Annotated in this window: 48 protein-coding genes and 1 pseudogene (1 of these 49 running past the window's edge); 17 read left to right on the forward strand and 32 right to left on the reverse strand. The window is 64.0% G+C overall.

Annotated elements, in window-relative coordinates; translation table 11 throughout:
• A partial coding sequence (locus AC3A3X_RS03295) for a hypothetical protein (RefSeq protein ID WP_487581632.1) occupies nt 1–549 on the reverse strand: 549 nt, incomplete at its 3' end.
• A 479-nt stretch (nt 550–1,028) separates the two neighbouring features.
• Entirely contained in the window at nt 1,029–1,796 is a 768-nt protein-coding gene (locus tag AC3A3X_RS03300) for a hypothetical protein (RefSeq protein WP_487581633.1), read from the reverse strand.
• Between the two features lie 32 nt (nt 1,797–1,828).
• Between AC3A3X_RS03300 and AC3A3X_RS03305 the strand changes: the two genes are divergently transcribed.
• Nucleotides 1,829–4,297 (forward strand): TM0106 family RecB-like putative nuclease, encoded by a 2,469-nt coding sequence (locus AC3A3X_RS03305; RefSeq protein WP_487581634.1) that lies wholly within the window; start codon nt 1,829–1,831, stop codon nt 4,295–4,297.
• Nucleotides 4,298–4,336: 39 nt separating this feature from the next.
• On the opposite strand, the gene AC3A3X_RS03310 is transcribed toward AC3A3X_RS03305, so the two are convergent.
• Genes AC3A3X_RS03310 through AC3A3X_RS03320 form a run of 3 tightly spaced genes read right to left on the reverse strand, consistent with a single transcriptional unit; the run spans nt 4,337 to nt 7,076 of the window.
• Nucleotides 4,337–5,359: a CBASS cGAMP-activated phospholipase gene (locus AC3A3X_RS03310; RefSeq protein ID WP_487581635.1), complete on the reverse strand. Its 1,023-nt coding sequence runs from the start codon at nt 5,357–5,359 to the stop codon at nt 4,337–4,339.
• Nucleotides 5,356–5,802: a type II CBASS E2 protein gene (locus tag AC3A3X_RS03315; protein ID WP_487581636.1), complete on the reverse strand. Its 447-nt coding sequence runs from the start codon at nt 5,800–5,802 to the stop codon at nt 5,356–5,358. Before AC3A3X_RS03315 ends, AC3A3X_RS03310 begins: the two co-directional genes overlap by 4 nt.
• Before the next feature lie 5 nt (nt 5,803–5,807).
• Nucleotides 5,808–7,076: a nucleotidyltransferase domain-containing protein gene (locus tag AC3A3X_RS03320; protein ID WP_487581637.1), complete on the reverse strand. Its 1,269-nt coding sequence runs from the start codon at nt 7,074–7,076 to the stop codon at nt 5,808–5,810.
• Nucleotides 7,077–7,528: 452 nt separating this feature from the next.
• Between AC3A3X_RS03320 and AC3A3X_RS03325 the strand changes: the two genes are divergently transcribed.
• Both AC3A3X_RS03325 and AC3A3X_RS03330 read left to right on the forward strand, forming a co-directional pair.
• Entirely contained in the window at nt 7,529–7,897 is a 369-nt protein-coding gene (locus AC3A3X_RS03325) for a helix-turn-helix domain-containing protein (RefSeq protein WP_487581638.1), read from the forward strand.
• A gap of 19 nt (nt 7,898–7,916) precedes the next feature.
• Nucleotides 7,917–8,768, forward strand: coding sequence for an ImmA/IrrE family metallo-endopeptidase (locus tag AC3A3X_RS03330; RefSeq protein WP_487581639.1), 852 nt, complete (start codon nt 7,917–7,919; stop codon nt 8,766–8,768).
• Nucleotides 8,769–9,161: 393 nt separating this feature from the next.
• Here the strand turns inward: AC3A3X_RS03330 and AC3A3X_RS03335 are convergent, their stop codons facing one another.
• The 4 genes from AC3A3X_RS03335 to AC3A3X_RS03350 all read right to left on the reverse strand — a co-directional run bounded on the left by AC3A3X_RS03335 (nt 9,162) and on the right by AC3A3X_RS03350 (nt 20,306).
• Nucleotides 9,162–11,870 carry a CARDB domain-containing protein gene (locus AC3A3X_RS03335; RefSeq protein ID WP_487581640.1) on the reverse strand — a complete coding sequence of 903 codons (2,709 nt, stop codon included), beginning with the start codon at nt 11,868–11,870 and terminating at the stop codon, nt 9,162–9,164.
• Between the two features lie 516 nt (nt 11,871–12,386).
• Nucleotides 12,387–13,082 (reverse strand): hypothetical protein, encoded by a 696-nt coding sequence (locus AC3A3X_RS03340; protein WP_487581641.1) that lies wholly within the window; start codon nt 13,080–13,082, stop codon nt 12,387–12,389.
• A 348-nt stretch (nt 13,083–13,430) separates the two neighbouring features.
• Nucleotides 13,431–14,243, reverse strand: a complete 813-nt coding sequence (locus AC3A3X_RS03345) for a hypothetical protein (RefSeq protein WP_487581642.1) — start codon at nt 14,241–14,243, stop codon at nt 13,431–13,433.
• A 453-nt stretch (nt 14,244–14,696) separates the two neighbouring features.
• Nucleotides 14,697–20,306, reverse strand: coding sequence for a DUF3320 domain-containing protein (locus AC3A3X_RS03350; RefSeq protein WP_487581643.1), 5,610 nt, complete (start codon nt 20,304–20,306; stop codon nt 14,697–14,699).
• A gap of 93 nt (nt 20,307–20,399) precedes the next feature.
• On the opposite strand from AC3A3X_RS03350, the gene AC3A3X_RS03355 reads away from it, so the two are divergent.
• Nucleotides 20,400–21,161 (forward strand): abortive infection family protein, encoded by a 762-nt coding sequence (locus tag AC3A3X_RS03355; RefSeq protein ID WP_487581644.1) that lies wholly within the window; start codon nt 20,400–20,402, stop codon nt 21,159–21,161.
• Between the two features lie 144 nt (nt 21,162–21,305).
• Here AC3A3X_RS03355 and AC3A3X_RS03360 read toward each other — a convergent pair whose 3' ends face one another.
• The 3 genes from AC3A3X_RS03360 to glmS all read right to left on the reverse strand — a co-directional run bounded on the left by AC3A3X_RS03360 (nt 21,306) and on the right by glmS (nt 26,416).
• Nucleotides 21,306–23,060, reverse strand: coding sequence for an esterase/lipase family protein (locus tag AC3A3X_RS03360; RefSeq protein ID WP_487581645.1), 1,755 nt, complete (start codon nt 23,058–23,060; stop codon nt 21,306–21,308).
• Nucleotides 23,061–23,553: 493 nt separating this feature from the next.
• The gene (locus tag AC3A3X_RS03365; protein ID WP_487581646.1) at nt 23,554–24,084 is read right to left on the reverse strand and encodes a hypothetical protein; all 531 of its coding nucleotides are present in this window, start codon (nt 24,082–24,084) and stop codon (nt 23,554–23,556) included.
• Between the two features lie 499 nt (nt 24,085–24,583).
• On the reverse strand, nt 24,584–26,416 hold the full coding sequence (gene glmS / locus AC3A3X_RS03370) for a glutamine--fructose-6-phosphate transaminase (isomerizing) (RefSeq protein ID WP_487581647.1): 1,833 nt from the start codon (nt 26,414–26,416) through the stop codon (nt 24,584–24,586).
• A 196-nt stretch (nt 26,417–26,612) separates the two neighbouring features.
• Between glmS and AC3A3X_RS03375 the strand changes: the two genes are divergently transcribed.
• From AC3A3X_RS03375 to AC3A3X_RS03400, 6 genes are all read left to right on the forward strand, one after another.
• On the forward strand, nt 26,613–27,902 hold the full coding sequence (locus AC3A3X_RS03375) for an efflux RND transporter periplasmic adaptor subunit (RefSeq protein WP_487581648.1): 1,290 nt from the start codon (nt 26,613–26,615) through the stop codon (nt 27,900–27,902).
• A gap of 40 nt (nt 27,903–27,942) precedes the next feature.
• Nucleotides 27,943–28,680, forward strand: coding sequence for an ABC transporter ATP-binding protein (locus AC3A3X_RS03380; protein WP_487581649.1), 738 nt, complete (start codon nt 27,943–27,945; stop codon nt 28,678–28,680).
• 10 nt (nt 28,681–28,690) lie between these two features.
• A complete protein-coding gene (locus AC3A3X_RS03385) occupies nt 28,691–30,013 on the forward strand; it encodes an ABC transporter permease (RefSeq protein WP_487581650.1) in 1,323 nt (440 codons plus the stop codon).
• Nucleotides 30,014–30,024: 11 nt separating this feature from the next.
• Nucleotides 30,025–31,263 carry an ABC transporter permease gene (locus AC3A3X_RS03390; RefSeq protein WP_487581651.1) on the forward strand — a complete coding sequence of 413 codons (1,239 nt, stop codon included), beginning with the start codon at nt 30,025–30,027 and terminating at the stop codon, nt 31,261–31,263.
• Between the two features lie 78 nt (nt 31,264–31,341).
• Entirely contained in the window at nt 31,342–32,679 is a 1,338-nt protein-coding gene (locus tag AC3A3X_RS03395; protein WP_487581652.1) for a sigma-54-dependent transcriptional regulator, read from the forward strand.
• 4 nt (nt 32,680–32,683) lie between these two features.
• A complete protein-coding gene (locus AC3A3X_RS03400; RefSeq protein ID WP_487581653.1) occupies nt 32,684–34,003 on the forward strand; it encodes a sensor histidine kinase in 1,320 nt (439 codons plus the stop codon).
• Nucleotides 34,004–34,137: 134 nt separating this feature from the next.
• Here the strand turns inward: AC3A3X_RS03400 and glmU are convergent, their stop codons facing one another.
• Nucleotides 34,138–35,508: a bifunctional UDP-N-acetylglucosamine diphosphorylase/glucosamine-1-phosphate N-acetyltransferase GlmU gene (gene glmU, locus AC3A3X_RS03405; RefSeq protein WP_487581654.1), complete on the reverse strand. Its 1,371-nt coding sequence runs from the start codon at nt 35,506–35,508 to the stop codon at nt 34,138–34,140.
• Between the two features lie 239 nt (nt 35,509–35,747).
• On the opposite strand from glmU, the gene AC3A3X_RS03410 reads away from it, so the two are divergent.
• Complete coding sequence (locus AC3A3X_RS03410; protein WP_487581655.1) at nt 35,748–36,152, forward strand: GtrA family protein; 405 nt, start codon at nt 35,748–35,750, stop codon at nt 36,150–36,152.
• 135 nt (nt 36,153–36,287) lie between these two features.
• On the opposite strand, the gene AC3A3X_RS03415 is transcribed toward AC3A3X_RS03410, so the two are convergent.
• From AC3A3X_RS03415 to AC3A3X_RS03455, 9 genes are all read right to left on the reverse strand, one after another.
• Nucleotides 36,288–36,713: a F0F1 ATP synthase subunit epsilon gene (locus AC3A3X_RS03415; RefSeq protein WP_158732385.1), complete on the reverse strand. Its 426-nt coding sequence runs from the start codon at nt 36,711–36,713 to the stop codon at nt 36,288–36,290.
• A gap of 112 nt (nt 36,714–36,825) precedes the next feature.
• Nucleotides 36,826–38,226: a F0F1 ATP synthase subunit beta gene (atpD, locus tag AC3A3X_RS03420; RefSeq protein ID WP_487581656.1), complete on the reverse strand. Its 1,401-nt coding sequence runs from the start codon at nt 38,224–38,226 to the stop codon at nt 36,826–36,828.
• An 83-nt stretch (nt 38,227–38,309) separates the two neighbouring features.
• Nucleotides 38,310–39,173, reverse strand: a complete 864-nt coding sequence (atpG, locus tag AC3A3X_RS03425) for a F0F1 ATP synthase subunit gamma (protein WP_487581657.1) — start codon at nt 39,171–39,173, stop codon at nt 38,310–38,312.
• Between the two features lie 142 nt (nt 39,174–39,315).
• A complete protein-coding gene (gene atpA / locus AC3A3X_RS03430; RefSeq protein ID WP_487581658.1) occupies nt 39,316–40,866 on the reverse strand; it encodes a F0F1 ATP synthase subunit alpha in 1,551 nt (516 codons plus the stop codon).
• Between the two features lie 66 nt (nt 40,867–40,932).
• Nucleotides 40,933–41,460, reverse strand: a complete 528-nt coding sequence (locus tag AC3A3X_RS03435) for a F0F1 ATP synthase subunit delta (RefSeq protein ID WP_487581659.1) — start codon at nt 41,458–41,460, stop codon at nt 40,933–40,935.
• 8 nt (nt 41,461–41,468) lie between these two features.
• Entirely contained in the window at nt 41,469–41,939 is a 471-nt protein-coding gene (locus tag AC3A3X_RS03440) for a F0F1 ATP synthase subunit B (RefSeq protein WP_241917513.1), read from the reverse strand.
• A gap of 90 nt (nt 41,940–42,029) precedes the next feature.
• A complete protein-coding gene (gene atpE, locus AC3A3X_RS03445) occupies nt 42,030–42,329 on the reverse strand; it encodes a F0F1 ATP synthase subunit C (RefSeq protein WP_487581660.1) in 300 nt (99 codons plus the stop codon).
• 71 nt (nt 42,330–42,400) lie between these two features.
• On the reverse strand, nt 42,401–43,231 hold the full coding sequence (atpB, locus tag AC3A3X_RS03450; RefSeq protein ID WP_487581661.1) for a F0F1 ATP synthase subunit A: 831 nt from the start codon (nt 43,229–43,231) through the stop codon (nt 42,401–42,403).
• Between the two features lie 10 nt (nt 43,232–43,241).
• Nucleotides 43,242–43,610, reverse strand: a complete 369-nt coding sequence (locus AC3A3X_RS03455) for a hypothetical protein (protein ID WP_233264781.1) — start codon at nt 43,608–43,610, stop codon at nt 43,242–43,244.
• Between the two features lie 321 nt (nt 43,611–43,931).
• Between AC3A3X_RS03455 and AC3A3X_RS03460 the strand changes: the two genes are divergently transcribed.
• Nucleotides 43,932–44,147, forward strand: a complete 216-nt coding sequence (locus AC3A3X_RS03460) for a DUF2061 domain-containing protein (RefSeq protein WP_487581662.1) — start codon at nt 43,932–43,934, stop codon at nt 44,145–44,147.
• A 507-nt stretch (nt 44,148–44,654) separates the two neighbouring features.
• Here the strand turns inward: AC3A3X_RS03460 and lpdA are convergent.
• The 4 genes and pseudogenes from lpdA to AC3A3X_RS03480 all read right to left on the reverse strand — a co-directional run bounded on the left by lpdA (nt 44,655) and on the right by AC3A3X_RS03480 (nt 49,405).
• On the reverse strand, nt 44,655–46,484 hold the full coding sequence (lpdA, locus tag AC3A3X_RS03465; protein WP_487581663.1) for a dihydrolipoyl dehydrogenase: 1,830 nt from the start codon (nt 46,482–46,484) through the stop codon (nt 44,655–44,657).
• A gap of 15 nt (nt 46,485–46,499) precedes the next feature.
• Entirely contained in the window at nt 46,500–47,120 is a 621-nt protein-coding gene (locus AC3A3X_RS03470; protein WP_487581664.1) for a hypothetical protein, read from the reverse strand.
• Between the two features lie 20 nt (nt 47,121–47,140).
• Nucleotides 47,141–48,619 (reverse strand): annotated as a pseudogene (locus AC3A3X_RS03475) (dihydrolipoyllysine-residue acetyltransferase); the annotation flags it as partial.
• Between the two features lie 48 nt (nt 48,620–48,667).
• A complete protein-coding gene (locus AC3A3X_RS03480) occupies nt 48,668–49,405 on the reverse strand; it encodes a DUF2884 family protein (RefSeq protein ID WP_487581665.1) in 738 nt (245 codons plus the stop codon).
• A gap of 380 nt (nt 49,406–49,785) precedes the next feature.
• Here AC3A3X_RS03480 and AC3A3X_RS03485 point away from each other — a divergent pair, with 380 nt between their 5' ends.
• Entirely contained in the window at nt 49,786–50,436 is a 651-nt protein-coding gene (locus tag AC3A3X_RS03485; RefSeq protein ID WP_487581666.1) for an OmpW/AlkL family protein, read from the forward strand.
• Between the two features lie 179 nt (nt 50,437–50,615).
• Nucleotides 50,616–50,810, forward strand: coding sequence for a hypothetical protein (locus AC3A3X_RS03490; RefSeq protein WP_158732399.1), 195 nt, complete (start codon nt 50,616–50,618; stop codon nt 50,808–50,810).
• A gap of 138 nt (nt 50,811–50,948) precedes the next feature.
• On the opposite strand, the gene AC3A3X_RS03495 is transcribed toward AC3A3X_RS03490, so the two are convergent.
• Together AC3A3X_RS03495 and AC3A3X_RS03500 are read right to left on the reverse strand one after the other, a co-directional pair.
• On the reverse strand, nt 50,949–51,791 hold the full coding sequence (locus AC3A3X_RS03495) for a DMT family transporter (RefSeq protein ID WP_487581814.1): 843 nt from the start codon (nt 51,789–51,791) through the stop codon (nt 50,949–50,951).
• A 62-nt stretch (nt 51,792–51,853) separates the two neighbouring features.
• Nucleotides 51,854–52,933, reverse strand: a complete 1,080-nt coding sequence (locus AC3A3X_RS03500) for an NAD(P)-dependent alcohol dehydrogenase (RefSeq protein ID WP_487581667.1) — start codon at nt 52,931–52,933, stop codon at nt 51,854–51,856.
• A gap of 162 nt (nt 52,934–53,095) precedes the next feature.
• Between AC3A3X_RS03500 and AC3A3X_RS03505 the strand changes: the two genes are divergently transcribed.
• Both AC3A3X_RS03505 and AC3A3X_RS03510 read left to right on the forward strand, forming a co-directional pair.
• Nucleotides 53,096–53,578 carry a YajQ family cyclic di-GMP-binding protein gene (locus AC3A3X_RS03505; RefSeq protein WP_487581668.1) on the forward strand — a complete coding sequence of 161 codons (483 nt, stop codon included), beginning with the start codon at nt 53,096–53,098 and terminating at the stop codon, nt 53,576–53,578.
• Nucleotides 53,579–53,585: 7 nt separating this feature from the next.
• Nucleotides 53,586–54,131 (forward strand): DUF1415 domain-containing protein, encoded by a 546-nt coding sequence (locus AC3A3X_RS03510; protein WP_487581669.1) that lies wholly within the window; start codon nt 53,586–53,588, stop codon nt 54,129–54,131.
• 403 nt (nt 54,132–54,534) lie between these two features.
• Here AC3A3X_RS03510 and AC3A3X_RS03515 read toward each other — a convergent pair whose 3' ends face one another.
• The 3 genes from AC3A3X_RS03515 to AC3A3X_RS03525 are packed head-to-tail and all read right to left on the reverse strand — an operon-like array spanning nt 54,535 to nt 57,037.
• Nucleotides 54,535–55,212, reverse strand: a complete 678-nt coding sequence (locus AC3A3X_RS03515) for an HAD family hydrolase (protein WP_487581670.1) — start codon at nt 55,210–55,212, stop codon at nt 54,535–54,537.
• Nucleotides 55,209–55,916 (reverse strand): pseudouridine synthase, encoded by a 708-nt coding sequence (locus AC3A3X_RS03520; protein WP_487581671.1) that lies wholly within the window; start codon nt 55,914–55,916, stop codon nt 55,209–55,211. Before AC3A3X_RS03520 ends, AC3A3X_RS03515 begins: the two co-directional genes overlap by 4 nt.
• Nucleotides 55,913–57,037, reverse strand: coding sequence for a class I SAM-dependent methyltransferase (locus tag AC3A3X_RS03525; RefSeq protein ID WP_487581672.1), 1,125 nt, complete (start codon nt 57,035–57,037; stop codon nt 55,913–55,915). Before AC3A3X_RS03525 ends, AC3A3X_RS03520 begins: the two co-directional genes overlap by 4 nt.
• 145 nt (nt 57,038–57,182) lie before the next feature.
• Here AC3A3X_RS03525 and AC3A3X_RS03530 point away from each other — a divergent pair, with 145 nt between their 5' ends.
• The gene (locus tag AC3A3X_RS03530; protein WP_487581673.1) at nt 57,183–57,443 is read left to right on the forward strand and encodes a hypothetical protein; all 261 of its coding nucleotides are present in this window, start codon (nt 57,183–57,185) and stop codon (nt 57,441–57,443) included.
• Between the two features lie 25 nt (nt 57,444–57,468).
• On the opposite strand, the gene AC3A3X_RS03535 is transcribed toward AC3A3X_RS03530, so the two are convergent.
• Nucleotides 57,469–57,671, reverse strand: partial view of an ABC transporter permease gene (locus AC3A3X_RS03535; RefSeq protein ID WP_487581674.1) — the end only. It continues 2,296 nt past the right edge of the window; the window shows 203 of its 2,499 coding nt (coding positions 2,297–2,499); the start codon falls outside the window, past its right edge; the stop codon is at nt 57,469–57,471.

The raw sequence follows: 57,671 nt of genomic DNA on the forward strand, positions 1-57,671 counted from the left end.
GTAGCTTTCCCAGCCGGTGTAGGCCATCACGAACGTGTGGGTGCTGTTGCCGATGTCGCGGCTGGTGTAGCTGTAGCCGGTCATCCGCCCCAGGTTGTCGTAGGGGGTGTAGCTGATGGTGGTCCGCCAGCCCAGCACCTCCAGGTTGGTGTGCTGCTCGTCGTAGTGGTCGGGACCGTTGATGGCCTCGTCGTCCACGATCGCCCGCCAGTCGGTGTTGGCATCGCGCAGCTTGCTGACCTGGCTGAGGGTGTTACCGTCCTTGTCGTAGGTGTAGCCCTCATAGCTGTACAGCCAGCCGCTGCGGTCCAGCACCTGGGGGGCGTGCTCCCAGTTGACCCACGAGTAGGTGTCGGTTCTGGAGTAATACCCGCGCGACTCGGTCAGGCGACCGTTGGCGTCATAGCTATAAGCCTTGCTGACGCCATTGCTGGGGCCGCCAAGCGTCTGCGGACTCCAGTCGCGGATCTTGTTGCCGCGCAGGTCGTAGTCGCTGCGCTCGAGGTAGAACGACGCGGCGCCGCTGAACCGAACAAGTGTTGAGCGCACCACACATACGCGGGCAGCGCGAACCGCTAGATCCTGAAGGGTGACGGAGGCGGTGACCCGCCTCGCATCAAGAACACCACGAGAGTCGGCGCATCAGCGAAGGCCCCACGCCCGGACAAGCGGGAGAAAAGCATTCGTGTCTTTGACCTCGGCGGCGAAATGGTGGCCCCTGTCTCCTACTGATCACGTCCCGGGTTGTGGCCCGGAACCCGGGGTACTCTTCCGTGATGCAATGGATAGACCGCCCCCCCTTAACTCCGTGAGGATTAGATCATTTAACGCGTCGACATTGTTCCGGTCGATGTTATACAAATCTGAACCAAGCTTCCAAAGATAACTATGAATTGGGGCAGTCACCTCCGGAAATTCCTGAACGAAAGCGTCTGCTGCTTGCTCAAGGGACAATCCACTTGCGCAAATCTCTTCCAGCACATCCGATGGCGCAGATCCTTCTAGTATTCGCTCGCGAATCTTCATTGTCATGGCCGTTTAAAAATGAACTCTACAGTGGCTCCAGCACGGGTCGGCGTAGGTACGCTGTATCCATAGTGCACAGCCATCTTACCTGTAAACGTCTTCAGGGCAGCTTGCACTGGAGAATAACCCTCAGCCAGCGCACTTTGATACACCTTAAAGTTTGAGCTGCCTGGTAACCAACTTCCCTGGATAGCGTTGACCTTTACTCCATCTCGATTGAGGCGGGTCATTAGTGAGGCAAACATATCCGTCCCGGTACCAAGTTTCTCTCTGTTACCAAGGGCCGCAATTTCGAATTGCAATGTTCCTTCCTTGGTTACGTTCGCTACAAGTCCGTGTGCATTTCGGCCCTTCAGCGGGTTCAAGTACTTATAAGTTCCACCAGCCGTAACTTCAAAAGCATCCGAGACGTCCACTCGTGGAACCGGGATGACGTTCGCTCTTGCCCCTCTGGCTACGTCCTCTAGCTCTCTACCTGCAAGTCTTGCAACATCATCCAATTCACCGTTGGCAACTCGTGCAGCATCGCCCTCCCACCGACTCGCAATCTTCGCTACGTCATCCAACTCATCCACCACCACCGAAGTGAGCTTGACTCCGCCATAGGCAGCGACACCATAACTGCCCAACCCTAGCGCTTCTCCTCCGATCACATCGGCGGCGAACACACCGGCGCCGTATGGGTTGGCGATGATTGCACTGGTTACCGGCCCAGCAAGGGCAAGACCTGCACCTATACCACCAGCTAGGGCGTAGCCACCAACAAGCAACTGACCATCCCGCGCCCACGTCGCATCTGCTATTGCGAGCTCTTCTCCCAAACCCTTCGCGCGGCGACATCTTTCTAGATCTCGAAGGTGACCCATTCGCCGACGAAGGTGGTCGGGAGTACCTGTTCGGTTACTGCTGCCTCGATGCCGATGGCACTGTCGTGCAGACGTCAGACTGGGCCTTCTCGAGGGTGCAGGAGAAGCAAGCGTTTGAGAGATTCGTCGACTTCGCCATTGGACGACTGCAGAGCTACCCGGACCTGCATATCTACCACTTTGCTCCTTACGAGCCAGCGGCTCTCAAACGCATGATGGGACGGTATGCGAGCCGGGAGGAAGAGATTGACGCCTTGCTGCGTTCAGGTCGTTTCGTCGACCTGTATGGGGTGGTTCGCAACAGCCTACGCGCCAGCGTAGAGAGCTACTCGATCAAGCGTCTGGAGCCCCTTTATGGGTTTACACGGCAGGTCCCACTCTCCGAAGCAAACACAGCACTGATCAAAGTTCAGGCGGGGCTTGAGCTCGACGACATCGACCTCATCGATGAGCCCACGCGGGCTGTTGTGGCCGGATACAACCGGGACGATTGCGTCTCGACCTTGAGGCTGCGGGACTGGCTTGAGCAACGGCGCACGGAACTCATCGCCGGCGGCACTGAGGTGCCTCGTCCTGAACCCAATGAGGCCGCCCTCAGCGAAGGCCTGACCGAGTGGCAGCAAAGGGTTGCCGCCCTTGTGCAGCGACTGACGCAGGACGTCCCCATCGAGGTGATAGAGCGCACCCAGGAGCAGCATGCGCGGTGGATCCTCGCACACACGCTCGATTGGCACCGTCGCGAGCAGAAGGCGCAGTGGTGGGAGTATTTCCGCCTATCTGCGCTCTCGGCGGACGACCTCACGGACGAGCGGGCAGGCCTGTCAGGACTTACGTTTGCCGGACCGCAAGGAGGCACGGTTCGTGCGCCGATCCATCGTTATCGGTTTCCACCTCAGGAAACGGAGCTGCGCGGTCGCGAAGATCTGCGTCGGGCCGGCGGCGAGCAATTCGGTTCGGTCAACGCTATCTCGCTGGAGGAGGGCTGGATCGATATCAAGAAGCGCCAGGACAGCAGGGAGATTCATCCAGAGGCCGTGTTCTCACACACTGTCATCAAAACGGCAGTGCTCGCCGAATCCCTGGTGAGGCTTGGTGAGTACGTCGCCGTGCATGGGATTGGCGGCGAAGGCACCTACATGGCGGCGCGAGATCTGCTGGTGCGTCTGGCACCGCGTTTGGGCGGCCAACCCGTCCAGGCTGAGGGGGAGCCACCAATCGATGCCGCTCTCCGCGTGTCCCTGGTCCTGGCCGGAGGGTTCTTCCCCATCCAAGGCCCGCCTGGCGCTGGAAAAACCTACACCGGCGCTCGAATGATCTGCGACCTTGTCGCTGCAGGTAAGACTGTGGGCGTTTGCGCCAACAGCCACAAGGTCATCCGCAACCTCCTGAACGAGGCGGTCCGCGCAGGAGATGAGCGGGGCGTCGATGTTCGGTGCATCCAGAAGGCAGCCGAGGCCGAGCCAGATCAACACCGCCTATGCTTCGCCGAGGGTAATCCCGAACTACTGGCAGCCATCGGCGGGGATGCAAACGTGGCAGGGGCCACGGCCTGGTTCTGGTCATCGCCCGATGCAATGCAATGTGTGGATGTCCTGTTTGTGGACGAAGCCGCACAGATGTCATTGGCAAACGTGCTCGCCATTTCCCAGGCCGCCACCAGTGTTGTGTTGCTTGGCGATCCTCAGCAGCTCGACCAGCCGGTGCAAGGCTCACACCCAGAGGGCACGGATGTCTCTGCCTTGCACCACGTCCTGGGTGAGGACCAAACCATCCCGGCGGAGCGAGGGCTTTTCCTCGAAGAGACGTGGCGTCTCCATCCCCAGATCTGCCAGTACACCTCAGAGGCATTCTATGGCGGCCGCCTGCACCCGAGACCCGGCCTGGAAAACCAGGTCATTCGTTCACAAAGCCGATGCGCCGGAGCAGGCCTGCGGTACCTAGCGGTCCCATCCACCGGGAACCAGAACGCGTCCCCTGAAGAAGCCGAGGCGGTCCGGGCACTGGTGGAGCAGACCCTTAACTCTGGATCGACCTGGATCGATAAGCACGGCATCGAGCACGCCGTAACCCTTCAGGACATCCTCATTATTGCCCCGTACAACGCGCAGGTATATGAGATCAAGGATCTCCTACCAGAGGCGCGGGTAGGTACGGTGGACAAGTTCCAGGGACAGGAGGCGCCAATTGCCATCTACTCCATGACGACATCGAGCCATGGCGACGCGCCACGAGGCATGGAGTTCTTGTACAGCCTCAATCGGCTGAATGTCGCGACATCACGCGCCAAGTGCCTATGTGTTCTGGTGGCGTCACCCTCAGTTTTCGAGGCCACATGCAGGACGCCTCGCCAGATGCAACTGTCCAATGCATTCTGCCGCTTTCTGGAGCTTGCGACGCCAATGTAGGGCGGCGGTGCATATCCGCGTGGAAGCTCACGCGCTCACCTAACAGCACTCAGGTCTGTCTGAGAGAAATGACGTCTGTATCGCCGTTCTGTTGTTCTCGAATGAGGATAGTGCCGCTCCGGGCAAGATCGATCTCGCCCTTTGCCAATCATCCAACTCAATTGGCGGGCCAAATGTTTCCGGAATAATTCTCGAGATGCGCTCGGCGCCGATAAGCAAGCCCGCCTGCCCTAGCGCATTCTGAGATTGAAAGGAAATGGCACCATTGATGACCTTTCTCCATGAAATGAGACCTCCCCACGTCACCATGTCGTTCGATACCGTGAACAACTCTTCGCCGCATCCTAAGCTGAGGACGCGGACCTTGTGGCGGTCAAGGTCGAAACAACTTAGCGCATCCACAACGCCCACCATAATTGGGTTGTTGGCCCAGATCCCACCGTCGACGAACCGGTAGCCACCTGAATCCAAGGGACGGAAGAACGTCGGCGCTGCAGCTGTCGCCATGGCCACCGTCGTCATTAGCTCGTGGCGATCCTTCTTGAAGTCCGGATGATGCGGCGTCTTGAAAACGTACACGTCGCCGAATCGGCCATCACACGACGGGATGCAAAGGCGGCTCTTCGCCTCTCCAAATGTGCGATCGCCAAACGCAGTAACCAAGAGGCCAGAGAGGGTTGCCCGATCATATCGATTGCGGGCGAAGTCCCGCCCCCACTGCCATTTCCGTCCAAGCCAACCGTAGCGCGGCGCGGGAAAGATCTCGCTTCCGTGTTCAATGTAGAGATTTGCGATCTGGCGCGCTGGCATTCCTATCGACAGAGCCAACGCGATGATGCCGCCGGTCGAAGTGCCGGTTATGAGATCAAAGTGTTCAGCCACCGACTTGCCGCCCAGGCAGCGCTCCTCGATCTCGGCGAGGAACAGTGCGGGAAAGATTCCCTTGATGCCTCCGCCATCGATTGAGAGGACCTTGAATTCACGCTTCTCGGGCCATGGCTGCTGAACCCGTCGGTGCGGCAGCGCCGCCTTCGATCTCGGTTCAATGGGCTGATCACTCACTTCGGAATTTCCGGATGCCGTCCGCCCCCAGTCCACTCCCCTGTAGCACGCCAGCCTTCGTAGCTTGCGAGCCAGTCGATGGCCCAGGGAATGGTCGTTTCCGCGATCGCCATGTCAGAGGTCCATTCGTCGGTTGCCGGATCGAACAAGCACAGCCGCGACTTGCGGGGATCGCGCTCGTTCCAGTAGAGGTGAGGAGTGTCTTCCCCGGGCGCGGCGGCGGACGACAGCTCCAGTTCCGGTGATACCAGCGTCACGTTCTCGCCGTACGTCCTTTGTATCTTGAGATTGCCGATGGTTCGACGTTCCACCCTTTCCACACGAACGACATAGGTCTGGGCAAGGGGACGCAGCGGCCCCTCCCACACGACATGCCAACCGCCGTTGAAGACGACGCGGAACGCCGGATAGAGCTGCCGCATCCGTGTGATCTGCTCGGTCATCGACATCATCGGCGTTTGGTGCTCCCGAAGTGGGTGTGCCTCGGCGTCGCACGAGCGATCGCAGGTGCCGCGGAAATGGCACCAAGCGCGGCGGCGGCCGGCGTCGGAAGCACGATGCGTCCGCCCCCGGGCACATGCAGGGAGCGTCCTTCGACGATTCGATCGCCGATGCCTTGGGTTAGGTGCTTCACCGCCGCCAAGGTGGCCTTCTCGCCGAACAGTTCGGCCAACGTAGTCTGCATCCTGGCAAGATCACACTCCCCCTGCAGGGATTCGAGCCTCTCGACGAACAGGATCAAGTCGTTGAGGAACACGCGCTGGGCGGAGATCTGACCGGGCCAGCGATCCGTGAAGAGGTCCGGATGACAGGTGGGGTTGCGCACCTCCAGAACCCGTCCGTCCCGCTGCGCGGCGGCAAGGAGATCGCGAAGCTGCGATGCCTGGAAGATCAGTTCCTCTGACAGGGTCGCCGTCCGCCCTGCATTGTCAGCGACCACCTTCGCCATCATCACCGATGGGGGACAACGCCCGTCTCGTTGGTCGTAACGAACGTTACGGAAACGCTTCATGAGCTGCAGGCTGATCACCGCCATGGACTTGGCATGGATCGGCTCCTGATCTGGGACCGGCTCGACTTCTGCCTCAGCAACGAGAAGGGAGGCCTCGTATGCCCTGGCCCGCGCGATGAACGCCGCCTCGAACGAATGGTCCGCCGGCGTTTGTGCGATGAAGTGCTTCGCGAAGCCCCAGGGGTTCGCGATGATCCTCCTGTCCTCAAGGGTCGCGTAGCGCTCGGGTGCGTGAAAGATGTAGCCGCACTTCTCCTGGAGCTCCGGGATACGCACCATCGGCGTTACGTCCAGATGCATGCCGTCGGCATATAGGACTTGAATGCACCGAGTGCATCGATTGGTCTTGCTGTAATAGCGAGAGCCGGGCTCTCCTCGGATCGCCTGCTCCAAGATGTCCAGCATCTTGTGCGGCGGAGTGTCCGCAGGAAAATCCAGAACCGCGATCAGATCGATGTCGAACTCATCGTTCTCGAGCTTCGAAGAAATCGTTGCGCCGATCGCCATCGAGCCTTGGGGATGGAACAGCTGGACACGGTCATGCAGAGGGCTGCCGTCCCGCTCGATATGTTCGCCGACGGCGCGGTACCGTTCCACGGCCTTCTGATAGTTGGTCTCGCTGAGCTGGACACGGATGGCGATGTCAGCCAGCAAAGCGTCGAGTGTCTCCGCCAGGGGAGACGTGAAGTTCACGAGATTGTTCATGTGTTCCTCTGCCGGCTGATGGGAGGGCGTCGCGATCAGATTGAAGCTGATGACCGTCGCACTGGTCGCGACGCCGATGCCTCACTTGGTCTTAGTCGGGTCGACCAAGGTGTAGGTCGAACCGCGGCTGGGTGTCGGAGGCAGCGGTTCCCCACGGACAACGGTCCGCTCGGGCCCCTGTCCGCCACGAGGGCCGTTGATCTGGTACTGGCCGGAACGAGGAGCTGACTGTCCGGGGCGAAGACCTGTAGTGTTTTTGCTCATATGGGCGTCTCGTTTCAATTCCAGGCAACGCCTGGGGTCTAGAAAAACCGCCCGGAGGCGGTGCCGTTACCGAGCCAGGCAACACCTCGTCGTTAAAAAAAGCCGCTTTGTGCGACGCAGACGGTGTTTCAAGCTCAGGCAACAGCCTATACTTCGCGCCGACGACATACAACCCCCCAGGAGAGAGAGTGGATTTCGGGACCTACATTGCCGAGCTTAGAGAGAAAAAAGGCTTCAGTCTCAGGGAGTTAGAGAAGCGAGCCGGGGATCTGAACCACGTCTACATCTGGCGACTTGAGAAGGGCGACCGTGATGCGCCCTCGGAGGAAACTCTCGACAAACTGGCGAGGGCCCTCGAACCCAGTCCGCGGGAGTGGGAAATCGCACTCCTCCTCCTCAAGACCGACCTAGACGATCATCTCTACCGTATAGCGCGAGATTGCCCCGAGTTCTCAATAAGCGAAATCGAACCTGTGGCCACGATGAGCATGCGGGGCAACAGGCCGACAGATGAGGCGAGTTGGATACGCCTGATAGAGTTCGTGAGGGACATCTAGGAGCTGGCTGGGCCACAGCATGGAAGAGTTGGTCGCGATCGGTCGCGCGCGGAAGCTGATAGCAGCAATCCAGACTCCTCCGGTAGACGTCCAGGCGCTGATCGCAGCGCACGGCATGGTGTTCAAGGAATCTGACCGGCTTCAGCCTGGAGAGGCAGGCAACACCCTGACCAAAGGCGGGACCACCTACATCATCGTCAACAAGAACGATGATCCGTACCGCCGTCGCTTCACCGCGCTCCACGAGCTTGCACACAACGTGCTGCAACTTCCATCGAAGCACAGCCCAGGTCTTCCTTCGAGCGAACTCGAGCGCTTTTCAGGCCGCCCGGCCGAAGAGCGCATCTGCGATGTATTCGCCGCCGAATGTCTCGTGCCCTCGCACTTGATCCGGCCCCTCGTCGCCGAGTCCGCCTTCTCTGTTGATCTTCTGTTCGATCTGAGCGACACGTTCCAGGCTTCGAAGCAGTGCATCGCGTCAAGCTACGTGCGGAACTCCAAGGAGCTCGTGGCCTACGTCTACTCAGAACGTGGAAAGGTCCATCATGTTCTGGCTTCATCCGCCCTGCGCGACGCTAGGATATTTGTTGATTATGGAATGCTGCCCACTGAGTCGGCCGCTGCCATCGCGTACGCAGCAAACGTCACACGCGGCCGTGCCGAACTCGATGGATCAGACTGGAGCGCGAGCGATGCAGCGCTCGACTATGTTTGCCATGAGGAAGCACTCTGTGCACCGGCATGGAGCCAGGCACACTCGCTCCTGACCTTTGAGCGGATATCTAGAACCGACCGGCGCGAGATTGTAGATAACGACGAAGACGAGTTGCTTTCTGAGATGACCGGCCGCCTAAGCTGGAAGCGACGCTAGTTGGCCGATGCTGCTTAGACGGCTCTTGATCGAAAGTAATCTTTCCGGCATGGCTTCCGCCATATCCCGAGGCACGATCGATCAGAGCGATTCGCCGATCGCATTGCCGGGCCAAATTGACCCATGCAATCGCCTTAGACCTTCTGGAACTTAAGACCCAGCGGCTGCCTTCCGGCCGGTTTCTAATCACTCCAAACCCGGCCTTCCAGGTTCGGAATTGGATCGTCTATTAGCTCGTTGGAGCAACTATTAGCTCCTCCTCCCACAGATCGCGACCTTGATGGAGCGGCAGACACGCTACGTCATCCGGGTGAAGGTCATAGCTCTGGCACGTGTGCTAGTAGGCGGGCGATTTGACCCCACTGCTGATCGCTTCGGATCGCACCATCGAAGTCATCTCGAACTCCGGAGCGACGTGGTGTTCCGGTCTAAGCTCGTACGTCCCTTGACACCCCGACCGGCGCTCTTTGCACCGGCGACCTTCACCGTTTTGCTCCAGCAGTCGGCGTACCCAAGCGCCGGTACGTAGTAGGCGTCCACGGCGATCGCGTCGGCAGGGATCTCAGCCGAGAACGCACCGGCTTTCAGCTTCACGGCCTGGTAGTGATAGAGCATGCCCTTCGATTCCCCTGATTTGCGCTGCTTTCGGCTCGATCGCACGATGACGCGGCCGGGCACCGGCGCCTTTCCTTCAAGGGTGACAACAAGCCCTCTAGCTGTGCCGCGTCCGGCATTGAACCGCCCGAAACGAGTGGACTTGCCCGTGACGATCTGGGCTTCCGCACCGCCAAGCACGTCAATCTTGTGTCGCGGCGAGTCGTTCGGATCCTCGATCCGAGCTAGGACGCCGACCCGATTCGGCGCGCGCATACTTTGACGCACCTGCCCTAGCATCGGGCGCGGGTAGACCTTGTTCGTGAGATTGTCGGGTGCGAACTCAAACATTAGCGTAACTTTCTTTGTTTCGCCGGGATCTAGCCATACGGACGTCGCGTCGATATAGGCTCGGTAAGCAGGATTCGTTTGCCCGGGTTGCAGGAACACCCGCGTGGCAATTGGATATGGATTGCCTACCTCTATGACTGTGGTTTCCCGTGACGGAATCGACGTGGCGGAAATGAATCGGTCGTAGTTGGACTGCGCGATGTTGTTGAGCTCAGTCATCTCCACCGTCGGAATAGCGGGTGGCGTAGCCGGCGTGCTGTAGAGCGGTATCCGCACAATGACGCAGTAGTGGCCATCGCCGGGAGGAACCCAGCTGGTCTGGAACTCAACAGTTGCGCCAGGCCCGATATCCCGAACGTCCGTCCCAATAAATGCCTCCGGTACGCCGCCAACGTTGAAATTCTTGACGTAGAAGTTCACACGGACCTGCGGTGCCGCCATGTTTCCGTTGTTCTTGACCTTGGCGACAATCGTGTTCGCATTGCCAGCCCACGGAACGTTGAACCACGTAGCGTCGGCTTGATTGCGTGCATTGCGAACTTCGATATCGGGGCTTTGCCACTGTCGATCGGGACTTGCGGGCCAAGGCCGTATCGAGGGATCTGGCTTCGAAAGCACCCCGTAGCGAATACGAAGATCGGCCTTGTTCGCATCAATCCCGCTCACATCCACCCGAAAGTCCGTGGGATAGGTCGGATCCGAATAGTCGGTCTCCCGGTAGTCCTCGCCGTTTGAAAGCGCTGCCCCTTGGCTGTCTGTATCTGGTGGCAGCAGCAGCAATCCGGGGCGCGAGAACGGCGGCGTGTATGGTGGTGACACGACATCGCTGCCGAGTACGACGCCGTCTTCCGGTAGTGCGCGATCGCCAATCTGCGTCGCTTGGCCTCGGCGATACTCGAAATAGTAGTTCCAGCCATCGGCGATACGAATTTCGACGCCGGTATGGCGTCCAGCCGCCGGCGCACCCAGCTCGATTGGATGCAGCGTGATCGTCTGGTCTACCGTGCCACCAAGCGAAGAGAAGTCGAAGGATTGCACCCACCCAGCTTGAACCCACCCGAGCATGAGTCGGTGCGCAATTGTGAAGTGGGGCATCGGATCGTCCCAGTCCATCATTTCCCACGAACCGAGATTGCGCCCCGCTACGGATGGCGCGTACTGATCTCCGAGTCCGAGATTGTGGCCGAGCTCGTGAGAGAACGTGTCGAAGATCTCGCGGTTACCGACGGCTCCCCACTCGTTCGGCATGGAGATCACGCCGAGCGTCCGATTGCCTTCAGCGGTGGTGAACATTCCACCGTTTGCATAAGGCCAAGCTCGCTGCTGTGGTGGACCGTCCACTTGCTGCGAGATGCAGGCGAGTGTATCGAACTGCGTGTAATCGATCAGCCCATCCCCGGCCGTGACGCATGCCTGCCAGTAGCCGGCGGCCGGTGCCCAGCTGCCGTTTGAGTCCAACGCGAAGTAGTCGCTCCAGGCGCCTGGGAGTTGGACAGGGCCGAATACCTGGGCCGAGATGTCGAAGTTGCCGTACGAAACCTCCCGGAAGTACTCGCGAACGCTGCGTGTGACGCCACCGTCGACGACTCCGTTGATGATCTCATCCATCCAGCGATCCAGAAATCCCTGCACTGTCGGGCCGTCTGACGAATAGCGCTGATCGGACGTGTCCACCAGCAGCACGGCAATTCGACGAGTGCCGGTCGCAGGCAGGACATTCACGTTCTGCGGTCCGGCACCGCCACCACCCCATGCGGCGCCGGCGACGTAACCACCGTTCGAACCGGTGAACCATAGTGGCGGGCCAGACTTGGTGTCCCGCCAGAGCGCATCTACCTCGAACTTTCCGGACCAGACGATCGCGTTCGTAGGCTTGTGCTTGACATGTATGGCGTACGTCCCAGGCTCGAAGCCCACCAGCAGCATGAAGTGGGGCCGTTCTGGATTGAACGACCGATCCCGCGAGGGAGAGACGAGTCCGCCCTTCGGCCCGTCGGGGACGATTAGTTCGAGGTCGTCGAATGCCAAGCCAGAACCGAGCTTGACCGGTATGCGATGAAACGAGCCGACAAACAACGCAGTGCGCGGCATCTGCAGTGCGACAGTCCTCTTTGTCACCTTAGGCGCGACTGGCTTCAATGGGGCTTTCCTGGCCATCTCGACTCCTCCGATCATCTCCGCCTGTGGCGCGTAGTTGGTCCATGGTTCTCAGTCTCCGCTGCCACCCCCTATGGCGAGACTCTCCAAGGTGCTACGAGATTGCGCATCGCTGCCCAAGCTCGAAGGCCCTTACGATCTTGCGAACGCAAGGGATGGTTTGGCCGCGGCCACCGTTCGTCGGCGCATACAATCGCCAGTCGGCGCACGCGGACCAGGTCAAGGCCCTCTCAAGCGGTCACTTCGGCTCGGAAGCTGGCCTTGGCATCGGCCTTGCGGCCTGACGACACCGGTTTCCGCACTCGGCAAAGGGCAGCCCCTGGAAACATGGTTTCGGATCTTGTGCTACGCCCGCTCGGCCCTCTGCAGCGGCTGTGCTTCCTAAGTCCTACCGCCCCTTTAGCGATCGTTTACTACGCCAGGCTCAACGCAGCCGTCGCGGCCGGCAAGGGCAGAGAACCCCATGGCCCGCCGAGGGGTTTGACATGACCTTCGCGGTCGACCACGAAAAATCAACTAGAAGACCCTTGTGAGGGTATCGTCGAAGCCGGCCAGAACCTCCTGAAGGCGCTTGTACTTCTCGTCGCTCAGAGCTTCCGCCACTCGCACTTCGATGGAACTGCTTTTATGCAGCACCAAGTCGCGGCTCCAAATGGACGCTGTTCCCATCACGCAGGTCGCATACGAGACGTCAACCCACCTTCGGTTCAGGTCTTCGAGCAGGTGTGCATTGCGGCCGACGAAGCGTCTTACAGCCGTTCTTATCTCGTTTTCAGCGTCACTCCCGGACTTGACCAGCTGACCTACGCCGGACCTGACACAACTCGACACATCGATGAACAAGACGCCGACCGCCTTGTCGTTGCCGCTCTCCATCGACGTTGCCAACTGCTTGGCGGCATACTTGATGCGCTTACTCAGCTGCTTCTCCGACACAAGGCGCTTGCATTCGGCGCGGACAACTACACCTTCGCGCCTCGCCAAAACATCGCTCGTGTCATCAAAGTCGATGGAATAGCCCACCAGGTGGAAACGGGCGGCTACCAGTAGTTCGAAAAGGAAGTTGCGTGAGGCCCCCGCGACCTCGAGGTCGGGCACATCTTCGCCCGAGACCACCTTCGACAGTGTCAGGATGAAGTTTGGATGCCTGACGTGCTCGAAGCATTTATAGACTTGGAAGATCTCAATGCACTCGCGGTAAGCGTGGGTCAACCTGCCCCACAACTGCCTACCTTCGACCGATATTGGGTCGTGTCCGTCACGATAGAACTTGTTGATGTGTTCTCGTAACGCGCGTATCGCGAATTGGTGGCAGGCAGTCCCAATGCCGTCATCCAGGCGATTACATTGGGGAGCTCCTTCATTATCTGATCTTCGGTAGTTACCGCTTTTGCCATGTCTGAATCTCTAGTTCTTGTTACCCCCTAAGTCAGCTCCCATCTTTGAGATTGGCCGCCGAAAGATGGTTCTGGCCGAAATCCGAAGCGGGACGTTCGCTAGCCCCTTCATAGCCGGACCTCCGGCCACTGCTTTGACCGGCATCGCCGACTCACACCGCCACTAGAAAGCTTCGGGAAGATGCGTCCGAGCGTGCTCGATCTTCGTCGCCAAGACGGTCTTGAGGTCGGGTGATGCCCAGATGACACCGCAGATCTCTGCCATGTCGGCGCGCCAGTTCAACCCGTGCTGCAGGGCCCACACGTATCTTGTATCCCAGAGGGCGCTACCGCTCATGCCTTTCGCATTGGGCAAGGGTACGTCCTCATTGTCATGTGCACGCTTGGCCACAGTCGGATACCAAACGCCGATGTGATAGTTCGGATCGAAGGCATTGTGTTCGACTTCTTCATCTGGCATCCGCTGGGAGACCATCGGCAGTGATCGCACCTGAATGTGTTCGAATGCCGAGGTGATCAAGTCCTTCTTTTGGAGAGGATCGCTTCGTTCTGACCGGTACCCGGGATATCCCCGCCAGAACAGCAACTCCTTGTCAACTGCACGAAACTCAGGCGCGATCAGTTCCGGCAAGGCGATACGACTAGCAGGAGGCGCCACGTCGATCGTGGATCCGATGGGAATGGCGCTCACGTCGATCGGATACCCCTTCAACTGTGGCGTCCCAAGCACTGCATGGTAATCGGCGTCCCACACTGGCAGATGTGCCAGGCGCCCACCTCTGGGGACGTCCGTAACGACGTGGGCGGCCGTCAACAGCCAGGCTACGTCACGCCCCTGCACGTACGTACCACTGCCCCACGCAACACCAGTGCCGAATTCTTCCGACATGGTGATAGGAGTTACAAAGCGCCCCACGTACTCCATCATGCTCGCGCTCACAGCAGCGCAGGCCCCGTCCCATTCATCTCGCGTCATCGAGTGTCCGTGTGGCAAGTGGTCTGCTTGAGGTTATTGTGGCTGCGGCAGGCAGGCAAGACTGCTCATGGCGCCGGCCGCAACCGTGGCGGCACCGGACGCTGGAACCGTCGTTGTCCATGCCGGTCATGACCGGGCCGCGCCGAAAAGGACGCTGTTCGAGCATGCTTGACACTGAAACACGGTGTCCTTGGCACCGGTCCAATGCCTTGCCGAAAATCGCCACATCCTCGCTTCCGGAGCGCAACGATGCATTGCCGCCTGCCCGCCGCGCCTGTGCCTGGCGCGGCGGCCGTCTCTGATCCGGGCACCGCTGCGGCCGATGCGCTGATCAGTTGACTTGAAGCCCGTCTCCGCACAGGGAGCAATCGAGTTCCTTGGTCGTCCACCAAACGCCGACGCCCCGCTTCCGGCGGCAGGCGGCAGGCGGCAGGCGGCAGGCGGAATAAGGGCTCAACCTGGCGACGAAAGCACCAGGACCCCATTGCGGAGCTCCAAAGTGCCTTTCGCAGTCAGCGCTTGCGCACGCTCAACCAGCACCGCTCGCAGCTGAGCACTCGTGGTGCGATAGCCCAGCCTCCTGGACACATGCAACGACACCTCGTCCAACGTCGCGCCCAGGTTCTCCTTCACCAGGTTCCCGATAGCAACATCGATCTCCATGGGCGGGAGCAATTCGGGCCTCCGCAGCGTGGTCGATATCACCTCACTTCGATCCCGAACCGGGATTTCGCGACCACGCCAGAGCAGGAATTCACCATCTCGAGCGACCATACCCTCTCGAACAGCAAGATGGATTCCGTCATCTACCGCTGCCTGAATTCGTCCGCCCGCCCGCTGCAAGTCCCAAAGCTTGCGAACGCGGGCCACCACTTCCGTGCGATGGATCGGCCCTTCAACTTGCACGACGTCCCGAACTATCGCGGCCATTCGCGTTGCCGGCACTAAGTGAAGCTCATACTGTTGCCTAGGCACCGCGAATGAGGCTTCCACATAGGCCTGTGCAGGCGAAGTCTCTGCAGCTACGAGTCCAACCTCCACATAGTCATCGTGTTCGGTGCTTTCGAAGTCCACCGGAACTGCCCGGCTCCGGGATACCGACTCCATTGCCAGCGGGTCGGGCTCAGCCTTAGCGACCTCGATCACAGCCACGAGCGCGTCCAGCTCCGAGGAGGGTCGGCGGAACCATTCCGCACTCCATATCCGGTGCACATTCCAGCCCTTGTCGCACAGCGCCTGCTCACGCAGACGATCCCGATCGCGCGCACTCCTCGCGTCGCGATATGAACCACCGTCGCACTCAATTCCCAACACGTATCGACCAGGCTTCTCGGGATCAGCGATTGCGATGTCGACGAAGAATCCGGCCACGCCCACATTCGTGTGCAGGTCGTAGCCCCTCGCCCTGAGAGCGGCGGCCACCTCCTGCTCGAATACGCCTTCCTTCTGCTGATCCTGTTCGGCAATGATCTGCATTCGGCCCGTGCGCGCGTAATGCATGAAGAGCTTCAATGCTGCCGTTCCCTTGCCGCGACCGCGCTCCAAGTCGATGTCCTCGTCCGTGATGGAGGAGAACACCTCGCAGCGCGACTTCGCCCGACTGATCAGCACATTGAGACGCCGCTCGCCACCCTCGTTGCTCACCGGTCCGAAGTTCATGCTGACATTGCCATGGACATCACGCCCATAGCCGATGGAGATCAAGATCACATCCCGCTCGTCGCCCTGGATGTTCTCGAGGCTCTTGACGAAGAAAGGTTCATGCGCGTGCGCTGCGAAGAAGCCCTCCGTCTCCGGGTGCTGCCGCCGCAGTAGCTCAATCTCATCGAACACCGCGCGACGTTGCTGGGTCGAGAAGGTGGCAACTCCGAGTGTGAGGTGCGGCGTGATCAGAGCATGGGCGATCACCGCCATGGCCACCGTCTTGGCTTCTTTAGGATTCGTGCGGGTATTGCCGCGATCGTAGACGGCCTCAGGGATGTGGTGGAAGCGCAAACCCACGCCGGCCTCCCCTGTGTAGGGGCTTGGAACGATGAAAAGCTTGTTGTCGTAGAACTCACGATTGGAGACCGCGATCAGGGATTGGTGGCGACTGCGGTAGTGCCAGCGAAGCATGCGTTCGGGCAGCCCTCTCGCCCGGCACAGGCCCAAAATGCTCTCCACATCAGCAGCTTGTGCACCATCGCTATCTTGCGGGTCTCCGCCATCACCCAGTGCCTTGGCAAAGAAACGAGTGGGCGGCAGTTGGCGCTCGTCGCCGACAACAACGATTTGTTTCGTCCTGGCGATAGCGCCCAGTGCATCGATGGGCTGGACCTGGCTGGCCTCGTCGATCACTAACAGATCAAACGCCACGGCTCCTGGCGGCAGAAACTGCGCCACCGACAACGGGCTCATCATGAAGACGGGCTTGAGCGCCTGGATCGCCGGCGCAGCTCGCTCCATAAGGACCCGGATGGGCAGGTGCGACTTCTTCTTCGCCATCTCGCCCATCAGCACGGCGGTAGGGCCTGCCGCACCACCTCGCTGGGGAATGTTTGCGCGATGCACCTGGATCACCTGGCGACGGGCCAGATCGATGCGATCGCGATCAAGCTTGCTGAAGCTCTCGACCAGCTCGGTCTGACGCTTGCCATCAAAGTGGCCAAGGGCCCGATCACGCGCCACCATGGCGGCCAGCACCGCCTCGAGGTATGCCAAGTCGAATGCCCCACGTGCACGCTCCGGATCGAGCGCGCCTTGGCCAAGCGCCTCGACGAAGCCACCTAGCCCTTGCCGCTGAGCGACCTTCACCCTGGCTAGATAGGCGACCCACTGTGGCAGCCCTTCTGGGTCGGCCTCCCATGCACGCAGCTGCTGCCTGGCGGCCGACACCGAGGCCTTCATAGGCTGTGGATCTACAGACTGGGAGCCAGCGAAAGCCAGTGTGGCGAAAAGCGCTGCCAGCTCCCCCGCCAGCGCCCCACCCTCGGCAGTTCGCGCCTGCGCTTGCGCTCGCTTCCCAGCGGGGTCGTGAATGGATGCCGCCAGGTGGCGCAGCGCACCGTTGGCATGCATCCAAGCCAGCGCCGCGCCAAGTGCCGGGGCTTCGGACTCGGCAGATCGCCACAACTGGCCGAACGCCGCCTGCCCGATTGACTCCATACGACCAAGCTGCCTGCGGGCTGCCTGCTCTTGTTCAAGCAGCGCAATACGCTCACGGGCTTGGACCACCGTGAGCTGATCGCTACCGATCAGATGCGCGGCAGCATCCGATAACGCCGCAAAGGGGGCTGTGCGGGTTCCGATGAGGGGCAAAGGCACGTTGGGGAGAGAGGTCTCTTCGCCCCAAAGATTCTTTCCCTCCGCCAGGAGCGCCTCGTGCACGGGCGCCAGGGCTTTCTGGATCCGCTCAACCTGGGGGCGCAGCCGGGCAGCCAGCTCTGCTGCGAGGGCACGATCGGAGATGTTAGCCAACTGCTCGCGAACGCCGGCACCTAGGGGTCGCAATGTGCGCATCCATGCAACCACGCCGCGCATGTACGCGGGGTTCGACCGATCCCGCTCCCAGTTCGACCCGAACGCTTCCGTCCCTTGCGCGTCGCTCTCCTGGACGCGCTGCAATGCAGCCTGGCCATCTAGCAGCTGATCGAGCGCAACCAGCATCTGCTCCCCAGGCAGCTTGGGATTGGAGAGCTGCGCCCGCACCATGCGATTCGCGCTGCGCCACTCCCCACTCAAAAAGCGCAACCAGCTTCCGCTGCGGCTGGCCAGCTGCCCGCGTGCATCTTCCAGATCCTTCGACCAGGCACTTTCGCGGAAGATACCGGCAACATCCTTCCTCGTAGCCTGCACGCGCTCAACCGACTCGACCACGCCTTCGACGGTATCGACTCCGCGCTCCCAGATCCGTGCGACAAGGGCGTCGCGATCCAGCTGCGGGATGGTGGTGGCACGCTCAGCGATGGCAAACAGCCGCATCGCGCTGTTCAAGGTCGGCTCCGGAGGTTCGGAGACAAGCTGCCCCAACCGCGCGAGATCGGGCGCTAGCGACGTCAGGTCCCGATGCACCCCGGCAAGTACCGCGAGCTCCGACCCAAGCCCAAACGAAGAAGGCAACTGGGCAAGCGTGGCATTGCCATTGGTCCAATCCAGATCGCGCGCAGCATCACTGATCAGCGCCTGAGTCGAGCCTCTCAATTCCTGCGCTTGAATCAGGCAGTCAAGTGCCTCCTCGATCGTATCGATCTGCTCCCATACCGGGTCCGCGAAGGTGGCAGCGCCGAGCGCTGGCGCGGCAAGCAGGTTCTCACACACGCTGACGGCTGCTGCGCATGCACCAAACCGGTCGGGCGACGGCAACGTCAGTTCATCATGCAAGCGCGTCGCCGCACTCTGCCAGCCGTCCAGGCGATCGGCCAGTGCACCGACCTCTTTCACCAGGCGATCAACCTCGTTGGGCAAGAGGACGTCATTGCCTACGCCAGACCAGGCATGATGCGCTGGCGTGCCCATGTGCTTGATACGCTCGCCGATATCGATCAGGAGCTTGCGGCGCAGGTCGACCTCGTGGGGTGCCCACTTCAAGGGATCCACTAGGGCCACATTGTCGGTGGAATAGCTCTCCCGGCGCAGGCGTACCAGTTCGCCAAAGACGTCGTAGGGGGTCAGCGCGGCCGGCAGCAGCACACGGTGCACGCGCTGCGCATGAGCATTAAGCTCAGCCTGCCGCTCGGCAAGTTGCTGCACAATCGCGCCCGCCTGCTCCTGCGAGGAGCCCGCCAATTGCCAGGTAAGACGCAGATCTTCCAGCAGGGTTCGCTTGTTGGCCTTGTTGCTGTGGAGCTCCAAGCACGCCTTGCCGATTCCTACTTGATCAAGGCGACGCTTGACCACCTCCAATGCCGCAAGCTTCTCCGCCACGAACAGGACGCTCTTGCCTGCAGCGATGGCGCCTGCAATGACATTCGCGATGGTCTGGGATTTGCCGGTGCCAGGCGGCCCCTGGACCACCATGCTGTGTCCGTTTATTGCATCGTGCACGACCAGCGACTGGGAGCTGTCGGAGTCCACTACATGGCGCATGCGCTCGGGTGTGATCTCGCCATCGATGTCCAGGTCTTCGCCAGACAACGCGGCCCCTGGGAAGCCATCGGAAACCACGCCACGCAACATCGGGATGGCTTCAAGCCCGCCGCTCCCCTGCCAAAGCGTCGGGTCAAGGTCGCGATACATCATGAACTTGGCAAACGAGAATAGGCCAAGCACCGCGTCATTTGGCACGATTGCCCAATCTGGCTTGTCCTCAATCAAAGCTGCAATCGACGCAAAATAGGCATCGATGCTGAGTGATTCGAAATCACTGATGTCCGGCAAACGCAACTCAAACTGTCGCTGCAAGAACAACTGCAGCGACAGGTTTGCCTGGATATCATCGCCCTGCCAGCGCAGATGGAACTTCTCGCCCGCGTTGCTGCGCTCAAGTGCCACGGGGACGAGCACAAGGGGGGCGTAGCGGTCGACTTTTGGCGTGCTCGGGGCACGCCACTTCAGATAGCCGATCGCCAAGTAAAGAACATTGATGCCTTGCTCTTCCTGCAAAGTACGCGCATCGATATAGAGATCGAGCAGACGCTTCTGCAAACCGGCGGGGGTCAGGCGCGTCGTCAGATGCGCGTCCCAATGACTGACCACTCGGCCGTGCTCATCCAGTTCGAGATCGGGCTGGGCCAGAAGCTCTGGATCCTCTGGGGTTTCGGACAACATCATGTCATCCAGCTCGATCCCCTCCTCAAGCTCGGGGAGCTCTTCGCCTGCCTGCGCCGGATCAGCGCGCCCGGGAATGAAGGTAAAGCGCTTACCCTCAACGACCAAGGTTTGATACATCACCTTGGCCAGCTCGTTGATGACCTCGACCGTTTTCGCTCGACCTGTGCGAGGGGTATTCAACAGGCGGTTTCGAGTGGACAGATCCAGTAGCTCTAGGCGAGCGCGGTTGACCTTATCCACCAGCGGCCCTGCTTCCCGCAGAACCGAGCCACTCTCCGGGGCGGACGAGGCCGCCTCCCCTTGAAGTCGTTCCATCGCGCGTACCCCTACCGCCCCCTGGCGGCGGACATGGGAGTTATAGTGCCCCCAAACAGGGCCGCCACACCACTAGCAAACCAAAGGGGAGCCATGGAGGGGCTTAAAGCAAGCGAGATCCACTGGGTCGTCAGCAACTACATCGGCGTATCAGGCGGCTATCTGGGCGACTTTACGTACGCCTCTCACCGAGAGTTCTACGCGAGCTATTGCGACTTGGCGATTGATGCCGATGCCGTCGCCGAGCACACCACTCGAAAGAAGTTCATCTCGATCCTCAGTGTTGCCGACCCTCGCTCCCAGGCCGCCATCCTCATAGGCGTGGCCCGGCGCTTTCCAGCAGGCTCGGAGGTCCAAAGGACCGCAGCTGGGGTCCAGCGACTCTTGGCCTTGGCCAAGCGGTGCCAACAGGTTGCTGTTGTCGAAGGGGCCGAGCCCAGCATCACAAGCGACATCGTCCAGCAAGCCCTTGCAGAAGCAACCACGCTCTTATCGACGCACGGACCGGCCAGCGCCGTCGACCGCTTGCATACGGCGCTCCACGGCTACCTCAGAACGGCGTGCCGGGTCGCAAATCTCGATCTCTCCGATGCTCCGAATGATCCGCGCATCGTCTACTACTTGAAGGTGTTGCGCCAGCAACACCCAGGCTTCAGTAGCCCGACGGCCCAGCCGGCAGCCATGAAGAATGTGTTGAGCACGTCTGCGACCTTGCTGGAGCAACTTGACCCTATTCGAAACAGGGCCACGCTCGCCCACGCCAATGAAGAGTTGATTGCCCATGATGAGGCGCTTCTCGTGATCAATTTGGTGAGAAGCTTGATGCAGTATTTCGATGCCAAGCTTCGCTCGTAGCGTCCGTACCGATCGATCCTACAGCCAATCCCATTGGCCACTCAGTTCACAGGCTTAGTTGAAAGCCAGAGAGCGAGTACGCAGCATTGCCAGGCCAACGTGCACGTTTGGCTAGCCCAAGTCGGGCCATACAGCCAGCGCAGGTTACGGGGTCGCGACTTTCCGCATTCGCTCCTGCACCGCGGGCGTGGCGTCAACAGCACTGGCTTCCATGTACCAGCGCTTCGCAGCAGTGACATCCCCACCGGCCTTGAGCACATCCCCTTTCAACACACTTGCTTCTGCCTGCGTCGCGGGTACAACCCGCAACCGGTCTGCCAATCGGCTCAACTCCAGACGCTGCGCCTCGGTCGTCGTTGACAGGTCTGCAGGCTGCGCCGCAACGTCCAATGGCACCAGTGGAACGTTGACCGTCTGCAGCACATCCATGTTTCCCGTGCGAGACGACACGACGCCAGCCAGACGGCGAACACCGGCTGCCTTAGCGGTCTCTGGGTATTGCGCTTCCACACTTCCGAGCGCAACCGCAGCGCTGTTGGAGAGGTTCAGTGCGGCCAGCGTATCGGCCGTCAATACCAACTTGACATCAGCTGGGAGACCTGGCTGTCGATTGGCGATGGCCTCGCTCGTGAGGTTCACCAGGGTTTCTTGCTGCTTCGCTGATTCCAATGCCTCGAACTGCGCAGCATTGTCACCGATCGCCAGATAGGCATTGATCGCCTGCGCGGCGCCTATTTCCAGCTCCCTTCGTTGTGCAATGGCGGCGTCCATATCGGGAATGCGAGCGATAACGACGCGCTCCGGCGACGAACCAAGTCGAACTTTGAGCCGATACTCCTGGCGCAGAGGGTTCAACAAGACGAGATCAACGGTGTCTCGTACGCCTGGCCCGACGGTGCGTGGCATTTCCTTTGGTGAGGCGAGCATGGAATCGGAGTCGCTTACCTCCATCGAATAGCTCAACGGAACCGCGCCTTCGTTGCCAAACACCACACTGTTTCGCTTTCCGGCATTCTCGATCAAGTATGTCCAAGGCTCTTGAGTCTTGAGGAACCGCGGCGTGTCCCACGCCTTGTCATCCAGCGATGGCAGCACGTACGTGCTGATTGCCTTCACCAGCACGACCACGGATGGATGCCGCGAACGGTCTGGCTTCACGATGGACATATGATCGCTATCCTCGATCGCGGAGGGGATCTCATCACAGTCGCGCGTGCTGCTCGACCAAGGCACGACAAGGATAGGACCAATCGCCTTTTTCTCGTAGGCGCAAACCATCGTCGGACGCGGCGTGCCGGAACGGACGTTGATCCAATCTTCGTTCAGTTGCTGCAGGTAGTCGTTCGCATCAACCGGGAACATCTGTCGAACCGCATCGTTCTTCACAACGTGCTCGGCGATGTTGGTGATCTGCGAGCCCTCGTGCGGCGTGGCGTAGAACACCAGGAGCGGTACCTTGCTGCGCATGGGCTGACGGGTAATCAGTTCGCGCATGGTGATCAGTCCGCCCATGCTATGCCCTACAAATACGATCTGGTCGTACTTGTCCACTCCATCGGCGACGAGATAGTCGTTCAGCTTGACGGCGGCCTCGCCGATCTTCAGCGAACCGCCCTCGATCATTCTCGAAGTGAAGCCGAACGCATAGATGTCGACCTTGTCGCCGATACCGGGCGCCTCATGGAGGTAGTCGAACAGCGCCTTGCCGTTGGCATTCGTCCAAGTACCCTTGGTGTCACCAAGGATTCCATGGACAAAGACCACCGCAACCTTGTTCGGCTTCTGTGGGTCCCGATAGACCCAAAGCGGGTCAGTCGTGTTGATTGGCTGCTCCTTGCCGCAAGCTCCCGCCGCGACCGCGAAGAGAACAGCTAGCACCCATGCCTTCGGCGCTTCCATGACGGCCTCCTTGTGACCAGTCGCACACGCCTCCGCCGTTGCCACGATCCTGTTAGCACGTTCCGACCGGGCATCCGTGCCAGGGAACGTCCCGGCATGGGAAATCCGGACAGAATTCGGTCGGCAACGCCCAGTCTACGAAGCACGGTAGCGCATTGGAAGGTACGCCCGACTATGCCCCCCCAGGTCCAAACTAGCCGTTGCGCCCATCCGGCAGGCACGCACCGCAGCTCGTCGCTATAGGTAGCTTTGGCCCTCTGGATCTGGTGATCTTGCCGATCCCCTCGGGCAGCTTCGACGGGAGTTGCGGGTGTCGCGCGGGTTTGTCGCTGACACCCCCGCTCTTGGCCGCGTGGCTCGACGGCCGACTGGTTGCCGGTGGAGGGATCTTCCCACTATATGTGGCCGACTTGAGAAGTGGCACACCCTAGGCGAACGTCGTTCGTGAATCACGATCGGCCGCTTCAGATCGAAAGCCGTCGTTGAAAGCTATCTAGGGTTCGCCGAATCGGGCGCGGTGATGGGCAGCGCCGGCGCCACGCAACTCATCGCGCTCAAGCAACTTGGCCTGGAACGAAAACTCCGGGCCAATCTTGACAATGAGCAGCTGCTCGAACGCACCAGCGGACTTTACGCGAACGCGATCGCTCTTCTTCTCGGGCGAAATCGTCTTTACCTCGACGAGTTTGCCGGCAATAGTGCCGTCGGATCCTGGATGCAGGCTGGCATGCCGCCGCAGGCCGAACTTGATCTCGGCATACATTTCTCCCAGCTCGCCCCAGATCTGCAGATATCGACCGGTATTCTCTACATAGCGCCGTGCACATTCGACTAGGTCTAGGAAGATCTCCGTGTGCTCAACGATCCTATAGGGAAACCCCTCACGACTTTCAAAGGCCGCCGTTTCAATCTCATAGGGTTCTTCGTCGACTTCGTCTTCGAGCTGCGAGTTGATCCAATCCCAGCTAACCCACTCATCGTCGTCCCAAACTCCATCCCCCGGCTGGATCTCAACGTCCGTCATCGAGCATCGAGGCATGGGCATAAGTGCGTCTAGGAGAGGGGCCGGCAGACAATAGCCTGAGTTTCAGGGGGCGGCCAAGTCGTGGCCGCGCACCGCCGGGACAGGCTCATCCGCACTCCTCACGCTTCGATCCGTCATCCCTCTTCAGGCTCGGCCGTCCGCTGCGGCGCTGGCGCCAATACCAGCCTGGCATCCAAGCCCAGAGGTGTTCAAGCGTCAACCACCACTCGGCCAGTTGGAGGTTCTAATCACATCAAACCTAGCGCTTGGGTTCGTAGTTGGACCATCCATTAGTTAGTTGGAACAATCAATGGCTCCTACCAGGTCAACGGCAAAGACACCCAGACTTGTCGTCTATCCCTTGATCGAGAATGGGCGCCTATTGCCTTAGGTAAAGCTTTGTTACATAGGAGCAAACTCTATTGCCTGAAATAGGACTCTATTGCCCAGGATAGAACTCTATTCCAAGTAGACACTTGTCCACAGCTGATCCGGTCGCCTACTCCACCGTCACCGACTTGGCCAAGTTGCGCGGCTTGTCGACATCCGTTCCACGCGCCAATGCCGCGTGATACGCCAGCAGCTGCACCGGGATCGCATGCACCACCGGCGACAGCACGCCGACGTGGCGCGGTGCGCGGATCACGTGCACGCCGTCGGACGGGCCAAACTGGCTGTCCTCGTCGGTGAACACGAACAGCTCGCCGCCGCGCGCACGCACTTCCTGCATGTTCGACTTCACCTTCTCCAGCAGGCTGTCGTTGGGCGCGATCACCACCACCGGCATGGTCGCATCGACCAGCGCCAGCGGGCCGTGCTTGAGCTCGCCGGCCGGGTAGGCCTCGGCGTGGATGTAGGAGATTTCCTTGAGCTTGAGCGCGCCTTCCAGGGCGATCGGGTAATGCACGCCGCGACCGAGGAACAATGCGTGCTGGCGCGGCGCGAAACGCTCGGCCCAGCTGACGATCTGCGGTTCAAGGTTGAGCGCGTGCTGGACGCTGCCGGGCAAGTGGCGCAACGCTTCCAGGTACTCCGATTCGCGCTCGGCCGACAGGCGACCCTGCAGCTTGGCCAGCGTCGCGGCCAAGGTGAACAGCGCCACCAGCTGGGTGGTGAAGGCCTTGGTCGACGCCACGCCGATCTCGGCGCCGGCGCGGGTGTAGTAGACCAGCTTGCTGGCGCGCGGGATCGCGCTCTCGGGCACGTTGCAGATCGACAGGCTCTTGTCGTGGCCGAGTGACTTGGCGTACTTGAGCGCTTCCATCGTGTCGAGCGTTTCGCCCGACTGCGAGATGGTGACGATCAGGTGCTTCGGGTTCGCCACCGCTTTGCGGTAGCGGTACTCGCTGGCGATCTCGACCGAGCACGGGATGCCGGCGATCGCTTCGATCCAGTAACGCGCGGTCATGCCGGCGTAGTAGCTGGTGCCGCAGGCGAGAATCTGCACGCCATCGCACGCGCCAAGCACCTCGGCAGCATTGGCGCCGAACAGCGCCGGCGAGAATCCGGTGCCGTCCATCACCGCTTCGATCGTGTCGGCGATCGCGCGCGGCTGCTCGTGGATCTCCTTCTGCATGAAGTGGCGGTACGGGCCCAGCTCCAGCGAGGCCAGCGAGACGTCGGAGACATGCACTTCGCGCTCGACCGGCTCGCCGTCGATGTCGAACACGCTGACGCCTTCGCGGCGGACGTCGGCGGTATCGCCTTCCTCCAGGAAGATCACGCGACGCGTCGACTGGATGATCGCCGAGACGTCGCTGGCGATGAAGTTCTCGCCCTCGCCCAGGCCGACCAGCAGCGGGCAACCCATGCGCGCGGCAATCATGCGGCCCGGCTCGTGCTTGCTGACGACCGCGATCGCGTAGGCGCCGGTGAGTTCGCGCACGGCCAAGCGCACCGCCACGAGCAGGTCATGACCCTGCGACTGGAAGTAATGGATCAGGTGGGCGATGACTTCGGTATCGGTCTGCGATTCGAAGGTGTAGCCAAGACCACGCAGGCGCTCACGCTGCTCTTCGTGGTTCTCGATGATGCCGTTGTGGACCACGGCCAGCTCGCCGAAGCTGATGTGCGGGTGCGCATTGGCTTCGGTGACGCCGCCATGAGTGGCCCAGCGGGTGTGGCCGATGCCGAGGCCGGCGTGGAAGCCTTCCGCGTGCGCGGCCGCTTCCATCTCCGAGACCCGACCGGTGCGGCGGACGCGACGCATGTCCTGGCCGTCGAACACGGCAATGCCAGCCGAATCGTAGCCCCGGTACTCCAGGCGCTTGAGACCTTCGATCAGGACCGGCACCACGTCGCGATCGGCGATCGCGCCAACAATTCCACACATTCGGCAGCACTCCCTTGATGTCCGGCTAGTTTAGCCGGGGCCGCCCTACCGCCGCTGTACGGCGGACACCCGGGTGTCCGCGCGGACACCCGGACACTCGGAACGCCGGCCAAGCCCCTGATTTCAATGGATGGACCGGTGGCACGGTTCCTGCGTTGTTTAAGCGCATTCCCATTCCCGCGCATCCAACCACCGCATGATCCGCGACACTTCTGGACAGGACCGTATTCTCGCCCCGGCGCCGGCCAACCCGCGCCGCAAGCCGCTGCTGATCGGCGGCGGCATCGCCGCGGTGCTGCTGCTGGCCCTGACCGTGCCCACGCTCGGGCGCTGGCTCGGCTCCGGACAATCGGTCAGCGGCGAGCGCCTGCGCGTGGCCGAAGTCCGCCGCGGCACGCTGATCCGCGACGTCGCGGTGCAAGGCCGCATGGTCGCCGCGGTCAGCCCCACCCTCTATGCCCCGGCGGCCGGCACGGTGACGCTGCGGGTGCAGGCCGGCGACGTCATCAAGCAGGGCCAGACCCTGGCGGTGATCGACAGCCCCGAGCTGCGCAGCCGCCTGGTCCAGGAGCAGTCGACGCTGGCCAGCCTGGAGGCCGAGGCACGCCGGGCCGCACTCGACGCCCAGCTCGCCCGCTCGACCGCGCGCAAGCTGCTCGACCAGGCCGAGATCGACCGCACCGCGGCGATGCGCGACCTCGAACGCGGCCAGCGCGGCTTCGAAGGCGGCGCGGTGTCGCAGGTCGAAGTGGCGCGCGCGCAGGACGCGGTCAAGAAGGCCGACATCGGCCTGACCCACGCCAAGCACGACTACAGCCTGCAGGACCAGGGCGTCAGCCTGGACACCCGCAACAAGCACCTGCTCGCGCAGCGCCAGGAGGCGATCGTCACCGAGCTGCAGCGCCAGGTCGACCAGCTCAACATCCGCTCGCCGGTCGAGGGCGTTGTCGGCACCGTCGCCATCACCGACCGCACCGTGGTGCCGGCCAACCAGGCATTGCTGGTCGTGGTCGACTTGCGCGAGCTGGAGGTCGAGCTGCCGGTGCCGGAGAGCTTCGCCGACGACCTGCGCCTGGGCATGGCCGCCGAGATCAGCTACGGCGGCCACAAGTACGCCGGCAAGCTGCGCTCGGTGTCGCCGGAAGTGGTCAACGGCCAGGTCATGGCGCGCGTGCGCTTTGCCGACGACAAGGCCGCAGAAGGTCGCCCGAGCGGCCTGCGCCAGAACCAGCGCGTCAGCACCCGCGTGCTGATCGAGGAGAAGCCGAACGTGCTGATGGTGCAGCGCGGCCCATTCCTCGACACCGGCGGTGGCCGCATCGCCTACGTCATGGACGGCGACACCGCGGTCAAGCGTCCCATCACGGTCGGCGCCAGCAGCCTGTCCGACGTGGAAGTGCTCACCGGCCTGGAACCGGGCGAGCGCGTGGTCATTTCCGACATCACCCCTTTCAACGGCGCCGACCAGGTGCTGGTCAACAACTGATCAACGCAAGAATCGCCATTCAAGACCCAGGAGTACGAACATGTTGAAGATGACCCACCTGAGCAAGGTCTACCGCACCCACATGATCGAGACGCACGCCTTGCGCGGCTTCGACATCCACGTGCGCGAGGGCGAGTTCGTCGCCGTCACCGGGCCGTCGGGCTCGGGCAAGACCACCTTCCTCAACATCGCCGGCCTGCTGGAGGAGTTCAGCGACGGCGAGTACCTCCTCGACGGTGTGGCGGTGAAAGGGCTCAACGACAACGCCCGTTCGCGCCTGCGCAACGAGAAGATCGGCTTCATCTTCCAGGGCTTCAACCTGATCCCCGACCTGAACCTGTTCGACAACGTCGACGTTCCGCTGCGCTATCGCGGCATGAACGCCGCCGAGCGCAAGCAGCGCATCGAGCATGCGCTCGGCCGCGTCGGCCTGATGTCGCGCATGAAGCACTACCCGTCCGAACTCTCCGGCGGCCAGCAGCAGCGCGTGGCGATCGCACGCGCCCTGGCCGGTTCGCCGCGCCTGCTGCTCGCCGACGAACCGACCGGCAACCTCGACTCGTTGATGGCGCGCGGAGTGATGGAGCTGCTCGAGGAGATCCACGCGCAAGGCACGACGATCGTGATGGTGACCCACGATCCGGAACTGGCCGCGCGCGCCCAGCGCAACGTCCACATCATCGACGGCCAGGTCACCGACCTGGACGATTCGCCGCGGCTGGGCGGCGAAGTCGCCGCAGCGACCGCATCCGCGGCTGCGACCGTGCCGGCCAACTGAGGACACCGCCATGATCGGCTATTACCTCCGTCTGGCACTGATCTCACTCAAGCGCAATCGCATCCTCACCGCGCTGATGGTCGCCGCCATCGCGCTTGGCATCGGCATGTCGATGACCTCGATGACGGTGCTGCACATGATGTCGGCCAATCCACTGTCGCATAAGGACGAGCAGATCCGTCGCGTCCAGCTCGACAACTGGGATGCCAACAATCCCTGGGACGACGACAACCCGGCCGAGCCGCCGGACCTGATGACCTACCAGGACGTCCGCAACCTGGTCGCCGCGCACAAGGCCGAGCACGAGGCCGGCTTCTTCCCCAACGTGTTGTCGCTGGAACCGCCGCAGCGCGAGATCAAGCCGTACATGGTGGAGGCGATGTTCACCACGCACGGCTTCTTCCCGATCTTCGAGCCGCCGTTCAAGTACGGCGGCGGCTGGAGCCAGGCCGAGGACAACAACGCTGCGCGCGTGGCCGTCATCGACCAGGAAACCAACGAGAAGATCTTCGGCGGCGAGAACAGCGTCGGCCGCAAGATCCGTCTGAGCGGTGAGGACTACACCGTGGTCGGCGTGCTCGAGAAGTGGCACCCGACGCCGCTGGTCTACCACATCGCCGCGGGCGCCTTCAACGACCCGCAGGCGATCTTCGTGCCGATGAGCATCGGCATCGAGAAGGAGCTCGTCAGCGGTTCCAACAACAGCTGCTTTGAAGACCGTTCGGACCCGGGCTACCAGGGGCTGCTGGGCTCGGAGTGCATCTGGATCGACCTGTGGGTGCAGGTCAAGGACGACGCCGACGCGCAGCGCTACCTCAGCTTCCTCAACAACTACGTCACCGACCAGAAGAAGAACGGCCGCTTCCCGCGCCCCGTCAACAACAAGCTGCGCAGTGTCTCGGAATGGCTGGTCGCCCAGAAAGTGGTCAGCCGTGACGCGCGCACGCAGGTGTGGCTGGCGTTCGCCTTCTTCGCCGTGTGCCTGATCAACACCGTGGGCCTGCTGCTGGCCAAGTTCATGGGCAAGTCGGCAGAGATTGGTTTGCGCCGCGCCGTCGGCGCCAGCAAGCCGGCGGTGTTCGCGCAGTACCTGACCGAGTCTGGCCTGGTGGGTCTGGCCGGCGGCGTGATTGGCCTGGTCTTCACCGGCCTGGGCCTGCTCGCACTGCGCAAGCTCTACGCCGGTACTTCGATCGAGAAGCTGGCGCAACTGGACTGGACCATGGTCGCGCTGTCGCTGCTGATCGCGCTGGTGGCCAGCCTGATCGCCGGCCTGTACCCGACGTGGCGCGCCTGCCAGGTGCAGCCTGCCACGCAACTGAAGACGCAGTAACGGAGCAAGCCATGGAATTCCGTCCAGTACTAAACGCGCTGATGCGCAACAAGACCGGCCTGCTGCTGATCGTGCTGCAGGTCGCCATCACCCTGGCGATCGTGTGCAACAGCGTCTTCATCATCCTGCAGCGCATCGAGAAGGTGAACCGTCCCAGCGGCATGCAGGAAGCCGGGCTGTTCACCGTCAACAGCCTCGGCTTCGCGCCGGACTTCGACCTGGCCGGCAGCCTGCGCCAGGACCTTGATGCGCTGCGCTCGATCCCGGGCGTGATCGATGCGACCACCATCAATTCGGTGCCGCTGTCGCAGGGCGGCTGGAGCGAGGGCATATCCGACCAGGCCGACAGCGTGCCGCAGGAGAAGCGCATCCGTGAAGGCTCGGCCGTCTACATGGTCGACGAACACGGCCTCAACACGCTCGGCGTGAAGCTCATCGCCGGTCGTGACTTCAACGCCGGCGACATCAGCGCGCGCACCAAGGACGACAAGGGCACGCTGCACTCGGTGATCATCACCCAGGCGCTGGCCGAGAAGATGTTCCCGGGCGGTTCGGCCGTCGGCAAGACCATCTACAGCAGCCTGCCGGGCAAGAACGGCCCGGTGACGGTGGTCGGCGTGATCGAGCGCCTGCAGGCGCCGTGGGTGGGCTGGGACAAGGTCGAGCAGACGACCATCGTGCCGCAGTACAGCCTCGGCGAGTTCGATGCCAACAGCTCGCGTTACCTGATCCGTGCCGAGCCCGGCCGCCGCGACGAGGTCATGAAGGAAGCCGAACGCAAGCTCGGCGAGATCAACACCGGCCGCATCGTCCGCGGCCTGCGCTCGATCGAGGAAGTGCGCGGCGACAGCTATCGCCAGGACCGCGCCATGACCCTGGTGCTGACCACGGTGATCTTCGCCCTGCTCGCCGTGACCGGCCTGGGCATCGTCGGCATGGTCAGCTTCTGGGTCACCCGCCGCATCAAGCAGATCGGCACGCGCCGCGCCCTGGGCGCACGCCGATTCGACATCCGTCGCTATTTCATGATCGAGAACCTGATCGTGGTCGGCATCGGCGTCGCGGTCGGACTGGTACTGACCTACGGCTTCAACATGTGGCTGATGAAGCACTACGAGCTGCCGCGCCTGGCCTGGTACTACGCGCCGATGGGTGCGCTGACCGTGCTGCTGCTCGGCCAGCTGGCCGTGTTCGGCCCGGCCACGCGTGCCACCCGGGTGTCGCCGGCGGTCGCCACGCGCACCGTCTAGGCCACCGCGGCCCTTGTGCCGGACGGCGCCCGTCGTCCGGCACATTGCGGCAACGTGGTCCACTGCTAGGCTAGTGCGATGCGTACGATCCTGGTCATCGACGACAACCATGCCGTGCACGTCGCGCTCGACGTGCTGTTCTCGCTCGCCGATCTGCGCGTGCTGAGCGCGCAGTCGCCGGATGAAGGACTGGACCTGCTCGATCGCGAGGCCATCGACCTGGTCATCCAGGACATGAACTTCACCGCCGACACGACGTCCGGCGAGGAAGGCATCGCCTTGTTCCGCACCATCCGCGACCGCTTCCCCGACCTGCCGATCATCCTGCTGACCGCGTGGACGCGACTGGAGTCCGCCGTCGCACTGGTCAAGGCCGGCGCCGCCGACTACCTCGGCAAGCCGTGGGACGATCACAAGCTGATGACCGCGGTGACCAACCTGCTCGAACTGGGCGAGGCCAACCGTGCCCTGGCCGAGCACCGTGCGGAGGAACGTCGGCGCCGCCGCGAACTGGAACGCGACTACGACCTGCGCGGCGTGGTCTTCGACGATCCGGCCAGCGAGCGCCTGATCAGCCTGGCCTGCCACGTTGCACGCGCCAACGTGCCGGTGCTGATCAACGGCCCCAACGGCGCCGGCAAGGAACGCATCGCCGAGATCATCCAGGCCAACTCGTCGGTGCGCACCGGCCCGTTCGTGACGCTCAACTGCGGCGCGTTGCCGTCGGAACTGATCGAGGCCGAACTGTTCGGCGCCGATGCGGGTGCCTACACTGGCGCCAACAAGTCGCGCGAGGGCAAGTTCGAAGCGGCCGACGGCGGCACCCTGCTGCTCGACGAGATCGGCAACCTGCCGCCGGCCGGGCAGATGAAACTGCTGCGCGTGCTCGAGACCGGCCGCTTCCAGCGCCTGGGCTCCAACCGCGAGCGCCAGGTCGACGTGCGCGTGATCGCCGCCACCAATGCCGACCTGCCGGCGATGATCCGCGCCGGCACGTTCCGCGAGGACCTCTATTACCGGCTCAACGTGATCGAGCTGCGTGTGCCGCCACTGGCGGAGCGGCGCGGCGACATCCTGCCACTGGCCGAGCATTTCCTCGATGGACGGCGCCAGCTCGGCGAAGCCGCGCGCTCGGCGCTGCTGCGACATTCCTGGCCTGGCAACGTGCGAGAGATGAAGAACGCCATCCAGCGCGCACTGCTGCTCGGACAGTCCGAGCGCATCGAGCCGGAGCAGCTCGGCTTGCCGACCGCACCGCCACCGGCGCGACCGAACGGTGACGACGAGATCGGCCGCGATGCGATCGAAGCGGCGATGCGCCGCGCCGGCGGCGTGTTGAGCCAGGCCGCCGCCGAACTGGGACTCAGCCGCCAGGCGCTGTACCGGCGCCTGGAAAAGCTGGGCATCCCGCGCTGACCTCATGCGCCCGGCGTCGCACCGCTTCTCCCTGACCGGCAAGCTGGCCTTGCTCTTGTTCGTCTTCGCGCTGGTCGCGACCAGTGCCACTGCGCTGCTGCATTACCTGCTCGACAACCTGGTCCTGGCCGCCTGCATTTCGGCGGTGCTGTGCGCGCTGCTGGCGCCATGGCTCGCGCATCGCTACCTGGCGCGGCAGCTGAGCCTGTTCCGAGCCCTCTCCGGCTCGGTCGCCAGCTTCCGCGACGGCGACTTCAGTTTCAGCCTGGCGCGACACTCGAACGACGAGCTCGACGACCTGGTCGAGGCGCACAACGAGCTGGGGAATGTATTGCGGAAGGAGCGGCAGTCGCTGTTCCAGCGCGAGCTGCTGCTCGACACGGTGGTGCAGAACACGCCCACCTCGCTGGTGCTGACCGAGCCCGGCGGTGCGATTGTGTACGGCAACCTGGCCGCACGGCAGCTGTTCAACGACGGTCGCAAGATCGAAGGCGTACGCTTCGCCCAACTGGTCGAGCGCACGCCGGCACCGCTGCGCGAAGCACTGGGCGAAGGTCGCGATCGCCTTTTCACCTTCGAGTACGGCGGACAGGAAGAGACGTACCACCTTGCCCGCCGCGAGTTCCATCTCAACGGCCGCGTGCATACGTTGTTCCTGTTCAAGCGCCTGACCGCCGAACTCAACCGCCAGGAAGTGGCGACGTGGAAGAAGGTCATCCGCGTGATCAGCCACGAGCTCAACAACTCGCTGGCGCCGATCACCTCGCTCGCCCACTCCGGTGCCGAGCTGCTGCGCCGCGAGGACTACAGCAAGCTGGACCGGATCTTCGACACCATCGAGGAGCGCGCACGCCACTTGCACGGCTTCCTGCGCGCCTATTCCAGCGTCGCCAAGCTGCCGGTGCCGGAGCTGGAGACGATCCAGTGGTCGCCGTTCCTGATGCGCCTGCAGCAGCACTATGCGTTCGAGCTGGACGGCAATCCGCCGGAGACACCGGTGCGGTTCGACCCGGCGCAAATCGAGCAGGCGTTGATCAACGTGCTCAAGAACGCGCACGAATCGGGTTCCTCGCCGGAGCAGGTGACCCTGGCCGTGCGCCAGATCGGCCGCATGGTGCGCATGGAAGTCGGCGACCGCGGGCCGGGCATGTCGGAAACGGTGCTGGCCAATGCGCTGGTGCCGTTCTACTCGACCAAGCGCACCGGCAGCGGCCTGGGCCTGGCACTGGCGCGCGAGATCGCCGAAGCGCACGGCGGGCGGATTGCGCTGGCCAATCGCGACGGCGGGGGGCTGACGGTGAGCCTGACGCTGCCGGTGGAATGAAAGAGCGCCCTCATCCGCCCCCGTATCAAGTACGGGGCAGGCTCTCCGGGCACCTTCTCCCGCACGCGGGAGAAGGGACTGCCTAAGCCCCTCTCCCGTTTACGGGAGAGGGGTTGGGGTGAGGGCGCCTTTGCTCAATGCTTCGGCTGCTTCTTCGGCCGCTGCCACCCTTCCACCGACGTCTGCCGCGCGCGCGCTACGGACAACTGCCCATCTGGCGCATTGCGCGTGATGACCGATCCGGCGGCAATCGTCGCGTCCTTGCCGATCGTCACCGGCGCGACCAGCGACGAGTTCGAGCCGATGAAGGCACCGTCCTCGATGATCGTCGTCGACTTGTTCACGCCGTCGTAGTTGCAGGTGATCGTGCCGGCACCGACGTTGACACCGCTGCCGATGACGGCGTCGCCGATGTAGCTGAGGTGGTTGGCCTTGCTGGTCACGCCGATGCGCGCGTTCTTGGTCTCGACGAAGTTGCCGATGTGCACGCCGTCGGCCAGCACGGTGCCCGGGCGCAGGCGCGAGTACGGACCGATCTGCGCCGCGCCTTCGACCACCACGCCGTCGAGGTCGCAATGCGCGCGCACTTCGGTGCCCGGCCCGAGGCGCACGTCCTTGAGGCGGCAGAACGGGCCGATGCGCACGCCGTCGCCCAGCTCGACGCGGCCTTCGAGCACCACGTCGACGTCGATCTCCACGTCATGGCCCACGGTCACTTCACCGCGCTGGTCGAAGCGCGCCGGGTCGATCAGTCGCGCGCCCTGCAGGCACAGCGCACGCGCGGCGCGGCGCTGGAAGGCGCGCTCGAGCTGCGCCAGCTGCCACGGGTCGTTGGCGCCCTCGACCTCGAGCGGGTCCTGCACATGCACCATCTCGGCAGCGTTGAACTCGGCGGCGGCCGATGCGAACACGTCTGTCAGGTAGTACTCGCCCTGGGCGTTGTCATTGCGCAGGTGCTGCAGCCATCCACGCAGCGCCTCGCCATCGGCGACCAGGATGCCGGTGTTGACGGTGCGGATCTCGCGCAACTCGTCATCGGCGTCCTTGTGCTCGACGATGCGGCCGACACGGCCCTGCGGATCGCGCACGATGCGGCCATAGCCGGTGGGATCGTCGAGGTCGGCAACGAGTACCGCGATACGGCCAGGCGCTGCCAGCAGGTGTTGCAGGGTCTCGCTTGCGATCAGCGGCACGTCGCCGTACAGCACCAGCACGCGGGCGTCCTGCGGCACGGCCGGGATGGCCTGCTGCAGGGCATGGCCGGTGCCCAGGCGCTGCTCCTGCTCGGTCCAGTGCAGATCGGTCTGGTCGGCAAAGGCGGCCCGCACCTGTTCGCCGCCATGGCCGTAGACGACGTGGATGCCGTCGGCACCCAGGCGCCTGGCAGTATCGATGACGTGGGCAAGCATCGGCCGCCCGGCAATCTTCTGCAGCACCTTGGCGGTGGCGGACTTCATCCGCTTGCCCTCGCCCGCGGCGAGGATGACGACATGCAACTGGCTCATGCGGGTTCCTGTGCGATTTCTGCGCCGGCGGCGGCGCCAGGCGCCAATCTTAGCAATCCCCGCCCAATGTCATCCCGAGCGAAGCGAGGGATCTGCTTCTGCTCTCGGGGCAGTGGACGCCCGCACAGCCAGCAACAGATCCCTCGCTTCGCTCGGGATGACAGGTTGTGGACGGATGACAGGTTGTGTGTGACCCAGGGCAGCCCGGCCGAAAGCCCGGCTTTGTCTACAATCGCCACATGCGCAAACGTCTCCAGGACTCGACGCTGCTCCGCCAGGGCAGCAGTTACTTCGTCATCGGCCTGCTGCAACTGCTCGTCGACTGGGCGATGTTCGTCGCGCTCAGCGCGTTCGGGCTGGCGGTCGAGCCGGCCAACATCTGCGGCCGCATCGGCGGAGCGTTGCTCGGCTTCTGGCTCAATGGCCGCTTCACCTTTGCCGGCGCCGACACCACCGTCGGTCGCCGCCAGCTCATGCGCTTCCTCGCCATGTGGGTGGTGACGACGATCATCAGTACCTGGGGCGTGGCCCATGTCGATCGCGTGATCGGTCTCCACTGGGCCTGGCTGGCCAAGCCGGTCATCGACCTGGGCCTGGCCGCGGCACAGTTCGTGCTGTCGCGACACTGGGTCTACAAGCGCTGACTTGCCCGTAGGAGCGAGCTTGCTCGCGATCAGACGATCCGCGGGAGAAGCCTGCTCGCGAGCAAGCTCGCTCCTACAACGACAAACGCCGGCACAAGGCCGGCGTCGTCGAGAAACAGCAGGTCGCCTGGGCGATCAGTGCTTCATGTTCTTGCGCAGGCGCTCGAGCGCGCTGAGCTGGGCGATGCTCATGGCCAGCTGGCTCTGGGCTTCTTCCATGCTCATCTTCGGATCCTTCTTCGACAGGATCCGTTCGGCTTCTTCCTTGGCGGCGCGGACAGCGGCTTCATCGATGTCCTGGGCGCGCACGGCGGTGTCGGCCAGCACGGTCACGACGGTCGGCTGCACTTCCAGGATGCCGCCGGAGATGGCGAAGTCCAGGTGCTCGCCGCCCGGCAGGGTCACCACGACCTTGCCCGGCTTGAGGCGGGTGATCAGCGGCGCATGCTTGGGCGCGATGCCCAGCTCGCCCATTTCACCGGTGGCGACCACGAGCTCGGCTTCGCCGTGGAAGATCTCCTGCTCGGCACTGACGATGTCGCAACGGATGGTGGATGCCATATCAGAACTCGAATGCGGGAACGGGGAACAGGGAACAGGGAATGCGGGCTTGACGTCGGTGCGGGGCAGGAACCGGAGGGATGCGCTTCATTCCCTGTTCCCGCTGTTCGACTCAGCCTGCGATCTTCTTGGCCTTCTCGACCGCTTCCTCGATGCCGCCGACCATGTAGAACGCCTGCTCCGGCAGGTGGTCGTACTCGCCTTCGACGATGCCCTTGAAGCCGCGGATCGTGTCCTTCAGTGCGACGTACTTGCCCGGCGAACCGGTGAAGACTTCGGCGACGTGGAACGGCTGGCTGAAGAAGCGCTCGATCTTGCGCGCGCGCGACACGGCCTGCTTGTCTTCTTCCGACAGCTCGTCCATGCCCAGGATCGCGATGATGTCCTTCAGTTCCTTGTACTTCTGCAGGGTCGACTGGACCTTGCGCGCGACTTCGTAGTGCTCAAGACCAATCACGTTCGGATCGAGCTGGCGCGAGGTCGAGTCGAGCGGGTCGACCGCCGGGTAGATACCCAGCGAGGCGATGTTTCGCGAAAGCACGACGGTGGCGTCGAGGTGGGCGAAGGTGGTCGCCGGCGACGGGTCGGTCAGGTCGTCCGCGGGCACGTACACGGCCTGGATCGAAGTGATCGAACCGCTCTTGGTCGAGGTGATGCGCTCCTGCAGGACGCCCATTTCCTCGGCCAGCGTCGGCTGGTAACCCACCGCCGACGGCATACGGCCCAGCAGGGCCGACACTTCGGTACCGGCCAGGGTGTAGCGGTAGATGTTGTCGACGAACAGCAGCACGTCGCGGCCCTTGCCCGAAGCGTCCTTCTCGTCGCGGAAGTACTCGGCCATGGTCAGGCCGGTCAGCGCGACGCGCAGGCGGTTGCCCGGCGGCTCGTTCATCTGGCCGTACACCATCGCCACCTTGTCGAGGACGTTGGAGTCCTTCATCTCGTGGTAGAAGTCGTTGCCCTCACGGGTACGCTCACCCACGCCGGCGAACACGGACAGACCCGAGTGCGCCTTGGCGATGTTGTTGATCAGTTCCATCATGTTGACGGTCTTGCCGACGCCGGCGCCACCGAACAGGCCGACCTTGCCGCCCTTGGCGAACGGGCACATCAGGTCGATGACCTTGATGCCGGTTTCCAGCAGGTCGTTGCCCGAAGCCTGGTCCTCGTACGACGGAGCGGAGCGGTGGATTTCCCAATGCGCCGAAGCAGCGACTTCGCCGGCCTCGTCGATCGGGCGACCCAGCACGTCCATGATGCGGCCCAGGGTGCCGGCGCCGACCGGCACCGAGATGCCCTTGCCGGTGTTGTTGGCCACCAGGTTGCGCTTGAGGCCGTCGGTCGAGCCGAGCGCGATGGTGCGCACGACGCCGTCGCCAAGCTGCTGCTGCACTTCGAGCGTGATCTCGGTGTTGTCGACCTTCAGCGCGTCGTACACCTTCGGCACGGACTCGCGCGGGAACTCGACGTCGACGACCGCGCCGATGATCTGAACGATCTTGCCCTGACTCATGGTGGTTTCCTCGTAACTTTAAAGCTGGTGTGCGGTCGCGACGATCGCGCCCACGTGATTGGGTGATGCCTGCGCCGGCGCGGTCAGACCGCGGCGGCGCCGCTGACGATTTCCGAGATTTCCTGGGTGATCGCCGCCTGGCGGGCCTTGTTGTAGACCAGGTTCAGCGTGCCGATCAGCTTGGTGGCGTTGTCGGAGGCGGCCTTCATCGCGACCATGCGCGCGGCATGCTCGGAAGCGACGTTCTCCAGCACCGCCTGGTACACCAGCGACTCGACGTAGCGGGTCAGCACGTGCTCAAGCACGCTGGCCGCGTCGGGCTCGTAGATGTAATCCCAGTCGTGGTGCGCGACCTTCGTCTCCGACTCGGGCAGCGGCAGCAGCTGGTCGAACGCCGCGCGCTGGGTCATCGTGTTGACGAAGTCGTTGTAGCAGATGAAGACGCGGTCGACGTTGCCGCTGCTGTAGCCGTCCAGCATGACCTTGATCACGCCGACCAGCTGCTCGAGCTTGGGCTGGTCGCCCAGGTGGGTGACCGAACCGACCATGTTGACGTTGATGCGACGGAAGAACACCGAGGCCTTCTGGCCGATGGTGACCACGTCGATCTCGACGCCCTGCTCCTGCCACTTGCGGAACTCGCCCAGCAGCTTGCGGAACAGGTTGTTGTTGAGGCCACCGGCCAGGCCACGGTCCGAGGACACGATGATGTAGCCCACGCGCTTCACGTCCTGGCGCTCGACCAGGTAGGGATGCTGGTAGTCGGAGTTGGCCTGGGCCAGGTGACCGATCACCTGCTTCATCACGCGCGCATACGGACGCGAGACCTTCATCCGGTCCTGCGCCTTGCGGATCTTGGATGCCGAGACCATTTCGAGCGCGCGCGTCACCTTGCGGGTGTTCTGCACGCTCTTGATCTTGGTTTTGATTTCGCGGCCGCCTGCCATGTATCGCTCGCTGTGTTTGTTGCTGAAGTGCGGGAATAAGAAGCGGGAGTGGGGAATGGGGAACGTGAGACCCAGGCGACTGTAAGTCAGCCGTGACTACGTTTCGTTCCCTGTTCCCTGTTCCCTGTTCCCGCTTCTCGCCTTACCAGGAACCCGTCTGCTTGAACTCGGCGATACCCTGCTTGAAGGTCGCCTCGATCTCGTCGTTCCAGTTGCCGGTCGCGTTGATCTTGTTGACCAGCTCGCCCTGGGTGTTGACGAAGTGGGCGTGCAGGCCCTCTTCGAACGCCAGGATCTTGCCGACCGGCACGTCGTCGATGTAGCCCTCGTTGACGGCGTAGATCGACAGCGACTGCAGCGCGATCGACATCGGCGCGTACTGCTTCTGCTTCATCAGCTCGGTGACGCGCTGGCCGCGCTCGAGTTGCTTGCGGGTGGCTTCGTCCAGGTCGGAGGCGAACTGCGCGAACGCAGCCAACTCGCGGTACTGGGCAAGCGCAATGCGGATGCCGCCCGACAGCTTCTTGACGATCTTGGTCTGGGCCGCACCACCCACGCGCGACACCGAGATGCCGGCGTTCACGGCCGGGCGGATGCCGGCGTTGAACAGGTCGGTCTCGAGGAAGATCTGGCCGTCGGTGATCGAGATCACGTTGGTCGGAACGAACGCCGAGACGTCGCCGGCCTGGGTCTCGATGATCGGCAGCGCGGTCAGCGAACCGGTCTTGCCGGTGACCTTGCCTTCGGTGAACTTCTCGACGTACTCCTCCGAGACGCGGGCTGCGCGCTCGAGCAGGCGGCTGTGCAGGTAGAACACGTCGCCTGGATAGGCTTCGCGACCCGGCGGGCGCTTGAGCAGCAGCGAGATCTGGCGGTAGGCCACGGCCTGCTTGGACAGGTCGTCGTAGACGATCAGCGCATCTTCGCCGCGGTCGAGGAAGTACTCGCCCATGGTGCAGCCGGAGTAGGCGCTGATGTACTGCATCGCGGCCGACTCGGAGGCGGTGGCGGCCACGACGATCGTGTGCGCCATGGCGCCATTCTCTTCGAGCTTGCGCACGACGTTGGCGACGGACGAGGCCTTCTGGCCGATCGCCACGTACACGCACTTGATGCCGGTGCCCTTCTGGTTGATGATCGCGTCGATCGCCAGGGCGGTCTTGCCGGTCTGGCGATCGCCGATGATCAGCTCGCGCTGGCCACGGCCGATCGGGATCATCGCGTCGACGGTCTTGTAACCGGTCTGCACCGGCTGGTCGACCGACTTGCGCCAGATCACGCCCGGGGCGACGCGCTCGACCGGAGCGGTCAGCGAAGCGGCGATCGGGCCCTTGCCGTCGATCGGCTCGCCCAGCGCGTTGACGACGCGGCCGAGCAGTTCCGGACCGACCGGCACTTCGAGGATGCGGCCGGTGGTCTTGGCCACGTCGCCCTCGCGCAGGTGCTCGTAGTCGCCCAGGACCACGGCGCCGACCGAGTCGCGCTCCAGGTTCAGCGCGAGTGCGAAGGTCTCGTTCGGCAACTCGATCATTTCGCCCTGCATCACGTCGGCCAGACCGTAGATGCGCACGATGCCGTCGGCCACCGAGGTGACGGTGCCTTCGTTGCGCGCTTCGGCGGTCAGCTTGACCTTCTCGATGCGGGTCTTGATCAGTTCACTGATTTCGGACGGGTTGAGCTGGGTGGTAGCCATGGGTTTAGGTCCCTTGATCCGGTTTTACCCGGAAAATGCAAATTGAAAGCGGGCAGATGAATTCGTTTATTGCGCCAGCGTGGACTGCAGGCGCGCGAGCTTGCCCTTGAGCGAGCCGTCGATGACCACTTCGCCGGCGTCGATCACGGCGCCGCCGATCAGCGATGCATCGACCGCGGTCTCGATCTCGACGTTGCGGCCGAAGCGCTTGACCAGCGCGGCCTTGATGGCGTCGAGCTCGGCGGCCGGCAGCTCGCTGGCGGCAGTGACCTTGGCCTTGACCACGCGCTCGGCATCGGCGCGCAGTTCCTCGAACAGGCCGGTGATTTCCGGCAGCAGGGCGAGGCGGCGGTTGTCGGCGAGCAGGCCGAGGAAGCGGGTGAAGCTGTCCTCGGCACCGTCCATCGCCAACAGGCCGACGGCGTCGACCGGGTTGATCAGCGGATGGCCGAGCAGCGCCTGCGCCTGCGGATCGGCCGCCACACGGGCGGCGAACGCGAGCGCCTGCGACCATGCGGCAGTGCGGCCGCTTTCACGCGACAGCGCGAAGGCGGCACGGGCGTACGGACGGGCGAGGGTCAGTGCCTGGGTCATCGCTCAGCTCAGATTTCTGCGGCCAGCTCGTCGAGCAGCGCCTTGTGGGCGTTGGCATCGATTTCGCGCTTGAGCAGCTTCTCGGCACCGGTCACGGCCAGCGTGGAGACCTGCTTGCGCAGCTCCTCACGGGCGCGATTGGCGCTTGCTGCGATCTCGGCGTCGGCCACTGCCTTCTGGCGGGTGGCTTCTGCGATCGCGTCGTTCTTGGCCTGGTCGATGATCTGATTGGCGCGCTGATGCGCCTGCTCGATGATCTCGTTGGCCTTGGTCCGGGCGGTGCGCAGCTCGGCGTCGACGCTCTGCTGTGCCTGCGCGAGGTTCTTCTGGCTCTGCTCTGCAGCGGCCAGACCCTCGGCAATCTTGTGTTGACGTTCTTCGATCGCCTTGTTGAGGGGCGGCCAAATGAACTTCATCGTGAACCAGATGAGGATCGCGAACGTGATCATCTGGCCGAAGAAGGTCATGTTGAGATTCATGACAGCTCCGATAGGACGCTGCGGGCGGTGATGCCCGGGAGAGCCGTCCGCAGTGCGGACGGCTCCGGTGCTTCTACAACTAGGAACTGATTAATGCGCGGCGCCGGCGGTGGCGGCAGCAGCAGCATTCTTCACTTCGCCCAGCAGCGGGTTGCCGAAGGCGAACAGCAGGCCGACGGCCAGCGCGATGATGAACGCCGCGTCGATCAGGCCGGCCAGCAGGAACATGCGGCCCTGCAGCATCGGCACCAGCTCCGGCTGACGGGCAGCCGACTCAAGGAACTTCGAGCCCATCAGCGCGATGCCGAGGCAAGCGCCGATAGCGCCGAGGCCGACCATCATGCCGATCGCGATAGCGGTCAGGCCCTGCACACTGGCGATGAATTCCATGGTTTTCTCCTACTGAAACGTTTTGGTTGGATAGATAAAGCGCGGAAGGGTGAAGCGAAAACGGAAACGACTTAGTGACTCTCGTACGCGCCGGCGATGTAGACGACGGTGAGGATCATGAAGATGAAGGCCTGCAGCAGCACGATCAGGATGTGGAACAGCGCCCAGGCAGCGTTGAACAGCACGCCCGGCACGAACATCAGCAGGCTGCCGCCGAGCAGGCCGGCGATGAGCATGAACACCAGCTCGCCGCCGTACATGTTGCCGAACAGTCGCATGGCCAGGCTGACCGGCTTGACCAGGTACTCGATGACGTTGAGGCCGAGGTTGGCCGGTGCCAGCGCGATCTTGGTGCCGGTGCCGTGCGCGTGGAACGGCGCGGTCAGCAACTCCTTGCCGAAGCCGAAGCCGCCCTTGGCCTTCACCGAATGCCACAGGATCAGGAAGAACACGACGACCGACATGGCGAGCGTGGTGTTGAGGTCCGCGGTCGGGACCCAACGGAAATAGGTGCCGTGGGCGACATCGGCGCCGGCGGCCAGCTTGATCGCCGTGTACGGCGCGTCGAGCGGCAGCAGGTCCATGCAGTTCATCATCACGACCCACATGAAGATGGTCAGCGCCAGCGGGGTCAGCGAACGGCGGTCGCCGTGGAAGCTGTCCTTCACCTGTCCGTCGATGAACTCCAGGATCAGCTCGACGAAGGCCTGGCCCTTGCCCGGCACGCCCGAGGTGGCCTTGCGCGCGAAGTAGCCAAACCAGGTAATGAAGATCAGGCCCAGCACCAACGACACCGCCCAGGTGTCGATATGGAACGCACCGCCGAAGAACTCGACCGAGTTCTGCTGGAGGTGGTGCTGGATGTATTCGTTCAGGCCGCCCGAACCGGTCTGTTCACTCACGAAAAGACACCTATCGTTTCAAAAGGTTGGCCAGGACGAATGCCAGCGTTCCCGCAAGCACTCCCACCAGCATTGGCAACGGCGGCAGCTTGAACCCGGCCAGGCCGAGCGTTAATACTGCAAACACCACCACCCACTTCAACATCACCCCGGCCAGCAGCCGCCCCACCGCCATCCCGGCCGGCTGTATACCGCCTCCGAGGGCCATCAGGGCCGCTACGACACTGCCCGCGACGATCGCGCCACCGCCGACCGCCGCCGCCAGCGCCGAAGGCGCCCCGAAGGGGAGGAAGGCCAGCGCGACCAGCGCTGCCGCGCCGGCCTGCCAGGCAGTCGCGCGCGACGCCAGCCGGCGACCTGCGGACAATGGATCGTGCACGCGGGACTCGTCGGTCTGGGGCAGGCGCAAAGCGCCCGGTAGAGCCGCAAAAGTATAGAGGTCGCCGGCGTTCCCGGCAACCGCCGCCAGTCATGTTTGTGGGGGCGTACGGCCCGTTCAGGGCCCTGCGGAAGGCGCCTGGGGGCTTCATGGTGGCCAGCGTGCCGGCACCGGTGTGCACGCTCAATTACCTGAAAGGTAAGGGCTGCGGGACCTCCAGCAGATGATAGCGCTAACCTATCGAAGCGAGTGCAACTTTGAATTTGACTCCGCGCCGGCAGCATGCAGAATCGATAATCATTCTCATATAGCGGGTGTGTCATGACCAAGACCCTGAGCTTCGCCGCGGTCCACTTCACGGTCGCATTCATGGTTGGCTATCTGATGACGGGCAGCGTCTGGGTCGGCGGCGCCCTCGCCCTGGTCGAGCCGGCCTGCAACACGGTGGCTTTCCACTTCCACGAGAAGATCTGGAAGCGGATCGAGCAGCGCCGGAGCCGTGATCGGCACGGGGCCGCCGCGGCCATGAGCGTCTGAGGCCGCAGTCAGGTTGCGAGCCGGCTCAGGCGGCACAGCTTCGGCGGAACCTTTCCCGATTCCGCCGGTCCCATCTACCGATCGCCCGCCCAGTCTCTACTCCTCGTCAAAGCAAGCTACGGCGGGCACTCCGAAGCCCCGGTCTCCCTACCGGGGCTTCGCCTTGTCCGGGCCCGTCGTCCTGCCCTCACCGTCGCCCGGCCCTCACCGTCATCCCGGCGAGGCCGGGATCCATTTTGACCTTGCCGGCGAGGCAAAGAGCCAACGCCACTGGGTCCCCGCCTTCGCGGGGATGACGGCATAGGGGCAACGTCCATGGATCCCCGCCTTCGCGGGGATGACGGTGTACGGGCAGATGACGGGCACGGGCAACATCGCGCCGTCATTCCCGCGAAGGCGGGAACCCAGCGACTTTCGAGCGACATCAAGGGCAAATGGGTCCCGGCTTTCGCCGGGACGACGGTGAGTGGACGTTCACGCCATCACGCCGTGCGTTGCGCCCGATCGTTACTTCTTCTTCGGGATATACAGATCGGTGATCGTGCCTTCGTACACTTCCGCCGCCATGCCGACCGATTCGCTCAAGGTCGGGTGCGGGTGGATCGTGTGGCCGATGTCGGACGCTTCGGCGCCCATCTCGATCGCCAGTGCCACTTCGGTGATCAGGTCGCCGGCATGCACGCCGACGATGCCCCCGCCGATGATGCGATGGGTCTTCTCGTCGAAGATCAGCTTGGTGAAGCCTTCGCTGCGACCGATGCCGACCGCGCGCGCCGAAGCAGCCCACGGAAACTTGCCAACGCCAATCTCCAGGCCCTTGGCCTTGGCTTCGGTCTCGGTCACGCCGACCCAGGCGATTTCCGGATCGGTGTAGGCCACCGAAGGAACCACCCGCGCCACCCACTCGCGCTTCTCGCCGGCGGCCACTTCGGCCGCCAGCTTGCCTTCGTGCGTGGCCTTGTGCGCCAGCATCGGCTGGCCGACGAGGTCGCCGATGGCGAAGATGTGCGGGACGTTGGTGCGCATCTGCCGGTCGACCGGGATGAAACCGCGGTCGGTGACCTGCACACCGGCCTTGTCGGCGTCGATCTTGCCGCCGTTGGGCGAGCGACCGACCGCAACCAGCACGCGGTCGAACGTCATCGCCGCCGGCGCGGCATCGCCTTCGAACGAGACGGTGATGCCCTGCTTGGACGCTTCGACGGTGGTCGCCTTGGCCTTGAGGTGCACGGCCACGCCCTGCTTCTTCAGGCGATCGGCGAGCGGCCTGACCAGGTCCTTGTCGGTACCCGGCATCAGCTGTTCCATGAACTCGACCACGGTCACTTCGCTGCCGAGCGCCTTGTACACCGTGGCCATTTCCAGGCCGATGATGCCGCCACCAACCACCAGCAGTTTCCTGGGCACGTCGACCAGTTCCAGCGCGTCGGTGGAATCCATCACGCGCGGGTCGTCCCACGGGAAGTTCGGCAGCTTCACCGCCTGCGAGCCGGCGGCGATGATGCACTGCTCGAAGCGCAGCAGCTGGGTCTTGCCGTCGTCGCCGGTGATCTCCAGCTGGTTCGCCGAAACGAACTTGCCGTAGCCCTGCACCGTGCGCACCTTGCGCTGCTTGGCCATGCCGGCCAGGCCCTTGGTGAACTGCGTGACGACCTTGTTCTGCTTGAAGTCGCGCAGCTTGTCGATGTCGATCTTCGGCTTGCCGAAGTCGATGCCGATGTCGGCCGAATGCGCGGCCTCCTCGATCAGCGCGGCGGCATGCAGCAGCGCCTTCGACGGGATGCAGCCGACATTGAGGCAGACGCCACCGAGCGAGGGGTAGCGCTCGATCAGCACCGTGTCGAGGCCCAGATCGGCAGCGCGGAACGCGGCGGTGTAACCGCCGGGGCCGGAACCGAGCACGACCATGCGGCATTCGATGTCGGCCTTGCGGCCGCTGGCGGCGGCCGCCTTCGGCGCTTCGCTCCCTCTCCCGCTTGCGGGAGAGGGCTGGGGTGAGGGCGCGGGCGCGGCAGACGCATCGGCCTTGCCCTCACCCGCCGCGCTGCGCGCGGCGACCTCTCCCGCAGGCGGGAGAGGTGCTTTTGCGTCGGCGGCGCCAGCGCTTTCGAGGATCGCGATCACCGCGCCCTCGGCAACCTTGTCGCCGATCTTGACCTTGATCTCCTTGACCACGCCATCGGCCGACGACGGCACTTCCATCGTCGCCTTGTCCGATTCCAGCGTGACCAGGCCCTGGTCCTTCTTCACCGTATCGCCGACCGCGACCAGCAACTCGATCACCGGCACGCCGTCGTAATCGCCGATGTCCGGCACCTTGACTTCAATGGTCGCCATGCAGTTCTCCTGCGCTCAACCGGTGGCGCCGGCGAGCGATTGTTCCAGTTCGTCAAGCTTCTCTTCGAGCTTGCGCCAGCGCTTGATGCGCTTTTCGTCGCTGTCGTCGGTGGCCTCGATCAGCAGGCCGACCTGTTCCATGAGCTGGCCGGCAGGCCCGCAGCCGGGCTGCAGGCCGCTGACGCGCAGGTCGTCGACGACGAAGAGCAGCACTTCGTTGTCGTGGAACTGCGCGGCGCGGTCCGCCGGCACCTGCGTGCTCAGCGCACGCTGCCAGTCGGCGACCATGCGTCGCGCCAGCGCGGCAGGCATCGGCACCTGCTGCACGTCGGGCTGCTGGCCCACGCGCAATTCGCGCTTGCCGTCACTCCATACCTGGATGCGTTCATCGGCCTGGCTGTAGCGCAGCATCCAGTCGCCATCGCCTGCGCCGGCGAACAGCTGCACGCCGCTCTCGACGCTGCGCGCCGGCAGGCGGGTCATGCTCAGCGTCGGCTTGGCACCGGCGGCGAACAGGCCCTCGACCGCCGAGCCGTAGTTCTCGGTCGCCGGCGGCCAGCCACGGCCGAGGTCGAGGTTGCACACGTCGTCGGCGTGCGCACTTGCCGCTGCCTGTACGGCCAGCAGGCTCGCCATCAGGTACAGCGCGCGCGGCCTCACAAGAGCACGCGCCGCATGTCGGCCAGCAGCTGCGCCAGGTGTGCGGTGAAGCGCGCAGCCAGGGCTCCGTCGATGACGCGGTGGTCGTAGCTCAGCGACAGCGGCAGGATCAGGCGCGGCGCGAACTGCTTGCCGTCCCAGACCGGCCGGATCGCCGACTTCGAAACACCGAGGATGGCCACTTCCGGGGCGTTGACGATCGGGGTGAACTTGGTGCCGCCGATGCCACCGAGCGAACTGATCGAGAAGCAGCCGCCGCTCATGTCGGCCGGGCCGAGCTTGCCGTCGCGGGCCTTTCTGGCCAGCTCGGAGGTTTCCTGGGCGATCTGGATCACGCCCTTCTTGTCGACATCGCGCACGACCGGCACGACCAGGCCGTTGGGCGTGTCGGCGGCGAAACCGATGTGGAAGTACTTCTTCAGCACCAGGTTCTCGCCGCTCGCATCGAGCGAGGCGTTGAAGGCCGGGTACTTCTGCATCGCCGAGACCGAGGCCTTCATCAGGAAGGCGAGCATGGTCAGCTTGATGCCGCTCTTTTCATTTTCCTTGTTGAGCTCGACGCGCAGCTCTTCCAGGTCGGTGATGTCGGCGTCGTCGTGCTGGGTGACGTGCGGGATCATCGCCCAGTTGCGCGACAGGTTCGCACCCGACAGCTTCTGGATGCGCGACAGCGGCTTGGTCTCGGTCTCGCCGAACTTGCTGAAATCGATCTTCGGCCAGGGCAGCAGGTTGAGGCCGCCGCCCAGCGCGACCGGCGCCCCGGCTGCCGCTGGTGCGGCGCCGCCCGCCATCACGCCCTTCACGAACTTCGACACGTCGTCCTTGCTGATGCGTCCACCGCGCTCGCTGCCGGCGACATGCGACAGGTCGACACCGAGCTCGCGTGCATACAGGCGCACCGCCGGGCTGGCATAGGGAACCTTGTCGGGCATCAGTTCGTCGGCACCGAAGGTCACCGGCGGCGTCCTTGGCGGCATCGCTTCGGGGTCGGTGTCCGGGCGCTGCGCGTCGATCGATGCCTGGGCGATGCGATCGGCCTGCGCCGGCACGACGACCGGTTCGACCCTGGCGCCGGTCTCGGCGGTCTTGACCTGCTGCGACGGCGCGGCCGGTTCGGCGCGCGGCGGCTCGGCGGGTTTGGCCAGCTCGGCCGGTGCGGCAGCGGCCGCACTCGCCTCGGACGGTTCGATCAGTGCAACAACGCTGCCCTCGGACAGTTCGTCGCCGATCTTGACCTTGAGCTCGCGCACGACACCGGCAAAGGGCGCGGGGACTTCCAGCGTCGCCTTGTCGGACTCCAGCGTGACCAGTCCCTGGTCCACTTTCACTGTGTCGCCGACGGCAACCAGCAGTTCGATCACGGGCACGCCGTCGTAGTCCCCGATGTCGGGAACGCGCGCTTCTTTGAGGTCAGCCATGTGTGGGGGTCCGGCAGTACGCGAAAACCCTATTGTGCGTCCTGCCGGCGACTGCGCCAACAGCAGCCGACATACGTCACGGTATCGACCTGCAACGCTGCCAGGTCAACGCGCCCGGGCCTGGGCCGCCTCGACCGCGGCATCCCTTTCGGGGTTGGCATCCTCCTTGTCGGGTCGCGGCTGCCGGTGGGCCTCCATCAGGTTCAGCGGTTGTCCGTTGGCCAACCGGAACTCCAGGGCATCGTCGATCCGGTCGAGTTCGACCATGCGCCGGCACAGGCCGTCGGCGCGCAGCTCCAGCGCCTTGGCCCGTGGCTCGACGCGTGCCTCGATCTGCGCGTCCAGGTTCTCCAGTCGCTTGAGGCGACTGGCATCGCCGCTGAAAGCCGCGCCCAGGGCACCGCTGACGATGTCGCCGATCATGCTCGGGATCACCTCGGCCACCGCCTCGCCGATGCCTTCGCCGAGGTCGTCACCGTTGAAGCGCGTGGCCGTGACCGAGCGCGCAAGGTGGGTGTCGATCTTCGCGCGCGCCTGCTCGACCTTGGCCTGTGCCGCCTTGGGGTCGCTGCTGAAACCCGCCGAGACTTCGCCCAGCACGGTGAAGGCGATATCGGCCGCCTCGCGTCCGATCGCCTGTGCTTCGGGCATCGCCGCCCTCGCCCCTTTCTCGAAATCGGCGATGCGCTGCGAATCGGCGCTGCTCAGGGTTACCCAGCGGTCATCGACGAACAGCTTGCCCTGGCGCATCACGATCGCCTTGGGCACGCCGCTGTCGCGGGTGAGGATGACGCTGCGCTCGTCGATGGTCAGGTCGTAGTCACTGTCCATGTTGCAGGACATGTCCACGTCCGTGTCTGCGGCCTGTGCGCACGCAACCGGCAATGACAGCGCGATGAGCACGGCGGGCAAAGACAAGTTGCGCACGGCCGACCCCCGTGATTGCTGGAGCCCCTATCTTGCAGCTTTCGCGCGGCGATGTCCCCTGCCGCATGTCGCTCGCATGGCGCAGGAATCGGCGATCGCCGACGCGTCGTCACCGCAAGTTCATACGCCGCGTGTTTACGCGCGCACGCCAGTGAACACGCGCTTCCCGTGAAAGTTCCGCGCTGCGCGTGCACAGGGCAAGAACGGTTCATGCATCGCTGGCTAGGGTAGTCGCGCCTTCCCCCAAGGCAGCCCGCAAAGGCTCAGATCGTTCTCAATAATGAGGAGTCCTCTCCATGATGCATTTTCGTCATTTGACCCTGGCCGTCGTGGCCACTCTCGCCATCGCCCCGGCCGCTTTCGCACAGGACGCCACCACCGATGCAAGCGGCAAGCGCTTCGCCGTGGTTGGCGGCTACGCGCTGGCCGAACCGACCAGCAATCCGCAGATCGCCGGCACCCGCACCAACGTCGACGGTGACGGCGCCGCCACGCTAAGCGCCAGCTGGTACGCCACCGACAACATCGCCGTCGAGGCGTGGGGCGCGGCGGACAAGTTCGGCAATCGCGTGCGCACGCCCAACGGCAAGGTCGCCAGCATCGACAGCCAGCCGTACGCGGTGAGCGGCCAGTACCATTTCGGTACGTCCGCCAGCACCGTGCGTCCGTTCGTCGGGCTGGGTTACTTCGAAGCCAACGTCGATGGCGAGAAGGCCGAGCCGACCGGCGCGCTGGCCGGCCAGCGCATCGGCGTGGACACCGCCAAGGGCGCGATGGCCACCGCCGGCGTCGACCTCAACATCACCCCGACCTGGTTTGCGCGCGCCGACGTGCGCTACCTGCAGGACACCACCGGCCAGCCGGACGTGACCGTCGACGGTGCCAAGGTCGGCAAGGCCGAGCTGAATCCGGTCGTGCTCGGCGTCGGCGTGGGCGCACGCTTCTAAGCGCCGCGCTCTACTGCACACGTTCGGCAGCAACGACAACGGGCCCCGAACGGGCCCGTTGTTCTTCACGCGCCGATGACACCCGCGGCCAGGCGCCATAGCGCGGGTCCACAGGCGTTCACACCGCAATCACCGCCCACAGTTAGGGTCGCGGTGTTTCCTAAAGGCAGGAGTCACGCATGACGACCAAGCTCGACAAACCGCTGCGTCGCGAAATCCAGATCGAAGAGCGTCCCTATACCCTGACCATCGATGCCGATGGCCTCAAGCTGGTCGAGAAGGGGCGTCGCAACGGCCATGAAGTGCGCTGGGCCGACCTGGTAGGCGGCAATACCGCGCTGTCGGCGGCACTCAACGCCAGCACCGAAAACTAGACGACGCTGATCAAGGTCTTGTCATCCCGCGTCAAGGCCTTGTCATCCCGAGCGTAGCGAGGGATCTGTTTTCCGCGGTGGAGTTTCCGCGCTGAACCAGCAGGTCCCTCGCTGCGCTCGGGACGACATGCGACTTGTTCAGGGGTGTTCGGCTTCCGCGTGCACGCGCTCGCGGCGCAGCAGGTACAGGCCGCTGGCGATGATGATGCCGGCGCCGAGCCAGGTGATCGCATCGGGCAGGACGCCCCACAGGGTGAGATCGAGCAGCACGCCCCAGACCAGGGCGGTGTACTCCAACGGCGCGATCAGCGACGCCTCGCCCATGCGGAACGCCTCGGTAATGGCGTACTGGCCAAGCGCGCCCGCCACGCCGATCCCGGCGATCAGCCACAGGTCATCGCCGCGGATCGGCACCCACTGCGGCCAGGCCAGCACGCCGGCGCCGACGGCGATCATCGCCATCAGCCAGACCATCATCGACTGGGTGCTGTCGGTGCGGGCGAGGATGCGCACCGTGATCGCGCTGACCGAGTACATCAGCGCCGCCACCAGCACCGCCAGCGCGGCCAGGCTCACCAGCCCCTCGCCGGTGGGCCGCAGCAGCACCAGCACGCCGATCAGGCCGACGGCAATCGCCGTCCAGCGCCGCGGCCCGACTTTCTCGCCCAGGAACGGCACCGACATCGCGGTGATGATCAGCGGCGCGACGAAGAAGATCGAGTACGTGGTCGACAGCGGCATCCGCGCCACCGCGTAGACGAAGGCGGCCATCATCGCCACGCCCAGAACGCCGCGCAGCAGGTGCAGCGACCAGCGCACCCGGATCAGCGGCGCCACGCCGACCGTGGCCAGCGCCCACACCAGCACCAGCGGCAGCGAAGCCGCGCCGCGCAGCGAGGCGACCTGGAACGGCGGGTAGTGCGCCGACAACTGCTTGAGGCCTGCATCCATCATCGCGAACAGCGCCACGGCGACCAGCATGGTCAGCATGGCGCGCGTCTGGCGGGCATGCTTCTGGCGCGGGCTGTGGCCGGTGTGCACGATCAACCGCCCTGCGACGCCCAGCGGCCGATGTCGATCACGAAGCGGTAGCGCACGTCGGCCTTGAGCATCCGCTCGTAGGCTTCGTTGACCTGCTCGATGCCGATCAGCTCGATGTCGGAGGCGACGCCATGCTCGGCGCAGAAATCCAGCATCTCCTGAATTTCGGCGATGCCGCCGATCATCGAACCGGCCAGGCGCCGGCGGCGGCGGATCAGCGTTCCGGCCGATACCGCCTGCGGTGCATCGGGGATGCCGAGCAGGACCATGGTGCCGTCGAGCTTGAGCAGCTCCAGGTAGGCGTTGTAGTCGTGCGCGGCGGAGACGGTGTCGAGGATGTAGTCGAACTGCTGCGCGAGTGTCTTGAAGACGGTGCCGTCGCGCGTGGCGGCAAAATCCTTCGCACCGAGCGCGAGGGCATCGGCGCGCTTGGACTCCGACGTGCTCAGGACCGTGACCTCCGCACCCAGGGCCACCGCCAGCTTGACGCCCATGTGTCCCAGTCCGCCCAGGCCGACCACGGCCACCTTGTCGCCTGCCTTGACGCCGAAGTGCTTGAGCGGCGACCAGGTGGTGATGCCGGCGCACAGGAGCGGTGCGGCGCGATCGAGCGGGATCGACTGCGGGATCCGCAGCACATAGGCCTCGTCGACCGTGATGCGCGTGGAGTAGCCGCCATAGGTCGGCCGCGTCTTGTCGAAGTGGTGGTCGTGCGGGTCGCGCTCGAAGCTGTTGTAGGTACCGCTCATGCCCTGCTCGCAGAACTGCTCCTCGCCTGCCTTGCAATTGGCGCAGCTGCGGCACGAGTCGACGAACACGCCCACGCCGACGTTGTCGCCGACCGTGAACTTGCCCACCTGCGCGCCGACGCGGGCGACCCGGCCGACGATCTCGTGCCCGGGCACCATCGGGAAACTCGAACCGCCCCACTCGTCGCGGGCCTGGTGGATGTCGGAGTGGCAGACGCCGCAGTAGAGGATCTCGATCAGCACCTCGGTCGGACCGGGTTCGCGGCGCTCGATGGTGAATGGGGCGAGCGGCGAACGGGCATCGGGCACGGCGTAGGCGGGCGTCTTCAGCATGGCGCTTCCAGGCTTCTCGAGGGCATGAGGGAGGTCGCCAGTCTAGCCGCGGCAGGTGTCACGCAGCGCATGGGCTGCGCAACGCAGCGTGCCGTGGCTGCGCGGCGGCGCCGGCTGCGCTACGCTTTGCGCCCCCGAATTTGCCTTTTGCTGGAGCCGGCCATGCCTTCTTTTGACGTCGTTTCCGAAGTCGACACCCACGAGTTGACCAATGCCGTCGACCAGGCCAATCGCGAGCTTGGCACGCGCTTCGACTTCAAGGGCGTCGATGCCAAGTTCGAGCTGGACGATCAGGTGATCAGCCAGTCGGCCCCCAGCGACTTCCAGCTCAAGCAGATGAACGACATCCTGCGTGCGCGCCTGATCGCGCGCGGCATCGATGCGCGCTGTCTGGAGTTCGGCGACGTCGAGACCAACCTGGCTGGCGCGCGGCAGAAGATCACCGTCAAGCAGGGCATCGAGCGCGAATTGGCCAAGAAGATCCAGGGCGCCCTCAAGGATGCCAAGATCAAGGTCGACAGCCAGATCAACGGCGACAAGCTGCGCGTCAATGGCAAGAAGCGCGACGACCTGCAGGCGGCGATCGCCCTGCTCAAGGCCGCCGAGTACGAGCGGCCGCTGCAGTTCGACAACTTCCGCGACTGAGGCGGCGATGAGCGGCGAAGACCACGACGCGATCGCCGCGACGCGGCGCTGGCTGGAGCGCGCGGTGATCGGGCTGAACCTGTGCCCGTTCGCCAAGGCGGTGTACGTCAGGCAGCAGGTGCGGTTCGTGCTGAGCGAGGCGACCACGCCCGAAGCGCTGCGCGAGGAGCTCGCCTCCGAACTGGCGCTGCTGGCCGCGACCGACCCGGAGCAGACCGACACGACGCTGTTGATCCATCCGCAGGTGCTCGGCGATTTCCTCGAGTACAACGACTTCCTCGATCAGGTCGATTCGGTGATCGCGTTCCTGGGGCTGGAAGGGCACATCCAGGTCGCGAGCTTCCATCCGCAGTACCAGTTCGCGGGTACTGAGTTCGACGATGTGGGCAACTGCAGCAACCGGTCGCCCTACCCGATGTTGCACCTCCTGCGCGAGGCCAGCGTCGAGCGCGCGGTGGCGGCGTTCCCGGATCCGGAGGTGATCGTGGAGCGCAATATCGCGACGCTGGAGAAGCTGGGGATCGAGGGCTGGCGGCGGTTGCTGGAGCCGTAGGGTTCCCCGTACGCAACCATCTTTCACCCGACGCTGTCATCCACCCGACACCGTCATCCCGGCGAAAGCCGGGATCCAGGCCCGTATCCCGTCAGTCCCCTCACCGTCGTCCCGGCGAAAGCCGGGACCCACCTTGCTCGTCATCCCCGCGAAGGCGGGGATCCAGGGACGTTGGCTCCTGGCTCGCGGAGGTGCGGAGGCAAAGTCAAAATGGGTCCCGGCTTTCGCCGGGACGACGGTGATGGAGCTGAAGGCGTGCGGGCCTGGGTCCCGGCTTTCGCCGGGACGACGGTGAGGGAGCTGAAGGTGTGCGGGCCCGGGTCCCGGCGTTCGCCGGGACGACGGTGATGGGGCTGAAGGTGTGCGGGCCTGGGTCCCGGCGTTCGCCGGGACGACGTGATGGTCAGCGCAATGCCGGCTCGATCAGCGTGCGCGCATGCATCAGCGAATCGACAATGCGATGCCCGAGCGCGCGCGCCGTCGCATCCGGCACCACCAGGTCGGGCACCTGGATCGGCGTCATCCCCGCGGCCAGCGCGGCGCGCACGCCCGGCACCGAGTCTTCCAGCACTACGCAATGCTCCGGCGCGACGCCCAGTCGCTCCGCCGCCAGCAGGTAGATGTCCGGCGCCGGTTTGGAGTGGACCACGTCGCTGCCGGTGACGACCGTGACGAAGTGCGGCAGCAGGCCGCACAGTTCCAGCTTCTGCATTGCGCGCTCGCGTCGGGTCGAGGTGACCACGGCACGCGGGATGCCACGCATCGCCAGCAGCTCCAGCAGTTCGAGCAAGCCGGGCTTGAGCGGCAAACCTGCTTCGACATGGGCGTCGTAGCGCGTGCGGCATCCCTGCAGCAAGGCCTGCAGCTGGTCTTCGTCCAGGCGCGTGCGCAGCAGCTCGTGGCAGGCGCGGTCGGACTGGCCGACGAACGACAGCCACAGCGAGTCTTCGAATTGCAGTCCCAGTTCGTCCGCGGTCTCGCGCCAGCACTGCAGCAGGGCGCGCTCGCTCTCGATCATCAGTCCGTCCATGTCGAACAGGACCGCGACCGGGATGAACTGCACCGGCGTCAGCAGGCTCATGCCGCCGTTCCAAAAAGACGGGCGACGTCACCGTCATCGAGCAGGCGCCACTGCCCGGCCGGCAACCCGTCCAGTGCGAGTCCGCCGATGCGGCTGCGATGCAGCGCTTCGACGTGGTTGCCGGTCGCGGCGAACATGCGCCGCACCTGGTGGTAGCGCCCTTCGGTCAGGGTCAGCGCGGCATGGCGCGGGTCGGTGACCTGCAGCTGCGCCGGCGCCAGCGGCGTGTCTTCGGATTCGAGCACGAGCGTGCCGCTGGCGAACAACGCACCTTCGTCACCGCGCAGGTCCTGCGCCAGCGTGGTCTCGTACACCTTCGCCAGCCTGGCCTTGGGCGACACGATCCGGTGCAGCAGCGCACCGTCGTCGGTCATCAGCAGCATTCCCGAAGTGTCGCGGTCGAGCCGGCCGACGCTCGACAGGATCGGCGAGCGCAGGCGGAACCGCGGCGGCAGCAGGTCGTAGATGACGCGACCTGGATCCTTGGTCGAACAGGTGTAGCCGATCGGCTTGTGCAGCATCAGGGTCAGGTCGGCAGGCGGATCCAGCGGCTCGCCGTCGATGCGGATGGCGTCGTGGCCGACCTTGTCGTCGGCGTAGAGCACCTCGCCCGCCGGATCGGTGATGCGCCCTTCGCGGAACATTGCGCTGACGTCCTTGCGGCTGCCGTATCCAAGATTGGCAATCAGCTTGACCAGCTTCATTTCCAGTTCCTTTCCCGGGTCTTGCTCCTGCTCCTGGCCTTGCCGGCAGCAGCCACGGGCGCGGCCGGCGCCGCGTGCGGCGTGGCCACTGCGGCGATCACCTTGAAACCGTCGCGCTGCGCCACCGTGCGCACATCACCGAAGTGCACGGCGAGCATCTCCTCGTAGGGAAGATGGCGATTGGCGACGAGCCACAGCTGGCCACGCGGGCGCAACGCCTGTGCCGCCGCCGAGATGAAGGCGCGACCGATGTCGGGGCGGTCGGCGCGACCCTGCGCGTGGAATGGCGGATTGCTGACGATCACGTCGTACTGCTTGTCGAGGCCGCGGGTGACGTCATGCCAATGGAATCCCAGCGCGGCGCGCGATGCCGCCGACGCGAGATTGGCGCGGGCCAGCTCGAGCCCCCGCCCCTCGGCTTCATACAGGTCGACCGCGCTGATGCCAGGGCAGCGCGCCAGCAGTTCGCTGGCGAGGTAGCCGTAGCCGGCGCCCAGGTCGGCGGCCTCGCCCGACAGGGTCACCGGCAGTTGCTCGACCAGCAGGCGCGAGGCCGGATCGATGCGGTCCCAGGCGAACAGGCCGGGACGGCTGAGGAAGCGGCCGTCGGCGATCGCGCGCGGCGCGTCTGCCTGCAGCCATTGCCGCGCCAGCTCCGGATCGGCCGGGCCGTCCAGCGGCGCCGTCCAGAACACGCGGCATTTGTGCTTGGAGAGGGTTCCAACCGGGCCGGCGATGCGCGCAAGGTCGGTTTCTCCCGATTTTGCACCTTCGTTGTTGCCCAGGCAGGCCACCACGCGACCGCCGGGGGCGCATTGCGCCACGGCGCGCGCGAACAACGCCCGCGCCTCGTCCCGCTGCCGTGGCGGCAGCACCAGCACGAGCGCATAGCGGCCCTCGTCGCTGGCCCCGACCAAGGTGAGCCCGGAGCGCTCGAGTGCCTCGGCCTCGGGCTTGAAGCTCTGCTCGCAGACCAGGCCGGGCAGCGGGCGCTGGTGCAGCGGCCAGCCGTCACGTGCGCGCAGGAACAGCGCGCCGCCGGTGGCCGGCCAGGTCAGTACGCCGTCCACGAACGGGAGCAGCAGCGCTTGCAGGGCCGCGTCGTCGCCTTCAGCGCGCATGTCGGGCACCCATGTGAGTTTTTGCAAATGTCATGTCGCAATTCTACGCGGCCGCGCACCGAGCTACGGCCATCACACCCGAGCTTCATGCCGAATCAACGCCTTGCGCGGCACCATGGCTGCAGATTCAGGCAAGGAGAATGAGATGCGCGCGCTCTTCGTTGGCGGGCTGGTCGACAACAGCGAGCTGGATCTGGACGGCGCCGAGCCGCCCCTGCATTACCCCGAGAACACCGGCGCGGGGCAACCGCGCTACCGGCTGCACCAGATCGGCATGCGTGACGGCGAGATCGCCTACGCGGTGTACGGGGCCCCCGATCTTCCCACCGACGAGGTCGATCGCGTTGCCAGCGAACGTGGCTATCCGCGTCGGTTCGGCGCCAAGGCGCAACCGGTGTTCCAGTAGGCATGCTCCAGTAAGCGAGCGCCACTCAGTCCTGCAACTCCCGCAGTGTCACCGACGGCGGCGCGTCGAGCACGCGCCGTGTCGCGAACATGCCCGCCAGCAAGGCCGCCAGCACGCCCGCGGCGGCGGCGGCCGCGGCCAGGCGCCAGTCGGTCTTCCACGGCAGGTCGAACACGCGCGTGGCGATCACGCCGGCGAGCACCGATGCGGCGATCGCGGCTGTCAGGC

The organism is Lysobacter sp. Soil_N_23 (assembly GCF_057656135.1).

Coding starts and splice junctions, on each gene's coding strand:
- AC3A3X_RS03485 (WP_487581666.1), top strand. CDS start 49,786: ATGATGCATTTTCGTCATTTGACCCTGGCCGTCGTGGCCACTCTCGCC.
- AC3A3X_RS03470 (WP_487581664.1), bottom strand. CDS start 47,120: ATGGCGAGCCTGCTGGCCGTACAGGCAGCGGCAAGTGCGCACGCCGAC.
- AC3A3X_RS03400 (WP_487581653.1), top strand. CDS start 32,684: ATGCGCCCGGCGTCGCACCGCTTCTCCCTGACCGGCAAGCTGGCCTTG.
- AC3A3X_RS03380 (WP_487581649.1), top strand. CDS start 27,943: ATGTTGAAGATGACCCACCTGAGCAAGGTCTACCGCACCCACATGATC.
- AC3A3X_RS03480 (WP_487581665.1), bottom strand. CDS start 49,405: ATGTCCTGCAACATGGACAGTGACTACGACCTGACCATCGACGAGCGC.
- AC3A3X_RS03390 (WP_487581651.1), top strand. CDS start 30,025: ATGGAATTCCGTCCAGTACTAAACGCGCTGATGCGCAACAAGACCGGC.
- AC3A3X_RS03440 (WP_241917513.1), bottom strand. CDS start 41,939: ATGAATCTCAACATGACCTTCTTCGGCCAGATGATCACGTTCGCGATC.
- AC3A3X_RS03345 (WP_487581642.1), bottom strand. CDS start 14,243: ATGACGCGAGATGAATGGGACGGGGCCTGCGCTGCTGTGAGCGCGAGC.
- AC3A3X_RS03500 (WP_487581667.1), bottom strand. CDS start 52,933: ATGCTGAAGACGCCCGCCTACGCCGTGCCCGATGCCCGTTCGCCGCTC.
- AC3A3X_RS03505 (WP_487581668.1), top strand. CDS start 53,096: ATGCCTTCTTTTGACGTCGTTTCCGAAGTCGACACCCACGAGTTGACC.
- AC3A3X_RS03515 (WP_487581670.1), bottom strand. CDS start 55,212: ATGAGCCTGCTGACGCCGGTGCAGTTCATCCCGGTCGCGGTCCTGTTC.
- AC3A3X_RS03460 (WP_487581662.1), top strand. CDS start 43,932: ATGACCAAGACCCTGAGCTTCGCCGCGGTCCACTTCACGGTCGCATTC.
- AC3A3X_RS03510 (WP_487581669.1), top strand. CDS start 53,586: ATGAGCGGCGAAGACCACGACGCGATCGCCGCGACGCGGCGCTGGCTG.
- AC3A3X_RS03335 (WP_487581640.1), bottom strand. CDS start 11,870: ATGGCCAGGAAAGCCCCATTGAAGCCAGTCGCGCCTAAGGTGACAAAG.
- AC3A3X_RS03365 (WP_487581646.1), bottom strand. CDS start 24,084: ATGACGGACGTTGAGATCCAGCCGGGGGATGGAGTTTGGGACGACGAT.
- AC3A3X_RS03320 (WP_487581637.1), bottom strand. CDS start 7,076: ATGAACAATCTCGTGAACTTCACGTCTCCCCTGGCGGAGACACTCGAC.
- AC3A3X_RS03530 (WP_487581673.1), top strand. CDS start 57,183: ATGCGCGCGCTCTTCGTTGGCGGGCTGGTCGACAACAGCGAGCTGGAT.
- AC3A3X_RS03495 (WP_487581814.1), bottom strand. CDS start 51,791: ATGCTGGTCGCCGTGGCGCTGTTCGCGATGATGGATGCAGGCCTCAAG.
- AC3A3X_RS03525 (WP_487581672.1), bottom strand. CDS start 57,037: ATGCGCGCTGAAGGCGACGACGCGGCCCTGCAAGCGCTGCTGCTCCCG.
- glmU (WP_487581654.1), bottom strand. CDS start 35,508: ATGAGCCAGTTGCATGTCGTCATCCTCGCCGCGGGCGAGGGCAAGCGG.
- AC3A3X_RS03360 (WP_487581645.1), bottom strand. CDS start 23,060: ATGGAAGCGCCGAAGGCATGGGTGCTAGCTGTTCTCTTCGCGGTCGCG.
- AC3A3X_RS03395 (WP_487581652.1), top strand. CDS start 31,342: ATGCGTACGATCCTGGTCATCGACGACAACCATGCCGTGCACGTCGCG.
- AC3A3X_RS03385 (WP_487581650.1), top strand. CDS start 28,691: ATGATCGGCTATTACCTCCGTCTGGCACTGATCTCACTCAAGCGCAAT.
- atpA (WP_487581658.1), bottom strand. CDS start 40,866: ATGGCTACCACCCAGCTCAACCCGTCCGAAATCAGTGAACTGATCAAG.
- AC3A3X_RS03315 (WP_487581636.1), bottom strand. CDS start 5,802: ATGACCGAGCAGATCACACGGATGCGGCAGCTCTATCCGGCGTTCCGC.
- AC3A3X_RS03435 (WP_487581659.1), bottom strand. CDS start 41,460: ATGACCCAGGCACTGACCCTCGCCCGTCCGTACGCCCGTGCCGCCTTC.
- AC3A3X_RS03410 (WP_487581655.1), top strand. CDS start 35,748: ATGCGCAAACGTCTCCAGGACTCGACGCTGCTCCGCCAGGGCAGCAGT.
- AC3A3X_RS03415 (WP_158732385.1), bottom strand. CDS start 36,713: ATGGCATCCACCATCCGTTGCGACATCGTCAGTGCCGAGCAGGAGATC.
- AC3A3X_RS03520 (WP_487581671.1), bottom strand. CDS start 55,916: ATGAAGCTGGTCAAGCTGATTGCCAATCTTGGATACGGCAGCCGCAAG.
- atpD (WP_487581656.1), bottom strand. CDS start 38,226: ATGAGTCAGGGCAAGATCGTTCAGATCATCGGCGCGGTCGTCGACGTC.
- atpE (WP_487581660.1), bottom strand. CDS start 42,329: ATGGAATTCATCGCCAGTGTGCAGGGCCTGACCGCTATCGCGATCGGC.
- AC3A3X_RS03330 (WP_487581639.1), top strand. CDS start 7,917: ATGGAAGAGTTGGTCGCGATCGGTCGCGCGCGGAAGCTGATAGCAGCA.
- AC3A3X_RS03350 (WP_487581643.1), bottom strand. CDS start 20,306: ATGGAACGACTTCAAGGGGAGGCGGCCTCGTCCGCCCCGGAGAGTGGC.
- glmS (WP_487581647.1), bottom strand. CDS start 26,416: ATGTGTGGAATTGTTGGCGCGATCGCCGATCGCGACGTGGTGCCGGTC.
- AC3A3X_RS03490 (WP_158732399.1), top strand. CDS start 50,616: ATGACGACCAAGCTCGACAAACCGCTGCGTCGCGAAATCCAGATCGAA.
- atpG (WP_487581657.1), bottom strand. CDS start 39,173: ATGGCAGGCGGCCGCGAAATCAAAACCAAGATCAAGAGCGTGCAGAAC.
- AC3A3X_RS03355 (WP_487581644.1), top strand. CDS start 20,400: ATGGAGGGGCTTAAAGCAAGCGAGATCCACTGGGTCGTCAGCAACTAC.
- lpdA (WP_487581663.1), bottom strand. CDS start 46,484: ATGGCGACCATTGAAGTCAAGGTGCCGGACATCGGCGATTACGACGGC.
- AC3A3X_RS03375 (WP_487581648.1), top strand. CDS start 26,613: ATGATCCGCGACACTTCTGGACAGGACCGTATTCTCGCCCCGGCGCCG.